The 57,671-nt window shown below is 42.4% G+C and carries 53 protein-coding genes, 2 rRNA genes and 1 other annotated feature (1 of these 56 running past the window's edge); of the genes, 39 read left to right on the top strand and 16 right to left on the bottom strand.

All coding sequences use genetic code 11. The annotated features are described in order from the left end of the window. From H0266_RS00005 to H0266_RS00015, 3 genes are all read left to right on the top strand, one after another. A 23S ribosomal RNA gene (locus H0266_RS00005) occupies positions 1-125 on the top strand; the annotation flags it as partial. Positions 126-199: 74 nt separating this feature from the next. Then, positions 200-313, top strand: a 5S ribosomal RNA gene (rrf, locus tag H0266_RS00010). Between the two features lie 263 nt (positions 314-576). Further along, positions 577-846, top strand: coding sequence for a hypothetical protein (locus H0266_RS00015; protein WP_181470346.1), 270 nt, complete (start codon positions 577-579; stop codon positions 844-846). Positions 847-1,145: 299 nt separating this feature from the next. Here the strand turns inward: H0266_RS00015 and H0266_RS00020 are convergent, their stop codons facing one another. Next, the gene (locus H0266_RS00020) at positions 1,146-1,589 is read right to left on the bottom strand and encodes a GNAT family N-acetyltransferase (RefSeq protein ID WP_181470347.1); all 444 of its coding nucleotides are present in this window, start codon (positions 1,587-1,589) and stop codon (positions 1,146-1,148) included. A 17-nt stretch (positions 1,590-1,606) separates the two neighbouring features. Further along, positions 1,607-2,866: a BaiN/RdsA family NAD(P)/FAD-dependent oxidoreductase gene (locus tag H0266_RS00025; RefSeq protein WP_181470348.1), complete on the bottom strand. Its 1,260-nt coding sequence runs from the start codon at positions 2,864-2,866 to the stop codon at positions 1,607-1,609. 104 nt (positions 2,867-2,970) lie between these two features. Between H0266_RS00025 and H0266_RS00030 the strand changes: the two genes are divergently transcribed. Both H0266_RS00030 and H0266_RS00035 read left to right on the top strand, forming a co-directional pair. Further along, positions 2,971-4,575, top strand: a complete 1,605-nt coding sequence (locus H0266_RS00030; protein WP_181470349.1) for a putative polysaccharide biosynthesis protein — start codon at positions 2,971-2,973, stop codon at positions 4,573-4,575. Positions 4,576-4,592: 17 nt separating this feature from the next. Continuing rightward, positions 4,593-5,318, top strand: a complete 726-nt coding sequence (locus H0266_RS00035; RefSeq protein WP_181470350.1) for a pseudouridine synthase — start codon at positions 4,593-4,595, stop codon at positions 5,316-5,318. A 46-nt stretch (positions 5,319-5,364) separates the two neighbouring features. On the opposite strand, the gene H0266_RS00040 is transcribed toward H0266_RS00035, so the two are convergent. Further along, positions 5,365-5,562: a DeoR family transcriptional regulator gene (locus H0266_RS00040; protein WP_425484287.1), complete on the bottom strand. Its 198-nt coding sequence runs from the start codon at positions 5,560-5,562 to the stop codon at positions 5,365-5,367. Between the two features lie 177 nt (positions 5,563-5,739). Here H0266_RS00040 and H0266_RS00045 point away from each other — a divergent pair, with 177 nt between their 5' ends. From H0266_RS00045 to H0266_RS00065, 5 genes are read left to right on the top strand one after another with little or no spacing between them, the layout of a single operon-like run. Beyond that, on the top strand, positions 5,740-6,765 hold the full coding sequence (locus H0266_RS00045) for a potassium channel family protein (RefSeq protein ID WP_181470352.1): 1,026 nt from the start codon (positions 5,740-5,742) through the stop codon (positions 6,763-6,765). Further along, a complete protein-coding gene (pepV, locus tag H0266_RS00050; RefSeq protein WP_181470353.1) occupies positions 6,762-8,141 on the top strand; it encodes a dipeptidase PepV in 1,380 nt (459 codons plus the stop codon). The genes H0266_RS00045 and pepV overlap by 4 nt, the downstream gene beginning before the upstream one ends. Positions 8,142-8,162: 21 nt before the next feature. Then, a complete protein-coding gene (locus H0266_RS00055) occupies positions 8,163-9,350 on the top strand; it encodes an MFS transporter (RefSeq protein ID WP_181470354.1) in 1,188 nt (395 codons plus the stop codon). Beyond that, a complete protein-coding gene (thpR, locus tag H0266_RS00060) occupies positions 9,343-9,912 on the top strand; it encodes an RNA 2',3'-cyclic phosphodiesterase (protein WP_181470355.1) in 570 nt (189 codons plus the stop codon). Before H0266_RS00055 ends, thpR begins: the two co-directional genes overlap by 8 nt. Further along, complete coding sequence (locus H0266_RS00065; protein WP_181470356.1) at positions 9,896-10,822, top strand: NERD domain-containing protein; 927 nt, start codon at positions 9,896-9,898, stop codon at positions 10,820-10,822. The genes thpR and H0266_RS00065 overlap by 17 nt, the downstream gene beginning before the upstream one ends. Here H0266_RS00065 and H0266_RS00070 read toward each other — a convergent pair. Next, positions 10,809-11,828 (bottom strand): EAL domain-containing protein, encoded by a 1,020-nt coding sequence (locus H0266_RS00070; protein WP_181470357.1) that lies wholly within the window; start codon positions 11,826-11,828, stop codon positions 10,809-10,811. The two genes, H0266_RS00065 and H0266_RS00070, sit on opposite strands and share 14 nt — an antisense overlap. An 84-nt stretch (positions 11,829-11,912) precedes the next feature. Between H0266_RS00070 and H0266_RS00075 the strand changes: the two genes are divergently transcribed. After that, positions 11,913-12,842: a diacylglycerol/lipid kinase family protein gene (locus H0266_RS00075; RefSeq protein ID WP_181470358.1), complete on the top strand. Its 930-nt coding sequence runs from the start codon at positions 11,913-11,915 to the stop codon at positions 12,840-12,842. A 157-nt stretch (positions 12,843-12,999) separates the two neighbouring features. Continuing rightward, positions 13,000-13,809, top strand: coding sequence for a phosphotransferase (locus H0266_RS00080; RefSeq protein ID WP_181470359.1), 810 nt, complete (start codon positions 13,000-13,002; stop codon positions 13,807-13,809). A 64-nt stretch (positions 13,810-13,873) separates the two neighbouring features. Here the strand turns inward: H0266_RS00080 and H0266_RS00085 are convergent, their stop codons facing one another. Beyond that, positions 13,874-14,038 (bottom strand): hypothetical protein, encoded by a 165-nt coding sequence (locus tag H0266_RS00085; protein WP_181470360.1) that lies wholly within the window; start codon positions 14,036-14,038, stop codon positions 13,874-13,876. A gap of 364 nt (positions 14,039-14,402) precedes the next feature. Between H0266_RS00085 and trmB the strand changes: the two genes are divergently transcribed. Together trmB and H0266_RS00095 are read left to right on the top strand one after the other, a co-directional pair. Beyond that, entirely contained in the window at positions 14,403-15,047 is a 645-nt protein-coding gene (gene trmB, locus H0266_RS00090) for a tRNA (guanosine(46)-N7)-methyltransferase TrmB (protein WP_181470361.1), read from the top strand. Between the two features lie 69 nt (positions 15,048-15,116). Then, positions 15,117-15,974: a YtnP family quorum-quenching lactonase gene (locus H0266_RS00095; protein WP_181470362.1), complete on the top strand. Its 858-nt coding sequence runs from the start codon at positions 15,117-15,119 to the stop codon at positions 15,972-15,974. 54 nt (positions 15,975-16,028) lie between these two features. On the opposite strand, the gene H0266_RS00100 is transcribed toward H0266_RS00095, so the two are convergent. Then, positions 16,029-16,346: a PepSY domain-containing protein gene (locus tag H0266_RS00100; protein WP_181470363.1), complete on the bottom strand. Its 318-nt coding sequence runs from the start codon at positions 16,344-16,346 to the stop codon at positions 16,029-16,031. Between the two features lie 149 nt (positions 16,347-16,495). Here H0266_RS00100 and H0266_RS00105 point away from each other — a divergent pair, with 149 nt between their 5' ends. Further along, positions 16,496-17,563: a M42 family metallopeptidase gene (locus H0266_RS00105; protein ID WP_181470364.1), complete on the top strand. Its 1,068-nt coding sequence runs from the start codon at positions 16,496-16,498 to the stop codon at positions 17,561-17,563. 93 nt (positions 17,564-17,656) lie between these two features. Continuing rightward, the gene (locus tag H0266_RS00110) at positions 17,657-18,169 is read left to right on the top strand and encodes a DUF84 family protein (RefSeq protein WP_181470365.1); all 513 of its coding nucleotides are present in this window, start codon (positions 17,657-17,659) and stop codon (positions 18,167-18,169) included. A gap of 64 nt (positions 18,170-18,233) precedes the next feature. Here the strand turns inward: H0266_RS00110 and H0266_RS00115 are convergent, their stop codons facing one another. Both H0266_RS00115 and H0266_RS00120 read right to left on the bottom strand, forming a co-directional pair. Then, positions 18,234-18,674, bottom strand: coding sequence for a YtoQ family protein (locus tag H0266_RS00115; protein WP_181470366.1), 441 nt, complete (start codon positions 18,672-18,674; stop codon positions 18,234-18,236). Positions 18,675-18,857: 183 nt separating this feature from the next. Beyond that, the gene (locus H0266_RS00120; RefSeq protein ID WP_181470367.1) at positions 18,858-21,053 is read right to left on the bottom strand and encodes a methyl-accepting chemotaxis protein; all 2,196 of its coding nucleotides are present in this window, start codon (positions 21,051-21,053) and stop codon (positions 18,858-18,860) included. 215 nt (positions 21,054-21,268) lie between these two features. On the opposite strand from H0266_RS00120, the gene H0266_RS00125 reads away from it, so the two are divergent. The 10 genes from H0266_RS00125 (at position 21,269) to ytxJ (ending at position 31,399) form a co-directional block, all read left to right on the top strand. Beyond that, positions 21,269-22,297 (top strand): PTS sugar transporter subunit IIC, encoded by a 1,029-nt coding sequence (locus tag H0266_RS00125; RefSeq protein ID WP_181470368.1) that lies wholly within the window; start codon positions 21,269-21,271, stop codon positions 22,295-22,297. Between the two features lie 27 nt (positions 22,298-22,324). Beyond that, positions 22,325-22,642: a thioredoxin family protein gene (locus tag H0266_RS00130; RefSeq protein ID WP_181470369.1), complete on the top strand. Its 318-nt coding sequence runs from the start codon at positions 22,325-22,327 to the stop codon at positions 22,640-22,642. Positions 22,643-22,797: 155 nt separating this feature from the next. After that, entirely contained in the window at positions 22,798-23,616 is an 819-nt protein-coding gene (locus H0266_RS00135; RefSeq protein WP_181470370.1) for a DUF1444 domain-containing protein, read from the top strand. A gap of 3 nt (positions 23,617-23,619) precedes the next feature. Then, complete coding sequence (ytpR, locus tag H0266_RS00140; RefSeq protein WP_181470371.1) at positions 23,620-24,225, top strand: YtpR family tRNA-binding protein; 606 nt, start codon at positions 23,620-23,622, stop codon at positions 24,223-24,225. A gap of 292 nt (positions 24,226-24,517) precedes the next feature. Further along, positions 24,518-27,097: a DNA translocase FtsK gene (locus tag H0266_RS00145; RefSeq protein ID WP_181470372.1), complete on the top strand. Its 2,580-nt coding sequence runs from the start codon at positions 24,518-24,520 to the stop codon at positions 27,095-27,097. 244 nt (positions 27,098-27,341) lie between these two features. Then, positions 27,342-28,454 carry a nicotinate phosphoribosyltransferase gene (locus H0266_RS00150; protein ID WP_181470373.1) on the top strand — a complete coding sequence of 371 codons (1,113 nt, stop codon included), beginning with the start codon at positions 27,342-27,344 and terminating at the stop codon, positions 28,452-28,454. Positions 28,455-28,675: 221 nt separating this feature from the next. Continuing rightward, complete coding sequence (murC, locus tag H0266_RS00155; protein WP_181470374.1) at positions 28,676-29,971, top strand: UDP-N-acetylmuramate--L-alanine ligase; 1,296 nt, start codon at positions 28,676-28,678, stop codon at positions 29,969-29,971. 185 nt (positions 29,972-30,156) lie between these two features. After that, complete coding sequence (locus H0266_RS00160) at positions 30,157-30,567, top strand: DUF948 domain-containing protein (protein WP_181470375.1); 411 nt, start codon at positions 30,157-30,159, stop codon at positions 30,565-30,567. Between the two features lie 21 nt (positions 30,568-30,588). Further along, complete coding sequence (locus tag H0266_RS00165) at positions 30,589-31,017, top strand: YtxH domain-containing protein (RefSeq protein ID WP_181470376.1); 429 nt, start codon at positions 30,589-30,591, stop codon at positions 31,015-31,017. 58 nt (positions 31,018-31,075) lie between these two features. Next, positions 31,076-31,399: a bacillithiol system redox-active protein YtxJ gene (ytxJ, locus tag H0266_RS00170; RefSeq protein WP_181470377.1), complete on the top strand. Its 324-nt coding sequence runs from the start codon at positions 31,076-31,078 to the stop codon at positions 31,397-31,399. Positions 31,400-31,485: 86 nt separating this feature from the next. Here the strand turns inward: ytxJ and H0266_RS00175 are convergent, their stop codons facing one another. Then, complete coding sequence (locus H0266_RS00175) at positions 31,486-33,642, bottom strand: cell division protein FtsA (protein ID WP_181470378.1); 2,157 nt, start codon at positions 33,640-33,642, stop codon at positions 31,486-31,488. A gap of 159 nt (positions 33,643-33,801) precedes the next feature. Here H0266_RS00175 and H0266_RS00180 point away from each other — a divergent pair, with 159 nt between their 5' ends. The 5 genes from H0266_RS00180 (at position 33,802) to motS (ending at position 38,315) form a co-directional block, all read left to right on the top strand. Further along, positions 33,802-34,860 carry a bifunctional 3-deoxy-7-phosphoheptulonate synthase/chorismate mutase gene (locus tag H0266_RS00180; protein ID WP_181470379.1) on the top strand — a complete coding sequence of 353 codons (1,059 nt, stop codon included), beginning with the start codon at positions 33,802-33,804 and terminating at the stop codon, positions 34,858-34,860. Between the two features lie 656 nt (positions 34,861-35,516). After that, positions 35,517-35,642, top strand: a complete 126-nt coding sequence (locus H0266_RS19545; protein ID WP_281374187.1) for a hypothetical protein — start codon at positions 35,517-35,519, stop codon at positions 35,640-35,642. Between the two features lie 26 nt (positions 35,643-35,668). Further along, the gene (gene ccpA, locus H0266_RS00185; RefSeq protein WP_181470380.1) at positions 35,669-36,670 is read left to right on the top strand and encodes a catabolite control protein A; all 1,002 of its coding nucleotides are present in this window, start codon (positions 35,669-35,671) and stop codon (positions 36,668-36,670) included. A gap of 51 nt (positions 36,671-36,721) precedes the next feature. Further along, on the top strand, positions 36,722-37,546 hold the full coding sequence (gene motP / locus H0266_RS00190; protein ID WP_181470381.1) for a flagellar motor protein MotP: 825 nt from the start codon (positions 36,722-36,724) through the stop codon (positions 37,544-37,546). Beyond that, a complete protein-coding gene (gene motS, locus H0266_RS00195) occupies positions 37,536-38,315 on the top strand; it encodes a flagellar motor protein MotS (RefSeq protein WP_181470382.1) in 780 nt (259 codons plus the stop codon). Before motP ends, motS begins: the two co-directional genes overlap by 11 nt. Before the next feature lie 56 nt (positions 38,316-38,371). Here the strand turns inward: motS and H0266_RS00200 are convergent, their stop codons facing one another. From H0266_RS00200 to H0266_RS00215, 4 genes are all read right to left on the bottom strand, one after another. Continuing rightward, complete coding sequence (locus H0266_RS00200; RefSeq protein ID WP_181470383.1) at positions 38,372-39,547, bottom strand: acetoin utilization protein AcuC; 1,176 nt, start codon at positions 39,545-39,547, stop codon at positions 38,372-38,374. Beyond that, complete coding sequence (locus H0266_RS00205; protein WP_181470384.1) at positions 39,544-40,191, bottom strand: acetoin utilization AcuB family protein; 648 nt, start codon at positions 40,189-40,191, stop codon at positions 39,544-39,546. The genes H0266_RS00200 and H0266_RS00205 overlap by 4 nt, the downstream gene beginning before the upstream one ends. A 4-nt stretch (positions 40,192-40,195) precedes the next feature. Further along, positions 40,196-40,843 (bottom strand): GNAT family N-acetyltransferase, encoded by a 648-nt coding sequence (locus tag H0266_RS00210; RefSeq protein WP_181470385.1) that lies wholly within the window; start codon positions 40,841-40,843, stop codon positions 40,196-40,198. Positions 40,844-40,970: 127 nt separating this feature from the next. Continuing rightward, positions 40,971-43,934, bottom strand: coding sequence for a transglycosylase domain-containing protein (locus tag H0266_RS00215; protein WP_181470386.1), 2,964 nt, complete (start codon positions 43,932-43,934; stop codon positions 40,971-40,973). A 124-nt stretch (positions 43,935-44,058) separates the two neighbouring features. Beyond that, positions 44,059-44,269: a binding site (T-box leader), on the top strand. Between the two features lie 78 nt (positions 44,270-44,347). Here H0266_RS00215 and tyrS point away from each other — a divergent pair. Next, positions 44,348-45,616, top strand: a complete 1,269-nt coding sequence (tyrS, locus tag H0266_RS00220; protein ID WP_181470387.1) for a tyrosine--tRNA ligase — start codon at positions 44,348-44,350, stop codon at positions 45,614-45,616. A 223-nt stretch (positions 45,617-45,839) separates the two neighbouring features. Here tyrS and rpsD read toward each other — a convergent pair whose 3' ends face one another. Further along, the gene (gene rpsD, locus H0266_RS00225) at positions 45,840-46,442 is read right to left on the bottom strand and encodes a 30S ribosomal protein S4 (RefSeq protein ID WP_181470388.1); all 603 of its coding nucleotides are present in this window, start codon (positions 46,440-46,442) and stop codon (positions 45,840-45,842) included. A 373-nt stretch (positions 46,443-46,815) separates the two neighbouring features. Between rpsD and H0266_RS00230 the strand changes: the two genes are divergently transcribed. Continuing rightward, positions 46,816-48,684, top strand: a complete 1,869-nt coding sequence (locus H0266_RS00230; protein WP_181470389.1) for a diguanylate cyclase domain-containing protein — start codon at positions 46,816-46,818, stop codon at positions 48,682-48,684. Between the two features lie 63 nt (positions 48,685-48,747). On the opposite strand, the gene H0266_RS00235 is transcribed toward H0266_RS00230, so the two are convergent. Then, on the bottom strand, positions 48,748-49,227 hold the full coding sequence (locus H0266_RS00235; protein ID WP_181470390.1) for a GAF domain-containing protein: 480 nt from the start codon (positions 49,225-49,227) through the stop codon (positions 48,748-48,750). 121 nt (positions 49,228-49,348) lie between these two features. Here H0266_RS00235 and refZ point away from each other — a divergent pair, with 121 nt between their 5' ends. Then, positions 49,349-49,951, top strand: a complete 603-nt coding sequence (gene refZ, locus H0266_RS00240) for a forespore capture DNA-binding protein RefZ (protein WP_181470391.1) — start codon at positions 49,349-49,351, stop codon at positions 49,949-49,951. Here refZ and hisJ read toward each other — a convergent pair. After that, entirely contained in the window at positions 49,941-50,744 is an 804-nt protein-coding gene (gene hisJ / locus H0266_RS00245) for a histidinol-phosphatase HisJ (protein WP_181470392.1), read from the bottom strand. The two genes, refZ and hisJ, sit on opposite strands and share 11 nt — an antisense overlap. Before the next feature lie 161 nt (positions 50,745-50,905). Between hisJ and H0266_RS00250 the strand changes: the two genes are divergently transcribed. The 5 genes from H0266_RS00250 to H0266_RS00270 form a co-directional block, all read left to right on the top strand. After that, entirely contained in the window at positions 50,906-52,597 is a 1,692-nt protein-coding gene (locus H0266_RS00250; RefSeq protein WP_181470393.1) for a septation ring formation regulator EzrA, read from the top strand. 11 nt (positions 52,598-52,608) lie between these two features. Beyond that, complete coding sequence (locus H0266_RS00255) at positions 52,609-52,944, top strand: hypothetical protein (protein ID WP_181470394.1); 336 nt, start codon at positions 52,609-52,611, stop codon at positions 52,942-52,944. A gap of 720 nt (positions 52,945-53,664) precedes the next feature. Then, a complete protein-coding gene (locus tag H0266_RS00260; protein WP_181470395.1) occupies positions 53,665-54,807 on the top strand; it encodes a cysteine desulfurase family protein in 1,143 nt (380 codons plus the stop codon). Positions 54,808-54,810: 3 nt separating this feature from the next. Beyond that, positions 54,811-56,019 (top strand): tRNA uracil 4-sulfurtransferase ThiI, encoded by a 1,209-nt coding sequence (gene thiI, locus H0266_RS00265; RefSeq protein WP_181470396.1) that lies wholly within the window; start codon positions 54,811-54,813, stop codon positions 56,017-56,019. Between the two features lie 120 nt (positions 56,020-56,139). Next, positions 56,140-57,671, top strand: partial view of an amidohydrolase family protein gene (locus tag H0266_RS00270; protein WP_181470397.1) — the 5' portion only. It continues 55 nt past the right edge of the window; the window shows 1,532 of its 1,587 coding nt (coding positions 1-1,532); it begins with the start codon at positions 56,140-56,142; its stop codon lies off the right edge, out of view.

Here is a 57,671-nt window from a genome sequence, read left to right on the forward strand (position 1 = left end):
AGATGAGATTTCCCTTTGCTTTAAGCAAATAAGATCCCTCAGAGACGATGAGGTTGATAGGTCCGAGGTGGAAGCGTGGTGACACGTGGAGCTGACGGATACTAATGGATCGATGACTTATCTATCTTGAAAAGATGTTCGTTTCGATGTTGATGATACTCTTATCCAGTTTTGAAGGTTTACTTAAAACCTTATATGATGTGGTGGTGAAGGCGAAGAGGTCACACCTGTTCCCATGCCGAACACAGCAGTTAAGCTCTTCAGCGCCGATGGTAGTCGGGTTTACCCCCGTGAGAGTAGGACGCCGCCACGTCAATGTTAAAACCTTTAGGAGATTACCCTAAAGGTTTTTTTGTACGCACCTAGAAAATATCAGCGTGTGATGCAGGAGTCAACTAGCCATATTAGGTACTACACCTTTGTGCGTAGCCACTTCATATAGAGAAGCTACATTATATGGTCTCAATCTATTATAAGTGAAGCACGTTGGTTTTTGATCCATGGCCTATAGTTTGCGTGTATATTCCAAAGGGTATCTTATATTATGTACAATTGTCTTAGAGAGGATGAATGCGTATGGCAACGCTAGAAAGAAAAAGAGATACATACTGGAATTGGAAGTATGCCATCATGATTATTTTTATTCCAATCGGTTTTTACTTAGTATCCCTTCGTGAAGACATTTCACCAATTCAACATATCAGTTACATAGCCATTATTCTTTGGTTAGCGGGAGTTGGAGTTTTTGGTGTGACCCACCGTTACCAACCATTACGAGTGTATGGATATTTGTATCTAACAGGTAGTGTATTATTCGCTTATTTGGGACTAGTGTTCATCTGGTAAAAGGTTGCCGAACTGTGAAATTCTCGTTATAATAAAAGCGAATATATGTTCGGAGGGATTGGTATTAAACTTGTACGTTGGAGCTATTCTGGAAGAAAGATGGTCAGAGGCTATTTTGATAAATTCCCTTACTCTACCTTTTATTTTCGTAGGATACGCAGATTCTACATCATGTACACTTTGGATTGGCACTCAGAAGATCCAGAAGTTAGTCCAGAAGACCGTGATGTTATGCAATCCTTGATAAATGAAGAATTAGGAAGAGAAAAAGAATATAAACAAAGAAAATCGAGAAGCATTTAGTGCTTCTCGATTTTTATATAGGAGATGATATGGGGCCCAATGGGTGGAATATCAAATACCTCTCCTGCTTTAATAAAACCTAATTGGTCATAGTATCCTTGGGCACTAGTCCGGGCATTACACCAAAGATAATCCACGTTTAAGGATCGCAACCTATCTAGTGCTTTGTGAATAACCATTGTTCCTGCACCTTTACCTTGGTCCTCCGGCTTCGTAGCCATTCCTCTTAGTCGGTACTGGACGCCTCTTGGAACTTCAGTATGCGTTTCACGATAGAAAGAGCCAATACTAATTAACTCGTCCTGATCATAAACACCAAGGTGGAAACTCGCTTGGTGCGAGTCGTTTGGATAATAACAGGCTTCTCTCGTTTGATTCGGACGAAGAATGGTATGACGTAATGAGATAGTATCTTTTGCTTTTATGCGTTTCACTTCCATATCAGCACTCCCCCCGTTTATCCCATTGATTCCCACGCAGCATGCATCCCGGCTACTCTTCCCGTGACCATAGCGGAGGTAATATTATATCCCCCTGTATATCCATGAATATCAAGGATTTCTCCGCAAAAATATAAACCATGCATTAATTTTGACTGCATTGTGTTCGGGATGATTTCTTTAATAGAAACGCCACCGCCTGTAACAAATGCTTTTTCAATCGGCTGACTATCATGAATAGTTACATGAAATTGCTTCAAATAACTTACAAAGTCCGATAATTTGGCATTTGAGATATTGGCTGCTTTATCTTCGTGAGTTATCTCAACCAGTTCTAATAAGTGATCGAGTAAACGTTCAGGTACAATACCTTTTACTACATTGCGAAATGCTTTCTTAGATTGTTCTTTTGCATCTTTTTGAATGCGCTCATAAAGGTCATGTTGCTTTTCATCAGGGATACAATCGATTTCAATTGTGACAGGTCTATGCCCTTTCATGAATTCTTTGACGACATACTGAGAACATCTAAGGATAGCTGGTCCTGACAGTCCAAAGTGTGTAAATAACATGTCCATCTTGTGTGTTACGATTCGTTTTCCTTTTTGATTTAGAACGGATACATCCACGTCTCTTAAGGATAGGCCCTGAAGCGTTTTATTCTTAATGAATGCATCATTAGAAAGTAAGGGAACTTCAGTAGGGAATAATTCTGTTATCGTGTGCCCAGCTTTCTTAGCCCAGGCGTACCCGTCTCCGGTACTTCCAGTGTAAGGCACTGCTTTACCTCCCACGGCGAGAACTACAGACTTCGTGTACAGCTTTTCACCTGATTTAAGGATGATTTCATGGTCATTTTCCCCGTAATGAATGGCTTCGACGGGGGTGGATTTTCGGATTTCTACGTCAAGGTTCTCTAACTGATCGAGGAGTGCTTGAACGACATCTTTTGCTTTGTTACTGACCGGAAACATCCGTCCGTGGTCTTCTTCCTTTAAACCGACTCCGAGACCTTCAAAGAAATCGATAATGTCATAGTTGTTGAACACAGAAAATGGGCTATACAAAAACTTCCCGTTTCCTGGAATGTGTTTGATCACTTCTTCTTCTGGAAGTCGGTTGGTGACATTGCACCGTCCTCCCCCAGAAATGGCTAGCTTTGTACCTAGCTTCTTTCCTTTATCTATGAGAAGGGTCTTGACGCCTTGTTCGGCAGCAGCAATCGCCGCCATTAAACCAGACGGTCCGCCTCCTATAACTGTAACTTGATAGGTCATGGTGTACTTCCTTTCTTTTTTCCGTTCATTCATTGTTTTCCCTTTATCTATGATAAAATAGATGAGGTCGATTCTACAATCAAATTGAAGGTGAATAAATAAATATGTCGAAGATTTTAAAAGGTACGCTGTTGCTGACTGCTGGAACTTTTTTGTCTAAGTTCCTTGGTATGATTTATACGGTTCCGTTTGAAAACATTGTTGGCTCATACGGAACAGATCTCTTTTCAAAAGCCTATGTCCCTTACAGCATTCTATTAAGCTTATCCAGCATGGGAGTTCCTGTAGCTGTTTCCAAGTTTGTCTCCAAATATAATGCATTAGAGGATTATGAAACAGGAAGGAAAATGCTGAGGGCCGGAATGATTCTCTTATCCCTAACAGGTGTTCTAGCCTTCTTCATCCTTTATTTCTCAGCAGGTCAAGTGGCCGCTTGGACGGTTGGTGCTGATTCAGAACAACTGGGTGAAGTGACCATGGTCATTCAAATGGTGAGCTTTGCCCTATTGGTCATTCCTCCCATGAGTATTACGAGAGGTTTCTTCCAAGGTCACGAGTCGATGGCTCCGACAGCAGTTTCACAAGTCGTAGAACAAATTGTAAGGATCGTTTTCTTATTGGCGTCCGTCTTTATTATTGTACAAGTCATGCAAGGACCGATTCCTAGAGCGATTGGTTATGCAACTTTTGCTGCATTCGTAGGGGGCGTTGCGTCTTGTTTGGTCCTTTATATTTATTGGAGACGACGCAAACCTTACCTCGATCGTCAGTTAGCCAATCAAGAATATACGTACGGTTTATCGAATCAGGAGATGTTCAAAGAGTTATTCACTTATGCCGGTCCTTTTATTCTAGTCGGTATTGCGACTCCATTATACCAGCTTGTTGACCAATTTACGTTAGAAAAAGCAATCGAGGCGGCAGGATATGGGTATAACAATGAGTTTTCAACGATTAACTTCTTAAGTCATAAATTGGTGATGATTCCTGTTACCTTAGGACTTGGTCTTTCATTAGCTTTATTACCGGCAATCACTCAATCTTATACGAAACAAAATACTAATCAGTTGAATCGACAAATCAACCAAGCTTTACAAATCGTCGCACTTCTCATCATCCCTGCCGTTGTTGGTCTTGGTGCGGTTGCGATGGATGCTTATGCAACATTCTATGGAACAGAGGATCTAGACCTTCGTGGAAGCCTTCTCAGGTGGTATGCTCCAGTAGGGCTCTCATTGGCGCTTTACACGGTTACTTCATCCATATTGCAAGGAATTAACAGGCAAAACTTTGCCGTAATCAGTCTAGGTACAGGTATTCTACTGAAAATTGCCTTTAACTGGTGGTTCATTCAATTATTTGGAGCTAAGGGTGCAATCATTGCAACAGGTCTCGGCGTGACGGCTGCTGTTTGCTTAAACTTTTGGAGAATTTTCACTGCTATCTCATTCGATTACAAACCATTGTTTAAACGCACGTTGCTCATATTAATCTTAACGACGGTTATGGCCGTTACCGTTATATTAGTACGCTTTGCTCTCCTATATATATTTGATCCAGGAGACAAGCGCTTAGATTCATTGTTTGTATTAATTCTTAGCATAGGTGTAGGTGGGATTGTCTACGGTTGGTTAGCATACCAGACAACCTTACTCGAACGTGTCCTAGGAGGACGGGTTCGTGTACTAGATAAATTTCTAAAACGTTAAAAAATGGAGGGATTTACGTGCGAATCGATAAATTGTTAGCTAACATGGGTTACGGGACGAGAAAAGAAGTGAAAACTCTGCTTAAAGGTGGAAACGTAAGGGTCAATGGCCAAGCTGAGAAAAGCCCAAAAACCCACGTAGATCCTGATGAGGATTCTGTCACGGTCATGGGGGAAGAAGTCGAATATCGTGAGTTCATTTATTTAATGATGAACAAACCTGGTGATTTGATTTCGGCCACTGAGGATGCTCATGAAACAACAGTCATTGATATTTTGCAACCAGAAGATCATGTATTTGATCCTTTTCCAGTCGGAAGATTAGATAAAGATACGGAAGGCTTGTTACTCATAACCAATGATGGTCAACTTGCTCACAAATTGACATCCCCTAAGAAAAAAGTAGGGAAGACCTATTACGCTATCATCGATGGGAAAGTGACCGAAGAGGATGTTGTGAAGTTTTCAAACGGAGTGACGCTGGATGATGGGTATCATACGAAGCCGGGGGAGCTTACAATCCTCAAGTCCGGTGAGGAATCCGAAATTGAACTGACCATCACAGAAGGCAAGTTTCACCAAGTCAAGCGAATGTTCGAATCTGTAAATAAATCAGTTATCTATTTAAAGCGAATCAAAATGGGGGTACTAGAACTCGATCCTGAACTAGAGTTAGGAGAGTACCGCGAGTTGACCGATGAAGAAATCGAATATTTGTTGTCCACAACAGGAACAGATGAATAAAAAAAACACCCGGACTTATGTCCGGGTGACTTTAAAATAAGGTCAATTAAGAAATTTTCACTTTCTTCTCAGTAATGGTCCACTTTCCACGGTTAGGACTCGAAACAAGCCCGTTATATTCCAGAATACTTAAATCCCTTTGCATAGTTCGGTCTGTAATACCGAATTCTTCTGCTAACTCGTTCGTTGTCACTGTTCCGACTTTTTTAATGTAAATATAAACAGCTTTAATTCGGTTGAGCATACGGGAAGATGGATGATTCAAAAAACCACTCCTTATTCGTCTTGGAAATTGTGGTGCTAGTGTTCCTTTGAAGTTGCTTTCATTCTACAATAACGTTTGACCCTGCGCTACAAATACGCCGTTATTTTACAGACTATTCACCAAATTTACGAAATATTAAAAACTAGGGGGCTATTTATGGTTCTTTTTAGAAAATTTTTCTTGAAATTAGTGAAAGTGAGTAACTATGTTTTATTTCTTTCTAGCGCCATGTTGATCGTCTTATCCACTATTTTGATCGTCCTGGTGGAAAATGATACATTTCCAACCCTTTTTGATGGCTTCTGGTGGGTGATGACCACCGTAACTACCGTTGGTTACGGGGACTATTACCCCGTATCCGTCGCCGGTAGGATTATCGCTATTTTCTTATATGTGTTTGGAATTGGATTAATCGGTGTGGTGATCGGGAAAATCATAGATGGACTTGCCATTTTTAGAAAAAAAAGAGTGGAAGGTGATATTGTGTATAAAGGATCTCAACATTTTATGATCATCGGATGGTCTCAAAAGGCTCATTTTGCTATTAAAGAGATTGTTGAAACGAACCCAGAAGTAGAGATTGTGATCATTGATCAATTGAAGGAAGCCCCAGTGCTGAGTGAAAATATCCATTACATAAAAGGGGACGGTGCGGATGTCGAGACATTGCAAAAAGCAAATGTTAATGAAGCACGGGCTGTTCTGATCTTCGCTGATGACCGGATGCAAAACGATCAGATGACCGATGGAAAAACATTGCTGATTGCTTCTTCCATTGAATCTGTAGCACCAAAAGTCCATACGATCGTCGAGATCATGGAAGAGAAACATATTCATAATTTCAAACATATCAACATCGACGAGTTTATCATCTCGAATGAAACCATCTCTTCGTTAGCTGTCCGTTCAGCATTCAGAAAAGGCGTTTCAGAAATATACGGGCAATTGTTGAGGAGATCGGTTGGTGAAGATCTTTATCACATCCCTCTTAGGAAAGAGTGGAAGACGTATAGAGATGCATTTCAATCCTTATTAAGCGAAGGGGCGACTCTGATTGCTGATCGAAACGACCTATCTATCAATCGGAAATTAGATGAATCCATTCCGGTGTCAGCAGAACTATATGCGGTTTGTGATCGTTCCACTTACGAAGAAATAGTGAAGGGAGCCAATTTAACATGAATTTTAAAAACTTAAGTGAGCAATATCAAGAAGAATTTTTAAAAAAGGCAAGTCGCCTACTTTCTATTCAAAGTGTTTACGAAGAGAGTGAAACGTACCCTTATGGTGAGGCTATTGATCAAGCTTTGCAAGAAATGCTATCTATAGGGAAAGAAGATGGGTTTGCTACGAAAAATGTGGACGGACAAGCTGGACATATTGAATATGGAGAAGGGGAAGAGATTCTCGGCATCCTTGGCCACTTGGATGTTGTCCCTGCAGGAAATGGATGGTCTACACCACCGTTTGAACCGACGGTCATTGATGGAAAACTTTATGGCCGTGGAGCCCAAGATGACAAAGGGCCAGTCATGGCAGCTTATATCGCTATGAAACTATTGAAGGATCAAGGCTTTAAACCTAACAAACGAGTAAGACTGATTGTCGGTACGGATGAAGAGAGGGATTGGCAGGGAATCGAACACTATTTCGCCAAAGAAGAAATGCCTAAATTCGGTTTTACACCGGATGCCTCTTTCCCTGTCATCCATGCAGAGAAAGGGTTGTTAGATGCGTATATAACTTGTACTCTTCCTAATGATGAAAAGGCCCTCGTCACTATTCAGAACCTTAAAGCAGGTGGTCGCTTGAATATGGTTCCAGATGAAGCGACAACGGTACTCATCTCTGATTACAATTTATATGAAGGATTCGATCAATTCTTGAAGGAAAAACAGCTGGATGGCCATATCGAGAATTTAGGCAATCAATATAAGCTGACGATAGAAGGACACTCTGTCCATGCCAGCACACCAGAACAAGGTTCCAATGCCATCACTTCGCTACTGTCCTACTTGTGTACTCTTCCTACTGGAGAGTCCTGCCAAAAAACGTTGACAGAGATCAAAGAAGCGTTTGAGTCTACAGATGGAAGTGGCATGAAGATTGACCAATCTGATCAGGATTCTGGGGCGTTGACGTTGAACTTGGGGTCTTTACAGATTACGAAAGAGCAATCCTGTCAAGTCGGTTTCAATCTAAGATACCCTGTCACCTCAAATCATGAAGAGATTATCCAGAAGCTCGAACATTTTGCTGAACAGCTGAATGGAGAATTTAAAATCTATGATCATTTACAAGCTCTCTATCTTGAAAAAGATCACCCGTTCATTCAGACGTTACTTCGAGTATATAACGATGTAACGGGTGAAGAGGCAACCGCTAAATCGATGGGTGGGGCAACATATGCCCGGTCCTTGGAAGCGGGTGTAGCTTATGGAGCACTGTTCAACCACAGTCCCGATACCGCCCATCAAAAGGATGAGCATGTTCTCCTCTCAGATATGAAGAAAGCTATTGAAATCTATGCCACCGCTATTTATGAACTAACGAAGTAAGTAACAGAAAGGTCCGTTATTATGGTTCAGTCATCTACAGAAAAAACGTATCGATTCATTCAAGTGTTTTATTTCTTTTCGTTTTTCAGTTTCGGATCATTGTTTCCGCTTCTATCTGTTTATCTGGAAGAAGAAAAAGGGTTGAGTCATACACAAATTGGTCTAGTGATTGCTGCCCTTCCACTTGTGACAATCTTCATTCAACCGATTTGGGGTATGATCAGTGACTACACTAGACGACCGAAGCGGCTATTGATGGTCGCTTCGGTTGTTGCTTCCATTCTGGGTTTCTTCTATCCTATGCTTCAAGTGTTTCCGCTCTTGTTGGTCGGGATTATTTGTATCGCTCTATTTCAGTCCGGCATCGTACCTCTATCTGACAGTCTTTCTTTGAATTTTGTTCAACAAAACGGAAAAGAGTATGGCAATATCCGGCTATGGGGGGCGATTGGCTTTGCGGTATCGGTCTTTGTGTTAGGACGTGTAACGGAAGCGACCGGTTCCTTGAGTTGGATCTTCTACTTCTTTTCTACTGGCTTATTATTTGCTCTTTTATCTTTAGTTCATTTTCCTAAGCGGGCGGATGCTGTATCCACATCTTTTCGAGAGGGATTAAGTGTTTTGGTGAAGCAAAAGCCGTTCCTTTTATTTCTGCTGTCGAATTTCCTAGTATTTGGCCCAGTTCTGGCTAATAATTATTATTTTGGTACATTTATCTTATCCGTTGGTGGAACGTTATCCGGGGTAGGCGTTGCCTTTCTACTGGCAGCAGGAAGTGAGGCCCCTTTTATGAAGTTCGCCCAGCAAGTGATCAATCGCGTCGGTGTACTTCGTGTATTGATGTTCAGTTCTCTGGTCTCTGGTAGTCGTTGGTTGCTCTATTCATTTGAGCCTTCTAGTGAAGTTGTGTATGCGACGACTATAGTTCAAGGGATATCAGTCGGATTGTATATACCAGCTGCCCTCATTCTAGTACGTGAGCTTGCGCCGGATAATGTAAGAGCTACAGCTGTAGGTCTTTATTCTGCAGTAGGTAACGGGTTAGGTAATGCGTTTTTCACTTTCCTAGGCGGAGTAGTTATTGATGTGTGGAGTGTGACGGGGATGTACAGCTTCTTTTCTATGATGACGTTTACGGGCATGGTTCTAGTGTACGTTGTCAGCCGCTGGATCAATCTGACGAATAGAGGAGTATTGTCAAATGAGTAATCACTATTTTATCGGAATCCCTATGTCCTCATCTACGAAACAGTCACTTGTTAAATGGCAGCAAACACTGCGGGATCACATGAACTACAAAGTGTGGACGCATCCAGAGGACTTTCATATTACATTAAAATTTCTCGGAGATTCTACCGATGATAAAGTAAGGGAATTAGTGGAGCGGCTCAAATCGGGAAGTTGGCCAGGTCCTTTTACACTGCGGGTTGGTCCTGCAGGTTCGTTTGGCGACAGAAAACAGCCACGCGTGTGGCATGCTGAAGTGACACCAGTAGATTCGCTTAGAGAACTAAAAGAAACAACAGAAACGATCGTAAACACCCTTGGTTGGAAGAGAGAACAAAGGCCATTCCATCCTCATGTAACGATTGCAAAAAAACAAGCAGAAGGTAGGTCGCCAAAAGATTCGGTGACACTTTTTTCTCAGCATTTTGATGAATATATCGATCGTTTTCACTTATATCGTATTCATCCACAAAGCGAACAAAAGTACGAACAAGTGGCCACGATCCATTTAGGTCAGGAGGGCAAGAATGGCCCAACTAATTAAGTTGCAAGATTATATTTCCAGGTATGAATCAAACATTTACCAATACCCTTCTAAGTATATTCGGTTGAAACAAGAACACTGGAAGAAGATGAAGTCTTTATTCGACCAAGGTTTATTAGAGCAATCATCAACAGAAGAAGCACCGGAGGAAGAGGGACATTTATATAAAAAATCCGGATGGAAGCGGTTGTTCCGTACCCATTCAGATGATGCCCAACCTCAGCCACCGGTTTCTAGAAAAGACAATGTACAACTGCCGAAAACCATTGATCAATTGAAAAAGTATTTTCTTGACGGTTTGTTTCCGTTCCAGTTGAAATGGGCATCTACAACGTTAAGGGAAAAATCATTTGTCCATCAATCTTATAAAGAGGATGAACGGTTGAAGTTTTACCTTCAGCGCTTTCCTGATACCTATTTCCTTATGTATCGTCCTGTTGTCGTAATGAAGCGGGCGGAAATGGAAGCTTTGCCAATCCTGATTGGACCGTATGGTATCGAAATTATCTATGAAATGGATCTTCCTGGTGCAGATGAAGTGGAGCCTACATCTGAAAAGAGTTGGTATATGGAGAAGGACGGGGTTCGAACCAAAATGCTCAGTCCTGTACTTGCGTTGAATCGTACCGAAACCTTTATAAAAAGTGTCTGGAATGCTTATGGTCTTTCTTTCCCTGTTCAAAAAGTGGTGCTGGCTCCTAATCTATCATTCAAGCATAGACAAGAGCCTTATATGACCACGTTTGTTGATCGGGAGCGATATGATACTTGGTTACAAGAACGTCGCCAATATGTTTCGCCTTTAAAGCATGAGCAACTAAAGGCAGCAGAAGCTTTATTGAAACATTGTCAAACGACGTCCTTCAAGCGTCCGGAATGGGATTCAGATGAAGAGTTTATGGAAGACTGAACTCCTTTTCTGGAACAGCTTTCGGTCTACCGATAAAGTATCCTTGACCATAATCCACCCCTAATTGGTTTAACCATGTCCACTCTTCAAGAGTTTCGATTCCTTCGGCCAATACTTGTATACCGAGTAGATCTGCTCGCTCCATTACTTGGTATAAGAATTCCTGATTTTCTTTATTTTCATGACAGTTCTGAATGTATGAACGGTCCACTTTTAAGTAATCCGGTTTTAATAAAGACAACATTTCGATTGTACTGTAACCAGAACCGACGTCATCAAGGGCCACCTTCATACCTGAAGCTTTATACGTATCCAAAATTCGCTTCAAGTGGTCGACATCCGATATTTTCTCTGTTTCCACAACTTCAAATACTAAGTCTGATGGATCAATCTGGAATTCTTTCACAATTTGGAATGTATGCTTCAAACAAAATTCTGGTACGTAAATTGTGGAAGGCAGGAAGTTTATGAAGATTTTCTGACCTTTTGTGAGAAATTCTGATTTGGCTTTCACAGCTGAACGTCTAGCTTTTTGGTCGAGCATGGATTGTAAGCCTGAGCGCTGAGCGTATGAGAAAAGTTCTCCAGGATTAACGGATTGCTCTGTCGTCCTCAATAAAGACTCATATCCATACACCTCATTTGTACTCATATCTACGATTGGCTGTAGATGAGAAGTGAAATCACCATCATGAATGATAGAAGCGAGATTCGGCCTTTTAAGTCGTTCATATAGATGATGGATAGAGATCGGAAATGACTGAGAGCTTTCCAAGTTGAGAATATGTAACCAGAAATTCGATGTGTTCTTTTGGTATAGTAATTCTAAGGTGGCTACAAGATTATCAATGCTCGAGTATTGAAAAACCACGGTATCATTGTCCTGATAATCTATAGCCAGGTCTCTTGGTTCTCCATCCATATGCACGTTTTTTCGGTTGATGACGAGTGCACCTTTTTCAGGAAGAGTGACACTCGTCCCACAAAATTGACAGTCTTTGCTCAATGTAAGTCCCCCTTTATCTTATATTATAATAGAATAGTAACAGATTTACATAGTAATTTGATTATCATTTAGGAGAAATGTCTGATGTATTTATTGATTGTAAACCCACAAGCCGGTAATGGAAGGGCAGACCGTCTTTTTGAATCCATCCAAAGAGATCCCTTGTTCAAAGAAAAGAATTGTCGGACATTCCGAACGGCCTATAAAGGGCATGCAGAGAAATTAGCAGAGCAAATAGCCGAAATTCACCATGAACATGTACAATGTATCATTGTGGTAGGTGGAGATGGAACGTTACATGAAGTCGTCAACGGATTACGCCATTATCCTGCCATTCCTGTTGCTTTGATTCCTACTGGTTCTGGTAACGACTTCTCCAGGGGAATCAAATCAAAGTTGAAAGGTGTACGTCTATTTCGAAAAATTGTACAAAACCCTAAGCGCCTCTCTGTACATATTGGGAATTACGTGACAAACGGTCGCTATAAGCATGGTAATCGGCTATTTGTCAATAGTGTGGGATTCGGGTTGGACGGGGCGCTTGTAGAATTGGCAAACAAGCATCAATTTCGGAAATGGATTAAACGGTTACACCTTCACCCCTACATTTATCCTATTGCACTATTACCCGTTTTAAGGACTTTCGAACCCATAAATATCGAAATCTATATAGATGGTAACAAGGAAGAAACGGAAAGAGCGACACTTGTAGCTGTAACAAACCATGCATACTACGGGGGCGGCATGAAGATTGCCCCTCAAGCAAATATCAAGAAAAAGAGGTTTTCTGTGACGATTATCGATCCATTACCAAAATGGAAATTGATCTTATTTTTTGTGACGGTCTTTTTAGGGAAACATACACTTCTCAAAGAAGTTCGTGTGATGGAAGCGGAAACTTTTAAAATTACGTCAAAACAGGCTATTCCTTATCAAGTGGATGGACAAGCAAGTCATTGTTTTCAAAGCGTGCTGAGTAAAACAGAGAAAACGCGCATGGTCTACTGGTCATAGTGATAATTTCTTGAAACCAAGTGGTTCGATAGGTTAATCTAATGAAGTGAGACAAACGAACGGTTGTAAGAAAACCTTTGGATAGGTCCGAAAGTACGATATACTAGTACTATACAATGAACGTGATGTAATCACAGGAAGATTTGAGGAATTGAAGGTGAATTGGTTGGAACATATACTTGGTAATAATTGGACAGTTACACCAGCTGGCGGTTCAACAGGAGAGGCTTATTATGCACAAACAGAAGGCAAGCGACTATTTCTTAAGCGTAACTCTTCTCCCTTTCTTGCTGTACTTTCTGCCGAAGGTATCGTACCCAAGCTAGTGTGGACCAAGCGCCTGGAAAATGGTGATGTGATTACTGCCCAAGATTGGTTAGAAGGACGTGAACTTCAACCAGAAGAAATGAATCACCCGAGAGTAGCAGCGTTATTGAGTAAAATCCACCATTCAACGGAATTGCTTGATATGTTGATGCGATTAGGCAAGCATCCTTTAACTCCGGATGAAGTGTTGAAAGACTTGAAAGAAAATCAGAAAGTGTTGAGTCAATTAGATCCTAGTATTGAAATACAAAAGGCGATGGAATTTCTAGAAGAGCGTGTCGACCAAGTGCATCATCATGTCCATGTAGTATGCCACTGTGATACAAACCATAATAATTGGTTGCTTTCGGATAACAATCAATTGTATCTCATCGATTGGGATAATGCGATGGTGGCAGACCCAGCTCTTGATTTGGGAATGTTGCTATACTCGTATATTCCTGAGGTGAGATGGGATGAGTGGTTGAAAGAGTACGGAATTGAGCCTGATCAACACTTATATAAGCGAATGATTTGGTATGCCGTTTCTCAGGCGTTGGCATTTATCCAATGGCATCAGATGCGCGGAGAATATGATGAGGCGTCTATTCGATTGGATAAATTGAAAAGAATGATGATCAAACAGAATATTATGGATTAAAAAAACCGTTGCGCATAGAGCAACGGTTTTTTGGTCTTAAAATCGAAGTGTATAAGGTGGAAGATTATTGACTGATCGTTGGGGTATATTTTAGCTTTTTCTCACGAACTTCTGCATTCGTTTTTTCAGATAGTTTTTCAAATGGGTATATAAATAAAGCATATCCTGCAAATAAAACAGAGAAAACAGCAAGTACGGTTGTTTCAAATAATTTACTAATTAGATTCATGGGTCTACTCATCACTCCATCATTGTATTTATCGCACGAATATAATGATATATCAGGAAGCGCTTACAACCCAACCCCCTAGATTCAATAAATGATGAGATACGGAGGGCTTCTTTTGCTTGTCAATTACATATCCACCCCATAGTCTATAATGATCGATTTTTATCCTGAATCCTTCAGAATCCACAGATTTCTAGTAAAAGTTTTAAAATTAGCCGACTTCGTGGTACGATTCATACGATAGACTGTGTTAAATGTTGTTGTCGAGTTTTCAAAATGTGATGGAAAAGCAATTTTCGATCGACTCCGCAAACGTTGACAAAGATTTAACAAAGTCTAACGATAAGAAGGAGGAATCGTACCAATGCGTTTGAGGCATAAACCTTGGGCTGATGACTACTTGAAGGAAAACGATCAAGTAGTTGTTCAAGAACCCTTTGAATGGAAAGGGAATTGGAAAAGCCTATTTGAACATAAAGATCAGCCTTTACATTTAGAGATTGGATCTGGTAAAGGTCAATTTATTGCAGGAATGGGCAAGCAAGATGAAGAGATAAACTTTGTGGGGATTGAACGAGTGAAAAGCGTGATTGTAGGTGCAGTCAAGAAGGTAGTAGACGCACAGACGACGAATACACGTTTAGTGAATGAAGACGCTGAAGACCTTCGAGAGTTATTTGGTCCGAACGAGGTCGATCATATCTATTTAAACTTCTCAGACCCATGGCCTAAGAACAGGCACGAGAAACGTCGTCTCACCTACCATACATTCTTAGAACAATACCAGGATGTGCTTATTCCAGGCGGAGAAGTTACGCTTAAAACAGACAATAGAGGTCTATTTGAGTATTCGTTAATGAGCTTCTCGCAATTCGGAATGATCATTGAAGAAGTGTCAGTGGATCTACACGCTGATGAGGATCCTCTGAATGTACCGACTGAATATGAAGAAAAATTCTCTGCCAAAGGCCAACCTATATATCGTTGCCGCGTCAGATTCAAAACATGATATCGCTTACAATGGCTCTGGTCTCTATGATAGACTGGAGCTATATTTGTTTTATAGGAGGGGATGTATATGGAATCGATGCAGGTGGGGAGAGCAAAGCTTACTTGGTTGAATGGTGGAGTGACCCATATGGATGGAGGCGCGATGTTCGGAGTGGTTCCGAGGCCGCTATGGAGTAGGAAATATCCAGTGAACGAGAAGAATCAAATTGAACTGCGTACCGACCCGATTTTACTGCAAATCGATGGGTGGAACTTGATCATCGACTCAGGTATTGGAAATGGCAAACTGACGGATAAACAGAGAAGAAATTTCGGGGTTAAGGAAGAGTCAGCTATTGACCTGTCTCTCGGGGAATTAGGGTTGAGACGCGAAGACATCGATACAGTGCTCATGACCCACCTCCATTTCGATCATGCGTGTGGATTGACGATGATCGACGGAGAAGGGTACTCATCTTCTTTCCCGAATGCCACCATTTATACGAGCTCGACCGAATGGGAAGAAATGCAGCATCCCAATATGAGATCACGAAATACCTACTGGGAAATGAACTGGAAAGCGATTCAGAGCCAAGTAACGACTTACGAGGAGTTTGTGGAAATCTTACCAGGTTTAAAAATGATCCATACCAGTGGACATAGTGATGGGCATTCGATCATTGTATTTGAAGATGAGGAAGACATGTTTATACATATGGCCGACATCATGCCGACTCACGCTCACCAAAATGTCTTATGGGTTCTCGCTTATGACGATTATCCCGTAACATCTGTACATGAAAAGCAAAAATGGATGAACTATGGTTATGAGCGGAATGCCTGGTACGTCTTTTATCATGATGCTGAATTTCGGGCGTTGAAGTTTGATGAAGAAGGGCAAGTCATAGACCAGGTTGATCGTAAAGCCTATGCGTATGATGAATAAAAAAGCATCGCGTTCATTTGTGAACGCGATGCTTTTTATCCAAGGTACCATCGATTAAGCCGTTGTTTCAGCTACATCAACAATGGTTCCTGTGTCCGTATCGATATAAAATTCGAACTGTGATGCCTGTCCATCTTGTTGCTTGGAGATTCCTCCACGATATACATCGTAGTTGATGCCATTCTTGTTTAATTCTTCAGGCTTCATGTAAATCCAGGATCCACTGATCGGCCCTTGCTTCTTGAATGCTTCTTTAGCAATCTTCAAAGCTTTCTCAGGCGTCACTCCCTGGCTGTTGTTCAACTGTTCTTTTACGACATAGCCAGCTAGTGCTCCTACACCAGCAGCTAAGGCAACTTTTTTCCAATTCACAACCAATCACCTCACAACTTTATTCTATTATTCAGTATACTAAATTTCCCGATAAAAGGAAATCAAAACAATTGATCGACCGGATTTGTAGAAACGTTTTCAAACTTCCGTTAAAATAGAATAAGACAGTTAAAAAGGAGAGATACATAATGAATGGATACACTAAACAGTTATTCAAAACATTGACCGAACTACCAGGCGCTCCTGGCAATGAACATATGGTTCGTCAATTCATGAAAGAAGAGTTGGAAAAATACTCTGATAAACTCGTACAAGATCGACTTGGTGGTGTGTTCGGAGTTCGTGAAGGTAAAGGGCCGACCGTAATGGCTGCTGGTCACATGGATGAAGTAGGCTTCATGGTTACCCAAATCACGGAAAACGGTATGCTTCGGTTTCAAACACTAGGTGGTTGGTGGAACCAGGTTATGCTTGCTCAACGTGTACAAGTAATGACAGAGAACGGCCCCGTTGTTGGGGTGATTGGATCAATCCCACCACATAATTTGACTCCAGAACAGCGGAAAAAACCAATGGAAGTGAAGAATATGCTCATTGATATTGGTGCCGATGATCGTACGGATGCTGAGTCCATCGGGGTCAAACCTGGACAAGCGATTGTACCGATTTGTCCATTTACTCCTATGGCAAACGAGAAAAAAGTCATGGCGAAAGCATGGGATAACCGCTATGGATGTGGCCTTTCCATTGAACTTTTAAAAGAACTTCAAGGAGAAAGCCTTCCTAATACATTGTATTCTGGTGCCACAGTCCAAGAAGAAGTAGGTCTGAGGGGCGCACAAGTTGCGGCGAATATGATCAAGCCTGATATTTTCTACGCATTGGATGCATCGCCTGCGAATGATATGAGCGGTGATAAAAAAGAATTCGGTCAGTTGGGTAAAGGAGCACTTCTTCGCATCTTTGACCGTTCAATGGTCACACACCGAGGTATTCGTGAATTTATCCTTGATACAGCGGAAAGCCATGACATCCCTTACCAATACTTCATTTCTCAAGGGGGAACGGATGCAGGACGTGTTCATATGTCTAATAATGGTGTTCCTTCAGCCGTAGTCGGAATTTGCTCTCGTTATATTCATACATCTTCATCCATTATTCACGTGGATGATTATGCAGCAGCTAAAGAATTGTTAGTCAAGTTAGTGAGGACGACGGACCAAAACGCTGTTGATCAAATCAATCAAAATGTCTAATACTTTAAAATAAGTCTCGTGTAGCACCTGCTAAACGTAGTAACTTATGCTATGATAGTCAAACGAAGATTGAAGAGAAAGGTGACTGGTACTTTGAAGATTGTTGTCGGATCGCTTAATCCTACAAAGATTGATTCCGTAAAGCAGGTGTTCACAGAAGCGGAAGTGACGGGAGTAGAAGTGGAATCAAAAGTGGCTGCTCAGCCTTTTTCGGATGAGGAAACGTTAGAAGGAGCCATCAATCGTGCCCGGGAATGTGCCTCTATGAAAAAAGAGAGTTTAGGAATCGGTTTAGAAGGTGGCGTCATGGAGATCGAAGATGACTTGTATCTCTGTAACTGGGGTGCGCTTGTGGATCATAAGGAAAATGTCTATACCGCTAGTGGAGCTCGTATTCCTCTCCCTGAAGAAATTAAGAAGCAACTAGAGAAGGGGAAAGAGCTCGGTGAAGTGATGGATGATTACGCGAATAAGCTCGAGGTCAGCAAGAACGAGGGAGCGATCGGTGTTTTCACGAATCACGTCATTCAGAGGCAAGAAATGTTCAGTCATGTTGTGAGACTGCTCCAAGGACAATATCAGTTTTATCAGAATCATTACGAATAACCAATAAAGAAGGTGCCTTACGTTTGTCGTAAGGCACCTTCTTTATTAATAAGCAAAATGAACGCTATTCATAAATATAAGCAAGAACATCCAATGCTTGGTCAATGGTTTCAACAGTGACGTTCGCTTGATTGGATAGTTCTTTCAACGGATGAATGAGTGAGTCTGGACGTACAATGATCAGTGGCTTGCCGAGTTGAATAGCCGCACTCGCATCCATGGCTGTGTTCCATTGTTTATATTTTTCTCCAAAGAGGGCGATGACTGCATCAGACTTTTGGAGAAGGACTTGCGTACGGAAGTTGTTTACACTTGAAGCTGCATCATCACGATAGACCTGACTCGGTTGTTCTCCCATAATGTCTTCGCCAATACTATCAGATCGATCATGATTTTCTTGAGGCCCGACAAATTCAACAGGTAAAGATTTTGTTTCTGCTTTTTTCTTCAATTCATTTCGCCAGTCATCATGAATTTGTCCAGCTAAGTAAACGGTTAATTTCATACGTAAATGCCTCCTTGAATATTTTGACTATTTTTAAGTATGATAGAATTTCATTACTCTGTCTAGGTATCTGCTTTAGACAAAAAGCTCCACTCTCACTCTACAGTGACGGAAAAGGATAACCTCGCATTCCCTCTGCCCGAACTAAAAAAAGCGCTCCCTTAGATAAGAGAGCGCCAATTATTAAGCTAACTTTTCGTTCTGTCCATCGTTTTCGTCATTTTCATTCATATGAGTGAAGGGATCTTCATTATTATCTTCATAAAGCTCTTCGTCCTCATGAATTTCTTGAGTTTCATATTCCATTGTTTCGCCCTCTGGATCATTGTGGAGAAGAAGAACTTCTTCGTTCTCGTCTGATTGTTCAGTGTCCTCTGTGTTTTCCTCCTCCAAATCTTTCAATTCTGTGATCTTAAACTGGTTGACCTCAGCAGATAACTCTTGAGATAAGCCCTGGAGATCTGTCGCAGATTGATTGACTTGTTCAATGGATAACACTTGATTCTCACTAGATGCGGCGACTTCTTCTGCCGTTGCTACCGCTTCTTCAGAGATGATGCTGATCTCATGTAGCTTCTGTTTAACATCTTCATTGACGTGTTCGACTCCGTGAACGGCATCTTTGACTTGAATGATTTGTTTATTCATGTCTTGAACGTGGTTTGAAATGCGATCGAATGCATCTCGAGTCTGGTTGACGGCTTTGTTTTGAGAGCCTTGATATTGTTCGAACTGTTCTGCTTCTGTAGATAAACGAGTCATTTGGTTCGTCATATTATGAACGAGTTCCTGAATGCTATGGGCTTCCTGTTTGGATCGCTCCGCTAATTTTCTAACTTCATCGGCTACCACAGCAAATCCTTTCCCTGCTTCTCCTGCTCGGGCAGATTCAATCGCCGCGTTTAAGGCGAGAAGATTTGTGTTATCTGCGATGTCCTCGATTGTAGCGACGATCTTGTTCACTTCTTTTGATTGCTTCGAAGCTTCCTGGACTTCAGAAGACATGTGAGAGGCGAGTTCAATAAACGATTGCGATGTCTTTTCGAGTTCAGCAACCGTTAAGAGGCCTGCTTTCCCATCTTGATCCGCTTCTTTCAAGCGATCGTCAATGTCTTGAGCAGATTTTTTCGTTTCATTGATTGCTTCTGAGACATGTTCAATTAGTTGGGTGCTTTCATCTACCTTATTCGCTTGGTCTTGAGATCCCGTAGCAACTTGGTTGATCGCTTCGTTCACTTCTTGAGCCTGCATAGTCGTTTGGTCTGATACATCTGCTAAATGATCAGAAGATGTGTGAAGAACTTGGCTTGCTCCGAGTACTTTATTTAGCGAATGGTCCATTCTATCCGCCATTTGATTGAACTGTTCGGCGACTTCTGTTAACTCATCCTTCGACTTTATCTGAATGCGGTGAGAAAGATCGCCTTGTCCAATGATCGATGCCCCGTCTTTCAGTGAGTTAATCGATTTAGAAATCGAACGGATTAAAATAAACCCTATACTAAATGTGATAAGCAGAGCCAAACCACCGATGATGGAAAGAAGTAGAGTCATCATGCTCTTCAAATCACTTTGTTCGGCCTCCATGGAACGGTTGATGGAGTCCGTTGCCACAATTACTTCGTCAATCTGATTCGAAACAGTTGAGGCGATTTCTTCAAAGGAATCCTTTGTCACTTCTGCTTGGGAAAACGTGTTTTTTATCGAATTTAAGGTTTGTTCATATTTGAGCAGGGTAGTATTTACTGAGCTCATCAAACGGTCGGAGATGTCTAATGCCTTGGCATTCTCTTCAAAAACGGCAGCGCTTGATTTAAAGTCGTTTAAATGAGCCTCAGTAGGGTCATTAAGGAATTTCTGTTCCAATAATTTCATTTCAGATAAGTTGGCCTTGAGACGTGGGTTGTCGATTGAAGTGACCATCTTTTCAAATTCATAATAGGATTCATTGATGAATTTATACATTCCTTCTGTGTCTGAAAATCCAACGATGCGGAACATATTAATAAGTGGTTCTAGCTCAGAAGAGTATTGCTTTGCACTTTCTTCGATGGCAGAAAACTTGTCACTGATTTCAGGATAAGCACTATACTTATTTGCAAAGTTATTGGATTGATCTATGACGAGTTGAATAGCTCCTTCGATTTTCTTTGCAGACTCGTTGTCTGGATCCGATAGAAAAGCTTGCTGTTTCTGTGCTGTAAAAGACATGAGATATTTAATTTCCTCACTATCCTGACGAGCGGCTTGTACATTACGGCTTTCTTCTGCTAGCTCGCTTTGTTCATTAAAAAAGTATGTAGAAAATCCAATTAAAACTAGTAAACTAAGTAAAGAAACACCGATAATCAACCAAACCCGATTACGTATTGAACTCATGAAACTCCCCCTTTTAAGTTATGTGAAAATTCTTTACATATCTTTAATAATTATAGAACTATCGACCCATAAAGGCAATAGGATAAAAGATATGTGTATTTGTCAGCTCTTTTAATATCGGCAAAAAAGTGAAAATATTAAAAAACATTTATGTGTCTTTACTCCTGTCACATAATCCTATATGATCATACATGGTCATCATGAGGAGGATTCCTTTGAAAACATTCTTACAAAAGAAAGGTGTCCATATATCTGTTCATACGTATTTTATTACAGCATTAAGTTATATGGCGCTCGGTTTATTTTCATCATTAATTATTGGACTCATCATTAAAACAATTGGCGAACAATTTGAATTGGGACCTGTGTCGGATGCTTTCATTGAAATGGGAACATTCGCTATGGATACGAAAATATGGGGAGGGGCGATCGGTGCCGCTATTGCCTACGGTTTAAAAGCTCCACCCCTCGTCATTTTCGCTGCCTTGTTCAGTGGAGCTTTAGGGGCTGAATTAGGTGGTCCGGCGGGTAGTTATATTGCGGCATTGTTCGCGACAGAATTCGGGAAGTTGATCAGCAAAGAAACAAAACTGGACATCATCCTCACTCCGTTCCTCACAATTGTCGTCGGGTATATCATGGGCTCTATAGTAGGTCCTCCGATCGGACAGTTTATGACGGGGTTCGGAGCCGTGATCAACTGGGCTACCAATCAACAACCGTTGCTGATGGGAGTGCTGGTGGCCGTGTTGATGGGACTGGCTCTAACTGCTCCCATTTCAAGTTTGGCGATTTCACTTATGCTCTCCCTTGAAGGTGTTGCGGCTGGAGCTGCTACAGTAGGATGTGCTGCTCAAATGATCGGTTTTGCGGTCATCAGCTATAGGGACAATGGTTTTGGTGGATTCATTGCGCAAGGGATCGGAACTTCCATGCTTCAAATTGCCAACGTTGTGAAAAACCCTCTCATCATCATCCCCCCGACGATTGCGGGGGCAGTATTAGCTCCTTTCGCTACGGTCTGGTTCCAACTTGAGAATAATGCAGCAGGTGCAGGTATGGGGACTAGTGGATTTGTAGGGCAAATCATGACTTTTCAATCGATGGGATTCACATGGGAAGTAGCAGGCACCATGCTTGTTCTTCATTTTATAGGACCGGCAGTCATCAGCCTCTTGGTAGCTGTTTGGTTCAGGAAGCGAGGCTGGATCAAGTCCGGAGACATGAAAATTGAACATGAGTAAGCTACAATAGATGAGGAGGTGAGTTTGATGATCCATTTAGAATCTGATCAACAATTACAGGATATGATCAATAAAGAGTCGGTTATTTTGTTATTTTCTGCAGACTGGTGCCCGGACTGCAGGGTTATTGAACCATTCCTTCCTGAACTCGAAGAAAAGTATAAGTCTTGGACCTTTGTCTATGTAGACCGAGATGCATTTATCCATGTATGTGCTGAGCATGATATCTTTGGTATTCCGAGCTTCTTGGCTTTTCGAAACGGAGAAGAAGTCGGGCGATTTGTCAGTAAAGACAGAAAGTCGAAGGAAGAGATAGAGACCTTTATGGACAATGTTAGCGAATAGAAAAGTTGTGCTGCGGCACAACTTTTTTTATGTACATAGACCTCATTTTTTTATTGAACGACTTATGATGTGTATAATAGAGTAAGACGATTAAATAACTGTATGGTAAAATGGTCAAGGAATGAATTTCTTCCATTTGTTAAGGAGGAAAAAATATGAAGATGACAAGTCTGAAAATGAAAAAGAAGTTAGAGGAGCGATTCGCTCATGAGGATTGGACCAGCACTTTCAATCGTGATAAAGACTCGTTCAGGATTGAGTGGCGAGACTCTGGAAATGGAATTACCATAACGTTACCGAACGTTATTGCTAAATACCAAACAAGAGGCGAAGCGGCTTTAGATGAACTTGAGGATCATGTGGTGGAGGCTCTTCGAGTCATGAATGAAACCCATGAATTGACTGGGAAAGAGAAACAAATTTTCCCTGTTATCCGTGCCGCTTCTTTCCCTACTGAAACGAATAGTGGAAAGAAATTAGTGTACACGGAGCATACGGCCGAAACGAGGATTTACTATGCATTGGATCTTGGGAAGTCGTTCCAACTCATTGATGAACAAATGCTAGAAAAAGAAGGTTGGACTTTTGACCGTATTCAGGAAGTTGCCACCTTTAATGTCCGTTCACTACCCGTAGAAATGAAAAAAGACACAGTCTATGATAATGACTTTTACTTTCTTTCCACACAGGACGGATATGACGCAAGCCGTATACTGAATGAAGCTATGTTAGAGCAATTGAAAGGGGAGTGCAAAGGGGAGCTCGCGATCAGCATTCCTCACCAGGACGTCATCATTTTCGCAGATGTTCAAAACTCCGAAGGCTATGACATTTTAGCTCAAATGGCGATGAAATTCTTTGCAGAGGGTACAGTACCCATCACGTCTCTATCGTTCTTATATGAAGATAAGGAACTGGAGCCGATTTTCATACTTGCCCAAAAGAAACCGAACAAAAACCGAAAGGACGATTAATCAATGGACGTATTTTACAACCAAAAAGGAATCGGGGATGTTCTCATCCTTCCGATCAAAGAAGGAAACAGAAATGAAGTCAAACATGAAACTTTCGGAGATGTTGTTAAAATTACAGATAGCAAAGATGGTTCTTTGCTAGGCTATAATATCTTTCGTGCATCTACTTATTTTGATATTCAAGAAAGCGGAAAGATGCGATTGACAGAAGAAATGCTTGCACCGATCAAAGACTTATTCACAAAGAATCAGTTAGATGATGTCTTGGACTTTGATTTATCACCGAAGTTTGTTGTCGGTTTTGTTAAAGAAAAAGAAGGTCATGAAAATGCGGACAAGCTAAGCGTTTGCCAAGTTGACGTAGGAGACGAGACGTTGCAAATCGTTTGTGGAGCTCCAAACATCGATCAAGGTCAAAAAGTAGTTGTGGCGAAAGTCGGCGCAACGATGCCAAGTGGGATGAAAATAAAAGACGCGAAATTACGTGGTGTTGCTTCAAGTGGGATGATTTGTTCTGCTAAAGAATTGAACCTTCCAGATGCTCCAGAGGAAAAGGGCATCCTTGTACTGGAAGATTCTTATGAAGTTGGACAACCTTTTGAAATGTAAGCCATCAAAGAGCAAAGCAGCTAAGCTGCTTTGCTCTTTTTAGGATGATGAAGTAGGACGGAGGTCTGCCTGTTGGACGGGAATAGGATTATAGTAAACCCATCTTTAACGATATGGCGAGGTCATTTCTCATAGGTTTTTAAGCTGTTTCGATAGATTTCAAATAAAAATCAGTCAAACCGTCGTACAAAAGTCATTTTTAAACGGATTGTAAACCAAATGTAGCCAGAAACCTGTTAAAATATAAGCTAACCACAAGAGAGATCTACATAAGAAAAGAGAGTGAGAAAAAATGTGGAGAGATATAAAAAATAAATGGAAACAATGGTTTCAAGCTGAAGAACATGAAGATGTTCCTGCACCAACTCCCAAACAAGAGCGACATGAGGTAAATGCAAAAACAAAAATGACGTACAAGTATCCAAAACAAGGAGAGTTTCGTTTTCCTGTGATTCCTGATCAAAAAACGAATCGAAGACAAGCAGCTCCGAGTTTCGAGCCTGCACAGGAAAAGCAGACAAGTCGAAGACGCTCGCAAAGATATGAACAAGCGGAAGAGGTTGACCCGAAACAGGAAGCGAAACAGACTCAAACGTCTAGAACTTTACCGGAGACATCTTCCGTCCCTTTTACACCAACAGATGTTCCATCTCCTGTTTATGGATATCATTCGCGGGAAGTAGCTGAAAGGGTTGAAGAACTGGAAGATGCTATAGCTGCGACTCAAGAAGAGCAACCGGTAGCTGAGCAAGATGGAGAGTGGGAAGAATTAAGGCGCAGGCTGAGAGAAAGGGTCAGTGAGAAGCCGTCTACTTTAAGAGAACTTCCTTTATATGAATACGAAGTGGAAGGCGGATCTGATTCCTTTGAAACAGAAGGATCGATTGAAAAGCCTGAAAACGTAGAGCAAATTGTGCTCGATTCAACAGTCGATTCAACCGTAACAGTAGATCAGGAAGGTGAAGCGGAAGAAGATTTTCAAGAGCGTTCTGTAGACGAAGGGCGTAATGTACTTTCTATGGAAGAGGAAGAGGTTCTGGAGCCGGTCGCAAATGACGATGTAGAGGACCTTACCACAGAAGAGGACGACGCTCAGGAGCTGGAAGATGTGGAGGTCGCTGATCATCTCGAGGAAGAGAAAGAAGAGACGAAACCTGTTGAAGAGCCAAGTAACGGAACCGAGGAAACCGTCCTGGAAGAACCTAAGGAAGACCTCCTGGAAAATCCTGCTCAGGCTGTTGCTCCGCCTGAGAAAAAGCTTGATCAACAGGGAGCTAAAAGGGAGAAGCGAACGGTTCCGTTTAATGTCATTATGACGCCAAGAGATAAGAGGACACGGGACAAATCAGCTAAGCCTTCTAGACCTGGCCAAGAAAATACACCCCAAAAAGAAGAACCACCTAAACAAGAAAAGAAAGTGGAGGCATTAGAGCCCCTAAGAGTGAACAATGAGCGTATCGAGTATCAGACACCTGTTCATTTATTAGATGATGCGCATAGACCTTCGGATACCGACGACTCATGGATTGAGGGGCAAATGGAACTTCTAGAGACAACGCTTCGTCACTTTCATGTTAAAGCTAAAGTTGTGAATGCTATGAAAGGCCCTTCGGTAACACGTTTTGAAGTGCAGCCAGAGCCAGGGGTGAAAGTAAGCAAAATCACTAATTTAGCAGACGATATCAAATTAAGTATGGCAGCGAGAGATATTCGGATTGAAGCGCCAATTCCTGGTAAACAGGCTGTAGGGATTGAAGTGCCTAACCAGAAGTCACAGATGGTCGGACTGCAGGAAATTTTTGAGTCGGACGCCTTTCAGAACGATCCTTCTCCTTTGACAGTAGGCCTCGGCCTTGATATTGGTGGAGATCCAATTGTGACCAATCTGAAAAAGATGCCTCACGGGTTGATTGCGGGAGCAACAGGGTCTGGGAAAAGTGTGTGTATCAACACCATTTTAGTAAGCTTGTTGTACAAAGCTCATCATGATGACGTAAAGTTCTTGCTTATCGATCCCAAAATGGTCGAGCTTGCTCCTTACAACGAGCTTCCCCACCTAGTCTCGCCTGTGATCACCGATGTGAAAGCGGCAACTACGGCTTTGAAATGGGCTGTCAAAGAGATGGAAGAGCGATATGAGAAGTTCGTGGAAGAAGGCGTTAGAGATGTTGAGCGCTATAATGATAAGATGATCAAACAACAAAGAGAAGATGAAAAGCTTCCTTACCTCGTCATCGTCATTGATGAGTTGGCGGACCTGATGATGGTTTCCCCTCAAGATGTCGAAGATGCAATATGCCGTATAGCTCAAAAGGCAAGAGCCTGCGGAATACACTTACTCTTAGCAACCCAGCGTCCTTCTGTAGATGTCATTACGGGATTGATCAAAGCGAACATTCCGACACGCATTGCCTTCAGCGTTTCTTCTCAAGTGGATTCAAGAACCATTATCGATTCAGGGGGAGCAGAGAAGCTTTTAGGGAAAGGCGATATGCTGTTTGTAGAAAATGGTTCTGGACAAGCACGAAGAATCCAGGGTGCATTTGTGTCGGATGATGAAATTGAGCGTGTTACGAACCATGTCAAAAAAATCGCACCTCCTCAATACCTTTTCCATCAAGAAGAACTGATGAAGCAGATTTCATCTGAAGAGGAAACAGATGAGCTATTTGAAGAAGCTGTTCGTTTTGTCCTACAACATGACGGAGCAAGTGCTTCTTTAATTCAAAGACGTTTCAAAGTCGGATACAACCGAGCTGCACGCCTTGTCGATCAGATGGAGGACTTCGGAATCATATCGGAAGCGAAAGGGAGTAAACCGAGAGATATTTTAATGACCGAACAACAAATTGAGGAGTTAATCAACGGTTGAGTACAAGGATTTAACTCAAATGCTTGTACTTAAAGCATCATTTCTATATGATTGACAATGAATGAAATTTATACTGCCTTAATAGACAGTACCCCTCCTTTCCTATTTTAAATGTAAATCTAAAAGCTAGAGGGGTACACTGCCTGTAAAGGCCCGTTGGTTCAACTGACGATCAGTGAGGATGAAATGCCCGACTGATTGAAGTTTCATTTTATTATGACCTCAATGTTTAAGGAGCAAAGTCATGAAGGAAATCTACAGAAAGTTAAACGGCGAAATTGACCGTTTAACAAACCATACATTTAAATTTGATGAACGCGTGGCCGAAGGTTGGTTCTCTGCGGTCTATTTTTTAAAAACTCGTGAGATTGTGGAGAACCATATCCCTGATAATGAAGTGACGATGCAATTTTTTCAAAAAGATGAAGCGGTTTTATGCGGGACAGATGAAGCGATTGCCCTCATTCACACGTTCGCTGAACATCCGGAAGAGTTAGAAATCTATTCTCTGAAAGATGGAGACAAAATCAGCCCCTATGAAACGGTCCTTACGATTACAGGACCTTATCAATATTTCGGTTTTCTTGAGGGGATTATCGACGGGATTCTAGCTAGAAGAACTTCTGTTGCTACGAATGTGTACCATGTGGTGAAGGCTGCAAGAACATCAGGTCGCCAAAAGCCGATCATTTTCATGGGAGACCGTGATGATCACTTCACACAACAATCAGGGGACGGTTATGCCGCATTTATCGGAGGATCCACAGCTCAAGCAACTCATGCGATGAACGAATGGTGGGGCAAAGAAGGAATGGGAACCATGCCTCATGCTCTCATCCAAATGTTCAAGGGGGACGTAGTAGCTGCAACGAAGGCTTACAATGCTCAGTTCCCTAATGATCAATTGATGGCCCTTGTCGACTACAATAATGACGTCATTTCTGACTCGTTGAAAGTGGCACGTGAATTCGGAGACGAGCTTAAGGGAGTTCGCTTAGATACTTCACGTAATCTTGTCGATAAATATTTCCTGAGAAATCAGCACTTGATGGGGACCTTTGACCCTCGTGGAGTCAATCCAGAACTCGTTTTTGCTTTAAGACGAGCGCTAGATAAAGAAGGCTTTCGTCATGTGAAAATTGTCGTGAGTGGAGGCTTCACGAAAGAACGTATACGTTCTTTCGAAGAACAGAAAGTTCCTGTTGATATGTATGGTGTTGGAGGAAGTTTACTGAAAATCAACATCGGATTTACAGGAGATAATGTCTTCATGGATGGGGATCATGAAGCGAAAGAAGGTCGAAAGTTCAACCCCAACCCACGTCTTGAATATGTAGAATATCATAAAGGTGAATAATCATTCGAAAGGCACCTGAGCGTGGAACGTTCGTGCCTTTTTACGCATGGAAGGCGTAGGAGGTTGAACACTTTTTCTCTTGTACGTTCCATGGTAAGATTAAAAGCGTTCTGACTATTCCTGGTCTCCTTTAAGGATGTTCCTGAGAATAAATCGCAACTTTATGATTTTTACATACACTATACTTAAAGTGATCCACTTTATTTTGGAGGTTCTTGTTTATGACGACTTACCATTTTGTTGGTATTAAAGGAACAGGAATGAGTTCGCTTGCCCAAATTCTGCATGATTCTGGCGAGAAAGTGCAAGGATCAGACGTAGATAAACACTTTTTCACTCAAGAAGTTTTGGAAGAGAAAAATATCGAGATCATGCCTTTTGCAAAAGAAAACATTCAGGAAGGGCTGACGATCATCGCTGGTAATGCTTTCGGGGATGATCATGAAGAGATTCAAGAAGCTCATCGTCTAGGTTTACCTTATTACCGATATCATGAGTTCTTAGGTGAATGGTTACAAAAATACACAAGTATTGCGGTCACTGGGGCGCACGGTAAGACCTCTACGACAGGTCTGCTCGCTCACGTGTTGACGGAGAACTATCCCACCTCCTATTTGATAGGAGACGGTACGGGAAGAGGACATGAGAACAGTCAATATTTTGCCTTCGAAGCTTGTGAATATCGTAGACATTTCCTAGAATATCATCCGGATTATGCGATTATGACGAATGTCGACTTCGATCATCCGGATTATTTCACGAGCGTAGATGATGTTTTCGATGCTTTTCAGGATATGGCGAAGCAAGTGAAAAAGGGCATTATCGCTTGTGGGGATGACGAGCATTTGCAACATATCCAGGCAAATGTTCCAGTTCTTTATTATGGCTTCTCGGATACGAACGATTTTCAAGCCCAGAACATTCGGGAAAATGAAGAAGGTACGATGTTTGATGTTTTCGTGAGAAATAACTTCTATGAAACGTTCACCATCCCACAGTATGGAAATCATACGGTGTTGAACGCGCTAAGCGTGATTGCTATTTGTCATTATGAAAATATGCAGCCTGAACAGATTCAGAAGCTCGCTACTTTCAAGGGAGTAAAGCGCCGCTTCACAGAAACGAAGCATCATGACCAAATTCTCGTAGATGACTATGCTCATCACCCGATTGAGATTACAGCGACGATTGATACGGCGCGCAAGAAATATAAAGAACGCCCAGTGGTGGCGATTTTTCAGCCTCACACGTTTACACGTACGAAGACATTTTTGAACGAGTTTGCGGAAAGCTTGAAACAAGCCGATCACGTTTATCTTTGCGATATTTTCGGGTCCGCACGTGAAAACGAAGGAAAGCTGACGATTGAAAATTTACAAGAGTTGATTCCAGAAGCTGAAATTCTTCATTTGGATGAGACGGAATCTTTACAATCCTATTCAGACGGCGTTCTGCTATTTATGGGAGCTGGAGATATACAAAAGTTTCAAAAAGCATATGAAGAGCAAGTCCACTAAAAAACGTGCGGATCAACTGGTCCGCACGTTTCTAATTACACTATGAAGAAAAAAGGTAACAAAAAATGTAGAGGAAAAGAGGAAAATGTATCTTGTGCCTCGAATAATAACATATAACGTTTTAATTCCCATGAAAATGGGTATAATTAAAAAGATAAATACATATTGAAGGAGTGTGCAGGGGGATGATCATCATTTTGTACATTGCTGCTTTAATTGCAGCAGTGGCTTTTGCTGTTCTTGCCATTTTCTTGGCTAGGACTTTGACCGCTGTTCGTCGAACGATGAATAATGTCGCCGACACCCTTGAAGGTGTTGAAAAACAAATGGAGGGTATTACATTAGAAACGACAGCTCTCCTGAATAAAACAAACAAGCTAGCCGAAGATGTCGGTGAGAAGTCCCAGAAGCTGAATACCTTAGTTGATGGAGTGAAAGGAATCGGGGATTCCGTTCAAGAGTTTAACCAATCCTTGCGGTCCGTATCACGTGGGTTGACGAAGTCAGCTAATGATCACACGGAAACCGCGGCTCAAGCCATGAAGTGGGGACAAGTCGCGATTAATCTATGGAAGAAAGCTAAAAAAGAAATTTAATTCTAAAGAGGAGGAATTCAAATGGCACAACAGAACAACAATCAATCAAATGGAAATGGTAGGGATTTCGTATTAGGATCTCTGATCGGAGGAGTTGTAGGAGCGGTCGTTGCCCTACTATTTGCACCAAAATCAGGTCGTGAACTACGTGACAACATCAACGAAAGCTCTGGGGAGTGGAGAGAACGTGCTGGTGAGTGGAAAGACGTAGCTTATGAAAAGAGTGGGGAATGGAAGAATCGCGCTGTAGAGACATCTTCTCAGTGGTCTAAGAATGTATCTGAGAAATCCAATGAAGTATCTGGAAAAGTCAAAGACAAAGTGAAAAATATTCGTTCTAACGAAGATGATGAAGCCGAAAAAGCGGCTCAAGAAGTAGCAGAAGCGATTGAAGAGGCTGCTCAGGAATTAGAGAAACAGCAAGACTCTACAACGTCATCGAACTTATAATATAATGAAGTGGAGGCGATGCGCCTCCACTTTTTCATTTTTGAAAGGAGAGACCAAAATGAGCATACAGGTCTTAACGAACGAGAAAGACTTTCGAGATACGTTAGAGAAGGATGCTTCCTTCTTTTTATTGAAAAACAGTTTAACCTGCCCCATCAGTTCAGCTGCACACCAAGAATATGAGAAATTCAGTGAAGTGTCTTCTCTTCCTTGTTATGTGTTGCATGTACAAGAAGCCAGAGATCTCTCACAGTCGATAGCTAAGGAGTTCAGTGTCAGACATGAATCTCCGCAGGCCTTGCTTTTCCAAAATGGAGAGGTTATATGGAATGATAGCCATGGGTCTATTACGAAACAAAAATTAGTGCAAGTTGGGCAGTAAAGAAGATTCTTTTAATAGGAAAATCCAATACGTAAAAGAAAGAGGCACTGGAAGGGATCCAGCGCCTCTTTCTTTTTTACTATATATTACGAATCAACGCGTTGTGGTGCAGCAATCTTCAGCCGATCCCCCGGGTGAATGGGTTCGTGGAAAGAGGTCTGCTTTCCATTTCTGTAAAGTTCAAAGGGCCTTGGCACTTGAGATAACTCAATATCCACATAGCGGAAAACGTCTTGGAATATAAATGGTTTATGATCCACGTCTTCTGTAGTGACTTGTTCACCTGGACCTATACAATCGTCCCCTGAAAGTTCTTCTTCTCCCCGTTTAACTCTGATACGCTGTTTATTCAATTCGATCGGTTGACCTTCAAAGAATACATCCACTTTTTCCTTCACTTCAAAGCCGAGAAGTTGTAACAGTTCTGCATATGAAGCTTTATCTTGAGGCTTAGTGTGAATGCTGTCACCGTCTTGGATGAGTGTTGTAAGGTCAGCAGTACTTCCGTTTCTTAAAATCGTGTTCACGTCGTAAGGCCAAGGGAAGGATGAACCGTTCACCCATAGAGAAGGCGAAGAAGAGCTATCCAGTTCCTGATCCCCAAGCTTTTGCAAAAGCTTTTTTAAGTCACCTATCGTTTTCAACTCAAGATGTTCAACTTGATCATGATCCCGAATACATTGTTCTCTGTTTGCAATCTTGCCATTTATTAAAACGGCAGGTGCTGATAATGAATACCTTCTTTCGTTGAATATGATATCCAGCGTGGTCATATCTCCAATCAAGTCTTCTGCTGTAACGGTAGGAGGGGAACCGTCCATTCCCTGCTGCACTTGTACAGAATCTCCGTGTTGTATAGGAGTTTCTAGGGTCGCCTGCTCATTATTTAAAGTGAGAGAAGGGCGTGTGCCGAACGACCCCTTTAAAGGGATGGTAGAGCCGTTAACAGTAATCATGTAAGCTTGCCCGGGCTTTCCGTACAAGTGCGATAGATCGATTCCAGCTGATAATAAGCTATCTCCAACGGTTAACGACTTCATGTCGAACAATCGTATCGCGCGACTATTGACTTCAACACTGATGTAATGAACAGGGTTTTGTTTGGCTGCAATGGCAATTCCTACAGGAGTAACGAAATCTGGTCCTTGTGGAAGGTGATCTTTATCTTCTAAGCCTTGTATGGCATCAATGCCACGTATGGCGACACGATTTTCTGGTAAGTTCAGTTTCTTTGCTAATCGTTTCGTCAAATCGGGTGTCTGACTACCTCCCCCCACAAGCATGACGGCTTTAGGCGCTTTTCCATTCATGAGCAAGATTTCATCTCCGATTCGATTCGCGAGTAAGTCAATGCTTGGTTCAATTTGTCCCACAAGCGTTTCATAACTGACTTCAGTTTCGAAGCCGAGAATGTCCGTCATCATGGCTTGTCCTTGCTCGCTCACCTGTCTTTTAGCAGCCTCTGCCAGAGGAAAATCTAGTAAGTAGGCATCGCTGATCGCTTCGGTTATTTCATCTCCTGCGACGGGAACCATTCCATAAGCCGTAACGGTTCCTTCATCCGTAATGGCTATGTCGCTTGTACCTGCTCCGATATCTACTAACGCTACGTTCAAGCGTCTCATAGAGGGTGGAATCAACACTTGAATGGCTGCAATCGGTTCAAGTGTGAGAGCGTCCATTTGCAAGCCGGCTCGCTGTAGTGCTGAAATCAATGATTCGACAACCACTTTCGGTAAGAATGTAGCAATGATCTCGATAGTAGCTTCATTCCCTTGTTGATCTATTAAGGAGCCTATGGGCTGGTCATCCAAGTAATAATGAAGTACAGAATACCCTACGCAGTAGTAATCCGTGCTTTTTGTGTCTGTAGCGTCTAATGCCATCTCATATTGCGCCTGTTGAACAGCGCTGAGCTCTAAGTGTGACACATCATCATATGTCATTAGTGGGTGGTTATGTATCGCTCTCTTTATAGACGTTCGATGCGTTCTTAAGGCACGTCCAGCTGCTGCAACACACACTTTTGTCAGCTCACCATGCCGTTCTTCTAACTCCTGCTTAACGTCTTCGATGACTTTAGAAACGGATAATACGTCATGAATTTGACCGTCCAACATGGAGCGTTCTTCATGTTCTTTTGTAATCATATCAGCTACTCGATATGAGGAACCGTTCTTTTTCATGATGATTCCAACGACAGATCTCGTTCCTATATCTAGTGCGAAAATTTTCTCATCCATCTGCTATTTAACCTCCGAGTGGAAAAAATTCTTACTTTTCTTTTGTGAAAACCTTTTCTAAGGGTGACAACATTCGAAATATTAGCTATAATTGTCCCTAATTATCTTAAAAGTATCACATTTCAACAGAACAATAAACTATCATAGGGGGACGAATTGATGAGTAACCAAAAGCTCGACCATTTACGCAGCCAGTTAGACGATGTTAATTTGCAGCTATTGAATTTAATTAATAAACGCGGTGACTTGGTAAAGGAAATAGGGCAAATTAAAGAACAGCAAGGGACCAATCGATTTGATCCCGTGCGCGAGAGAGCGATGCTGGATCATTTATCGAATCATAACCAGGGGCCATTCGAAGACTCGACAGTTGTTCATTTATTCAAAGAGATCTTCAAAGCAGGATTAGAGCTTCAAGAAGATGATCATAGAAAAGCGTTGCTTGTATCTCGTAAGAAGAAGCCTGAAGATACCATCGTCAACATCAACGGTGAAAAGATCGGAGAAGGGGATCCGAGCTTCATTATGGGACCTTGTGCTGTAGAAAGCTATGAACAAGTATCGACCGTTGCGCAGGCTGTAAAAGAACAAGGTCTTACTTTAATACGTGGAGGAGCTTTCAAGCCACGTACGTCTCCTTATGACTTCCAAGGGTTAGGCATTGAAGGGTTGAAGATGTTGAAACAGGCAGCAGATGAGCAAGGCTTAGCTGTAGTCAGTGAAATCGTCAATCCAGCTGATATTGAAGAAGCCCTCGATTACTTAGACGTTATTCAAATTGGTGCGCGCAACATGCAAAACTTTGAATTGTTAAAAGCGGCTGGATCTGTGAATAAACCCGTATTGCTAAAAAGAGGCATGTCTGCAACGATTTCCGAATTCATAAACGCAGCAGAATACATCATATCTCGAGGAAATGAAAATATTATCCTTTGTGAACGTGGTATTCGGACTTATGAGAAAGCGACAAGAAACACGTTGGATATCTCATCTGTTCCGATCCTTAAACAGGAAACTCATTTGCCTGTCATGGTAGACGTCACACACTCAACAGGACGCAGGGACCTCCTGTTGCCTGCGGCTAAAGCAGCGCTGGCAATTGGTGCTGACGGCGTCATGGCAGAAGTTCACCCAGACCCTGCTGTTGCATTGTCTGATTCCGCTCAACAAATGGATATCCCAACCTTCCAATCATTCATGAGTGAATTGAGAAGATAAAAGAAGGAAGAGTCAGGCATACGCCTGGCTCTTTTTATATGAAGAATACTACCAAACCTTCCTCATCTTCAGCTAATTCGGCAATCGGGCAGGATTGTTGAAGACTCGATATCGAGATGTTGCTAGGTTCGTCACCATATGAGAGACAGGGGTGGTTTTGAAACAACTCGCTTTCCTGCGGGGGAGCCGCCGAGCCTCCTCGGTCGTTGCACTCCCTGTGGGGTCTCGACTAGGTCCTTCTCCCGCGGGAGTCTCGCTGTTTCAAAACCACCCCTACCGACATCGAGAGGAACGAACCCCTTAGCATGATGAATGAGGGTTGATCAGCTGATAAAGCAAAGCCACTACCTTGCATAAGTCCCCTCTCCCGCATCATGCCCTTTAATGACCGGCTAGCTTCAATGTTTCCGTTCTCCTCATAAAAGCAAGATGGGACGGGAAATGGTGAGACTCCTGTGGGATGTACATGATCGGTGAGATCCCGCAAGGCGAAGCCTGAGGAAGCTCAGCACATGCCCACGGAAAGCGAGCCATTTCCCGTCCCTTCGAACGCTACATGATGTAACGGAAACCACCAATATGTCTCAGCATTGAGTGTTCGAGATATGGGGGAGATTATTGAATGAGTAGGAAGAATAGGAGTGGGATGATAATTAATGTTTCCTAGAACAATCGTTATTCGTTATAATAAGAAGGGTATGCTAAAAGAGGAGAACTACACGAAGATTGCGGAACGTAGCTATCTATCGTATGATTATTTTATTAAACAGAAAGTCGTTTAGAGGGATTCGACGAAGGAGGATGCAATATGAATGTAACAATATATGATGTAGCAAGAGAAGCCAGCGTATCAATGGCGACGGTATCACGTGTAGTGAACGGAAATCCAAACGTGAAACCAGCAACAAGGAAAAAAGTTCACGATGCCATAGAAAGACTTGGCTATCGTCCGAATGCAGTTGCAAGAGGACTTGCGAGTAAGAAAACAACTACGGTGGGTGTCATTATCCCTGACATCTCAAGCATATTCTTTGCTGAGCTTGCTCGTGGTATTGAAGACATTGCAACGATGTACAATTACAATATTATCTTAAGTAACTCTGACCAAAATAAAGATAAGGAAATTCATTTGATCAATGCCATGTTAGGGAAACAGGTGGATGGACTTGTATTCATGGGTGGAAAAATAACAGATGACCACATTCGTGAGTTTAAGACAGCTTCTGTACCGATTGCGCTTGCAGCCACCGTTGACGAAAGTGGAGAGACACCTTCCGTTAACATCAACTATGAACAAGCCGCTTACGACGCAACGGAATTACTTCTTTCTCATCATAACGAACGAGTAGCTTTTGTTTCAGGTCCAGAGGATACAGTCGTTAATACCGAAAAACTATCTGGTTATAAACGTGCGATGAAAGATCATGGCCACGATTCCCCTGATAAATGGATCGTTACAGGCGACTACTCTTATGATTCCGGTATCGAAGCATTGGATCAGCTTCTAGAAATGGACGAGCAACCATCTGCTGTATTTGTATCTGCTGATGAAATGGCTCTTGGTGTCATACATGGGGCACAAGACAAAGGGATGAAGGTTCCAGAAGATTTAGAGGTGTTCGGATTTGATAACACGCGCCTAGCCACAATGGTCCGACCTACTCTTTCAACAGTCGTTCAGCCAATGTATGACATCGGTGCTGTAGCTATGCGTCTATTGACTAAATTCATGAATAAAGAAGAAGTGGAAGAGCAAAGCGTGATTTTGCCTCACCGAATTATTGAAAGAAACTCAACTCAGCAGAAATAGTACCGATATAGATAGTAGACTGTATCTGTACGAAACTGAGGAGAGAGTAATATGGCAAAGAGAGATTTATTAACTCCCATAGGGATTACCATTGGTTTCATCATGGTCATTTTCGGAATCATGTCGAATGCGGGCTTTAGTGGTATTACATCGTTTATTCAAGCGTCTTCCATTGTCATTGTTCTTGGAGGACTGATTGCTGCCTTACTTGTCAATTTCAACTTGAGTGAGCTGAAACTCACATTCCGTGTAACCAAGGAAGCGTTTAAAAGTAGCGATATGAATTTGCGTGAATTGATTACATTGTTTGTTCAATTGTCCGAAAGAGCGAGACGAGAAGGGTTGCTTGCTTTGGAAGCGGAACTAGAGGAAGTAGAAGATCCTTTTATAAAAAAAGGAATACTGCTTGCCGTGGATGGAATTGAACCTGAAGTCATCAACGATATTATGAATGCGGAAATTGTCGCCGTTGAAGAGCGTCACCAAAAAGGAAGAGCGATTTTCGAGAAGGCAGGGGAGTATGCTCCTGCTTGGGGAATGATTGGAACATTGATCGGTCTGGTTCTCATGTTACAAAGCTTGACGAGTCCCGAAACGCTTGGACCCAAAATGGCGGTTGCTTTATTGACTACGTTTTATGGTACTCTCTTAGCTAATCTAGTGTTTATTCCGATGGCTGCTAAATTGGAGAACAAGACAGAAAAGGAAATATTCATGAAGCAAGTCATCATTGAAGGGGTCATCGGTGTCCAGTCTGGTCAGAATCCGAAGATCCTTGAAGAAAAACTGGGTGCCTTCTTATCGGAAGAAGATAAGAAGATCGTAGAGGAAGAAAAGCAGGAGGATACTCTAGGAGAAGCGGCCAATGAAGCTTAACCGTAAAAAGAAGACAGACAAGGGTGCTCCGAAGTGGATGACTACCTACGCAGACATGGTCACGTTGATTTTAGTGTTCTTTGTACTATTGTTCTCGATGTCTCAAATTAACTTGGTTAAATTCGAGGCGATTGCTGAATCCTTTCGTAACCGAATGATCTTTGACTTTTATCCATCTCAAGTAGAAAGTGAATACCCTACTGAATCAACAAAAGTCCAAGAAAATGGTGAAATGAATAACGAGTTCGAAGAACCAACTGACACCCCGGATAACATTGCTGAAGAAGAGGCTACGAAAGCGATGGCTGACTTGGAAGAGTTGAAGAAAGAGGTCGACCAATACTTAGAAAACAATCAGCTAAACGATATCATTTCGGCCAATCAAACGGAACGTGGTGTCGTGCTTGTTTTAGAAGAACAACTTCTATTTGAAACGAGTGAAGCCCAAATTCTTGACGGAGCGAAACCGTTCTTGAGTAAAGTCGGAACATTATTGATGAATATTCCGAACTTTATCAAAGTAGAAGGGCATACGGATAACCGTCAAATATCAACCTTCCGTTACCCATCGAACTGGGAGCTTTCAGGCGCTAGAGCAAGTAGTGTCATCAGGTACTTAACCAACTCGACAGAAGGACTTGCTCCTTCCCGTTTCACGGCTGTTGCTTACGGCGACACGCGTCCGGTTGCACCTAATGATTCTCCTGAAAACTGGGGGAAAAATAGAAGGGTTGAAATAGTCATTTTAAAACCTGAATACAGCCAATAACGAAGAGAGAGGACGTCAATGGGACGTCCTCTCTTTATATTATTCGTGATTTAATGTCAAAAAGAATTGTTGTACTTCTTTTGACTCGTAATAAGTTGAAGGGCTTTCTCCAGTACCTTGGCATTCTTTTCTGTAATCTCATTCTTACGTGGAATGGAGTCATAGCTGCCTTCAGGGTCATGCCAGTGAGTAGGCAATGTAACTGGAGACTCCTGTTGCCATTTCTTCAACCAGTCCTCAGGCAACGCCCCTTGGAAAGGTTGATCATCAAGCATCACTTTCCATATCTGCGCCCAAGCGCGTGGTACAACTCTCCAAATATCATAGCCTCCTCCACCTAAGGCAATCCATTTACCGTCGCAGTATTGGTGGGCAAGCTGATGGGCTAGCTCTGGGATCCGCTCATAGATCTTCATCGTTGAACATAGGTGGGTAAGTGGGTCCAAAAAATGTGCGTCGGCACCATTTTGTGTAACGATCACATCAGGCTTGAAGAATTCTGTTATTTCTCTGAAAGCGGATTCATAAACATGTAAAAAAGATTCATCCTCTGTAAAGGCATCAATTGGTAGATTGAAAGAATATCCATAGCCTTCCTTCAACCCTCTCTCGTTGACGTTTCCTGTACCAGGGAACAAATACCGACCTGTTTCATGTATCGAAAAGGTGCACACATTCGGATCATCATAAAAAGCCCATTGAACCCCGTCACCGTGGTGGGCATCGGTGTCTACATATAGGACTTTGCAATCGTATTTCTCGCGAAGGTAGCGGATTCCAACAGCTCCGTCATTGTAAATACAAAAGCCGGAAGCTTTCCGCTCAAACCCATGGTGTAATCCACCACCTAAATTTAGCGCGTGATCCACTTGTCCAGACAGGACAGCATCAATAGCAGAGAGGGTGCTACCTACCAGTAAAGAGGAGGCTTCGTGCATATCCTTGAACATGGGGGTATCTTCAGTACCGATTCCATATTCGAGACCTTCCTCTTCTGTTAGAAGTCCTTTACCGGCCTTTTGTACAGCGTTAATATATTTTTTACTATGTGCAAGAGCCAATTCCTCATCTGTTGCGTGACGAGCAGGGATGAGGTCCTTTTGGTGTAATGATCCAGCTGACTCTAATAATTCTTTTGCCAAAATCACGCGCATTTGATTGAAGGGGTGATCGTCTCTAAAGCGATATGTCGTAAAGTCTTCGGAAAATACAAATCCAGATCTACAGCTCATGATGACATCCCTGGCATCTTCGGCCATAAGACTTCATAGCCTTCTGATTTCAAGTCCTCAATGATCGGTAACGGATTCATCGTTTGCAGGCGCACAACGATGATCTTATAACCCGAATCTGGCTTGTATGGATAGATCAAGACTGAGCTAATGTTGACTTTTCGTTTTCCGAATACCTGAGTCACTTGTGGTAACATACCCGGCTTATTTAGAACTTTCACTTCAATCTGAGAGCTTTGTACATGTGTTCCTGTGAGTTGAATCAAAGTATAAAGCATATCTTTCTCTGTTAATATACCGACGAGTTTGTTATTTCGTGTAACAGGCACACTTGCGATTTCTTGCTCGTAGAAAATTGAAGCGACTTCTTCAACAAAGTCTAGCGGGTGCACAGTCGTTACTGGAGTCGTCATAATAGACTCAATCGGGTTCTGTAATTCTTTTTGGTGGGTATCTTTCTCAAAAATCGAGGGGCTCGCGTCTCTGACATCACGGTCTGAGACAATCCCGATTACATGATTCTGTCGATCTACGATAGGAATATGTCGAATGTGGTTTTCGTGGAGTAGTTTCAGAGCTGTTTCTATGGTGGCACTCGCTTCAAGTGTAATCACTTCTGTTTTCATGATTTCTTCAACAACCATAAACTTACCTCCTTGCTTGGCGATATTGATGTCTTGTTAAAAAGCGTAACGTGTCAAATTGCTCAACGGAATCTTCTGACACATGTTTTCCGATTTTAACCATTAAACAGTTGGCAGGGTGAGAGATGATTTCAGGATCATCTGTAGGGGAAGGAGTCAAACCTCCGGCAGCCATCATTTTTTCCATGACTTTGCGGTAATCCCATATGTTCAGTCCTGTGCCCTTCAAGTCCCAGTGCCAATAATACTCAGTAGAAATGACAATGTAATGTTCCATATACTCATCTCTCATCGACACTTCTAATAACCTTGAGCCGATTCTATAACCTCTGAACTGAGGAATGACTTCGATTGCTCCAAGCTCTATGAGGTTTTCCATTTCTCCTTCAGACCATCGCTCTAACGGATCAGGGTGAAGAAAAGTGACATACCCAACGATGTTTTCGTTGTTTCTAGCTATGATAATCCTTCCTTCTTCGAAATCAGCAATGCTTTTGACCGCTTCGAATTGTTTGTCAGCAGGACGAAAAGCTTTAAGTCCCTCATCAAATGTGTAGGGAGCTAATTCCTCCGATGAGAGTGGACCTTCAACCACAACAGGTCCATGTTCAGAATCAAACGCTTCCCTGTAATACGTTTTCTCGTGTTTCATTTATCCACCGCCTCTAGTAGAAAATATTGGCTATTACCCATTATACATCATATTTTTCGATTGTCATGAAAAGAAAAGCTTCGACCAAAATGAGGTCGAAGCTTTTTGTGAAAATAGAGTGATACAGTTAGTTACTGCCTTCATCAGAAGATCCTTCACCATTTCCGGATCCTTCTCCTCCAGAATCATCGTTGCCTTCAGGCTCCGGCTCCGGTTCAGGCTCCGGTTCAGGCTCAGGCTCTGGTTCAGGCTCTGGCTCCGGCTCAGGTTCTGGTTCAGGCTCCGGGTCAGGAGTAGGTTCAGGCTCTGGCTCTGGTGCACCTGGATTCCCGACCGTTGCTGCACCGGATAAACCGGATGATGCCCCGAAGTAGTCAACTGCTCGAACAGCATATATTCCTTCTGCTCCAGAGAAGCTCATAGCATTGTCAACACTACTTCCGACAAGTGAGAATGACCCTCCTGGTACAGAAGCTCTGTACACGCGGTAACCGACAACGTCGTTGCTTGCTGATGGAGACCAGCTCAACGTTGATCCACTAGCTGATACTGTTCCAGGAGTAGCTGGTGCTTGCCCATCATTCGGAACAGACGATGTGGATGAACCAATGCTTCCGGCTGACGGTAGTGCAACATTCGAGAAGCCTCCTGTATTCGGGAGGAGTTCTCTTAGAACAGCAGGGCTCGTATATCCATTTTCTTTCAAGAATTCTGGTTTTAGAGTAACTCCGCCACCATCGATGATGAATTCACGAGGTGTATTAGGTCCGGCAATCGCCATTTGACCTTTCACTTGTACGAAGTCGCCGCCCATTAAGCTATCGTCTACTGTAGTTGGCGCATATTTCGCATTGTAAATATCGCTTCTAGCTAACCCGACAGATGCACAAAGGTCGGAAGCGAGTAAGCCTGAAGTGGCACAATACGAACGTCTTACAAGGCCACCAGGGCTCTGGAAGCCGCTATCTGGAACCATAAGGTCAGGTCGTACTTCAGATACGGCATTGACCACATCCGCCCAGACACCTTGCGTACGGTTACTATAACCTCTGTCCAGTCCTTTATCTTTGTCATATCCAGTCCACATACTTACTGTGACATTCGGGTTCGTAGCGACGAACCAAGAGTCTTTATAATCTTGGGACGTACCCGTTTTACCAGCCCAGTCCACACCAGGATAGCTTAACTGACTACGAACACGGCCAGCCGTTCCGTATTCGAGAACATCTCTCATCATATCAATCATGAGGTAGGCTGTTTGAGGAGAATAGACTTCTGTTTTCTCAGATTCGTGCTGATAAACAGTTTCTCCATCTTTTGTTTCGATTTTTTCGATGATATACGCATCCGTATAACTTCCCATGTTGCCGAACGTTGCATAGGCATTTGTATTCTCTTCTACAGTGAACTCTTTAGCACCTAATGCTAGGGAAGGGATCTCATAATCGACGTCTGAGAATCCGGAGAAGCCCATTTTCTCTAAATAATTTTTGGCAGGGTTCTGCGGCAGTATTTCCACATACTGTTTAACAGCTGGAATGTTGTAAGACCATGCCAGCGCGTAACGTGCAGAAACGAATCCTTTATGGCCACCAGAGTAGTTGTTCACTTCTGTTGATATTCCAGGGTAGGTATAAGGAACGTCCGCGATCACTGTACCAGGCTGCGCAGCCCCCATATCCATACTTGGCCCATAAACAAGGAGCGGCTTGATGGTACTTCCGATGGAGCGGCGTGCGTCTGTAGCGTGATTCAATTGCTCAATATCGAAATCACGTCCGCCGATAAAGCCTAAGATTTTACCAGTTGTATTCTCGATCACCATACTTCCGACTTGAACAGGAAGGGTGACAGGTACTTGCTCACCTGTTTCAGGGTCTGTTTCATACGTCGTTTTATCACGCCCGTAGTTCTGGTATGCGTTTTTGACCTTTTGCATCGTATCGTAAACGGGCTTGTCTATAGTCGAGTGAATTTTATAACCACCAGAACTTAGTTCTCGACGTGCTAGAGTCATATATTCGCCGTTTAACTCTTCATTTTCTTCTAATTCTTGTTCCGTATAACCGTCTTGTTTCGCTAACGTAACTTTCAACACATCTTGTGCTCTTTCTTGAATCTCAGTCGTTAGATAAGGGTATCGGACGAAAGCAGATTCTGTTGACTTGGCTAACGTCTCTTCAGTAACCTCAAACTTCATCGCTGCATCATATTCTTCCTGCGTAATATATTCCGCAGCGAGCATACGCTCTAAAACTTCATGCATACGATCGATACCAGGCTCTAGTCCTTCAGGGGATTTGATTTCTCCGCCATTTGTGAAAGGAGTGTAACCGAAAGGGGATTGTGGTAAACCAGCAATAAAGGCTGATTGAGCTAGATTTAACTCACTGACATCCTTTCCGAAGATTCCTTGAGCGGCTGCTTGCACACCGGCAACGTTTTGGCCGTTTGCATTACGTCCGAAAGGGACAATGTTCAGGTAAGCTTCTAAAATGTCTTCTTTTTCAAAGAAACGTTCGACTCTTAGGGCGAGGAGCATTTCTTTCGCTTTCCGTTCAAACGATACTTCGTTTGTGAGGATCTGGTTCTTTACAAGCTGTTGAGTGAGGGTACTACCACCGGTTTTGACGGAGGAATTTGTCACTTCTTGAACGACCGCACGCATAATCGCTTTGGGTACGACTCCTTTGTGCTCATCAAAGTACTCGTCCTCGGTCGCGACGACAGCATTCTTTAAGTGACTGCTCACGTCTTCCAGTTTGATTTCCTCTCGGTAAAGGTCAGATTGGACTTTCCCGAGCATTGTATTCTGATCACTAAAATACATCTCAGATGTTTCTGAGTAGTTGTAAATGTTTTGTGTCATCTCTTCTTTGCTTTCTATCGGTTGATCTTTGACAAGGGATGCGAAATACCCTGCGCCGACACCACCGGCAAAGAAAAGACCAATGACGCCTATGATGATAAAGAACAAAACAATATTCCATACGACATCATACGTGATTCTTGAACTCTTCTGCAGTGTTCCTTTTTGCCAAAAAGATTTCATATCCAGTTTATTTCGACCATTTTTTTGGTTATTAGACATTATCATACCCCCTAAAAAATCCACTCACAATTATAACACACGAGAAGGGGTTAGGACATATTTCCAATGAATTATCTAGTTGCTTTTTTTGATGAGGTGTGGTAAATATAGTACATAGTTTCATAAGCGTGCGTTGAAGGATTGCAGTAAAAATACAAATCCCTGGCTAAGAGAACTGACGGATGGTGCAAGTCAGTGCATATTTGTTTTTGAAGTACGATCTGGAGCGGATCTTCTGGTATGAATCAGAAGACGGCTTAATGTAGCCGTTATCGATACAAGTGGCGCTTTCAAGCGCAACAAGGGTGGTACCGCGAATAGACCTCGTCCCTTTTCAGGGGATGAGGTCTATTTTTTTATCCTTTTATCGATAATTACGGCAAGAAAAAAAGTGAAAATTGAGGGGTGTCAAGATGGATGTACTAAAAGATTTACAAGAACGTGGGTTAGTTAACCAAATTACAGATGAAGAGGGTCTCGCCAAGCATTTACGTGAAAAACAAGTCACGTTATACTGCGGGTTCGATCCAACAGCGGACAGTTTGCACATCGGGCATTTGCTACCTGTCTTAATGCTGAAACGATTTCAGAAAGCCGGACACCGTCCTATCGCGTTAGTCGGCGGAGGGACAGGTATGATCGGTGACCCGAGTGGTCGATCAACAGAAAGACAGTTGAACTCCGAAGAAGTCGTTCATGGGTTCAGTGAAAGTATCAAAAAACAACTTGCTAAGATTCTCAACTTCGATGAAGGGGAAAATGCAGCGGTTGCTCGTAACAACCACGAGTGGTTGTCTCAAATGACGATTATTGATTTTCTCAGAGACACAGGAAAGCATTTCGGAATCAATTACATGCTAGCAAAGGATTCTGTAGAGTCCAGAATCGAACATGGCATCAGTTTCACTGAATTTACGTACATGATACTACAGTCACTTGACTTCCAACAGCTTCACGAAAAAGAGAACTGTACGTTGCAAATTGGTGGAAGCGATCAATGGGGGAACATTACAGCTGGGCTCGAATTGTTAAGACGTACGGCTGCCGGTGAAAAAGAGGTAGAAGCTTACGGCTTGACCGTTCCATTGATTACAAAAGCGGACGGTTCTAAATTCGGAAAGACAGCGGGTGGCGCCATTTGGCTAGATCCGGAAAAAACGACGCCGTACGAGTTTTACCAGTTCTGGATCAATGCAGATGATCGGGATGTAATCAAGTTCTTGAAGTCCTTTACATTCTTGGAGATGGATGAAATTGCGGAACTTGAAAAAGAAGTGAAGGAACAGCCGGAGAAGCGTGTCGCTCAACGACGACTGGCAGAAGAAATGACGAAGCTTGTTCACAATGACGAAGCTTTAGCGCAGGCTGAACGAATCACGGAAGCTTTATTCAGTGGGGATATCAAGTCTCTTACGGGTGATGAAATCGAGCAAGGATTCAAAGATGTACCTGCTTTCATTTCTGAGGAGAAAGAACCTCAATTGCTTCAGCTTTTAGTAGATGCCGGAATCGCGTCATCAAAACGCCAGGCGAGGGAAGACATCTCGAATGGTGCCGTTTACATCAATGGAGAGCGAAACCAAGATCTTAAGCACACAATCTCAGATGAAGATCGAATTGAAGATCGATTTATGATCATTCGTCGCGGTAAGAAAAAATACTTTTTGATTCGTTTTCAATAATTTGGAGCCTCAACCTATTTAGGTTGAGGCTTTGTTTGTATGATTGCTTAATTGTGGAGTCGAATACTTTAGTTTCCATGTAGGTTTCTCAAGTTGTGATGTCGAATTCTCTAATTAGGTTGTCGAATTCTTAAATTACGATGTCGAATCCCTAAATAGCACACTCATGACCTCTTTTTATACACAAAAAAACCGCCGTTCAGGACGGCGGTTTTCAAATCTATTAACGAGAGTAGAATTCAACGATAAGAGCTTCGTTGATTTCAGAAGGAAGTTCCGCACGCTCAGGGAAACGAGAGTACGTACCTTCACGCTTGTCTTCGTCGAACGTCAAGTATTCAGGAACGAAGTTATTTACTTCGATCGCTTCTTCTACAACGTTCAGTTTTTGAGATTTTTCACGAAGGCTGATCGTTTGACCAGGTGCTACGCGGTAAGATGGAATGTCAACGCGACCACCATCTACAGTTACGTGACCGTGAGTAACTAGCTGACGAGCTTGGCTGCGCGTACGAGCTAGACCTAGACGGTACACTAGGTTGTCTAGACGAGATTCAAGAAGGATCATGAAGTTCTCACCATGGATACCTTTCATGTTACCAGCTTGGTCGAATAGACGACGGAATTGACGTTCAGTCAATCCGTACATGAAACGAAGCTTCTGCTTCTCTTGAAGCTGAAGACCGAATTCAGATAGTTTTTTACGTTGGTTTGGACCATGTTGTCCAGGAGCGTAAGGGCGCTTTTCAAGTTCCTTACCAGTTCCGCTTAAAGAAATACCATAACGACGTGATTTTTTCCAGGTTGGACCTGTATAACGTGCCATTGGGATTTCCTCCTTTATTATTTTATTTTGCATAAAATAAGAACCGTGTGTCCTCGTTCCGATGCTCATTATGTTTTCATGCACCATCGCTCCAGCAGCAGAGAGTTACACGATGCACCTCTTCGTTGAGGAACAAAATGAATACAACGGCGGCTCACATAGGCTGCCATTTATTTTACACAACGAATAGTATAATCTTTTTATGAAGTTACGTCAAGGCACATTCCAAAAACGTAAGGTTTCTTTTTAAAAGAAATGAGGTAGTAATAAGAAAAATGAAAAATTTACATATTAGTAGTCGTTTCGATGTGTAAAGTAGTGGTACAATAGACTCAATCAATAGTCGGAGAAAAGAAAGGTGAGGTTACTGGTCATGCAATTATATAGTAAAGAAACAATCCAACACCTACAAGCCCGTGTGTTTGAGTTATTTACAACAGAATCTACACACACCTTCGAGAAGTTTATTGATCTTCTCTCTATTGAAATTCAACAATTCCTTCAAATAGATGGTTGTGTCATATACTTGCTGAATGAATGGGAGGAAGTTTTCCAGTTAAGAGCAGGGGACTCTTATGAAGGTTTGACGTTGCATGATCATGTCTCAGCTACAGATATCTCATGGGAAGAATCCACCTTATGGTATAAGAACGAGCCCTTTAATCCCTACAAAAAAACAAGTATTCCTTATGTGAAGTCGTCATCCATCCCTCTAATGGATAAGGAAAAGATATATGGATTCTTGCTTCTTTCTCAACAAGTGCTGGGAGAGTTCGATCACCATTTACTGAACTCAATCATTGAAGAAGTGAGCAAAGCTATACATAAAATCCGCGTCCTTTATTCAGCTTTTGAGGAAAAGCGTAAATATGAATCTCTGTATAAAGGAACGTCTTTGTTTCATTCTTCCAACAAGAGTGATGAAGTGCTTGAGAAAGTGATTGAAACGTTACGAAACGTTTATCCCCAATTTAATTATTATTTATTGCTATCCCAAGATTATGCACCTTCATCGGAGCTTCCTATTAAGAACCTATCTTATGAAAAAGATAATGCCTCACAAGCGAGTACACAAGCTTACTTATTGGGCGAAATGCAGATGGAATATCAAACCCAGGAGGGTCAATCTATTTTGTACGCTCCTTTAAAGGGGAAGCAGGGTGTTTACGGTGTGCTTCAAGTTGTCTCGGATCATGCTCTTTACTTTCCGGAAACGTATGTGGAGTTTTTCGATTTACTCTCTCAGGACGCCGGGAAAGCACTTGAGAATGCTCAATTGTATCAGCAGTCAAGAAGGTTGAACAGCGACCTGCAATTGATTAATTCTACATCAAAGCACCTCAATTCGACGATGAGGCTTACAGAGAAAATCACCTACATGGCGGATCGAATCGATCAATCCTTTCAAGCAGATGAAGTAGGGTTCATCATTTTTGAAGATGATACACACTCCGACTTTACCATTTCGGAGGGAAGTTCCGCTTTTTTTAATATAAAAGATTCGAGAACCTTTATAGAACGTATTGATCGGACATTCATGAGAGAGGAAGAAGCGGTTTTCATTGGGGATTTGTCTTCTAAGTGGGAGGGACATTGTCCATTTCGATCGTTGATGGCGGTTCCTATGAAGGATCAGGAATATTTAGATGGACTAGCCATTGTTGTGCACAGGGATCCTTATTATTTTAGCTTTGAATCTTTTAAGTTGCTACAGTCGCTTGTTCATCATTCGACACTTGCCTTTGCCAACTCTATGCTACATGAAGAATTAGAAAGGACGATCATCACGGATTATCTAACAAAGCTGCATTCTCGGAATTATCTCGATCAACAAGTAGAAGAGCACCTTAAGCAGGATGAGAACGGTCATTTCTTGCTTTTTGACATAGATAACTTCAAGCGGGTCAATGATACACATGGTCACCAAGTCGGGGATGCGGTAATTTGTCAGGTTGCGGATATTATTCAAACCATCATCGCCAACCAAGGCTTGGCTGCTCGTTGGGGTGGAGAAGAGTTAGCTGTGTATCTCCCATCGATGTCCTTTGAGGAGGCCCACGCATTGGCAGAATTAGTACGAAACTCAGTCTCGGAGCAGTCGTGCCCACCTGTAACGGTTTCCTGCGGATTAGCGTCATGGGACTCGGTCCACTTATTGGACGTGAAACAAATGGTTAAGCAAGCGGATCAAGCGCTTTATGTAGCGAAAGAATTTGGAAAAAATAGAATTGTTAAAGCATAATGTCTTGAATTAATCCTGAAAAAAACTCTCTTCCGCAATTGGAAGAGAGTTTTTTTAGGTAAATTAAATGAAGGGCTGCAATGTTTCTACGAATTTCGTTAAATACAATTCGTCTTCTTCATCAAATCGATCTTTAGAAGGACTATCAATATCTAACACTCCGTAGATTTCTCCATCTTTGAAAATAGGGACGACAATTTCAGCTTGAGATGCAGCGTCACATGCGATGTGGCCTGGGAAAGCATGAACGTCAGCTATACGTTGTACTTTTCCTTCTGAAACAGCTGTTCCGCATACGCCTTTTCCAGATGGAATTCTCACGCAAGCCGGGAGCCCTTGAAACGGACCTAGAACGAGTTGGTCCTGTTTCCACAAGTAGAAGCCTACCCAGTTCACGTCATTTAAGAATTGATTGAGTAGGGAAGAAGCATTGGATAGGTTAGCAATAGCATCTGGTTCATCTTCGAGCAAAGCCTTCAATTGCTTAAGCAAGAGCTCATAGCTTTCCTTTTTGTTGCCTGAATAAGTCATTTGTTGAAACATGGTATATTCCTCCTTACATAGTATCCGACAAAAGATTTAGGAAAATGTCGGGATTTGGTGCACGATTACTAGCAGGATTTCCCCTAAAGATGAAGAACTGTTTTGTTGAGGGGGAAAAATAATGAACCGACAGAACGCAACACGGGATAAAGTGCTGAATGTAGCCTGCCGACTGTTTTACAGCCAAGGATTCAATGGGACATCCGTTCGGGATATTGCAAAAACAGCAGACGTGAACGTGTCTTTAATTCATTATTACTTCAAGAGTAAACAAGGACTATTCGAATCGCTTGCTGTCAACTACTTCGAACCTTATCTGGAAATCCTGGATAGTGAAGCAGAATCTGACTTGAGCTTAGGGATAGAACCTTTAGTGAAAAAAATTCTACATTATAAACAAAGCCATTATCAACTATCTTGTTTAGTTTACAGAGAACTTTCACTAAATACCGTCTTTGCAAAAGAGATGCTCGTCACGTATGTGGCAAAAGAAAATCATTTGTTCCATCGCATTTTGTTTAATAAGAAATCGCGAGTCGAGGTGACTTTCAAGGAACAGTTATGCCTGATGCAATTGAAAGGTTTGCTCAATGCCCCCTTCACGATGCCGCATGAATGGAATGATTCTTTTGCAACAGAATCATCTGTTGAGCACTTTGTCAAAGTTTATAGTGAGTTGATGGCTAAGCAGCAAACGGTTCAATTATTAAGCGCTAACCTTTAAGGAAGGACGGTGCTAAATGCTCGTGTCCTTGGAATAAGTCAGTTGCCTGATGGGCATCTGACCCATAAATGAGAGGGATCCCTATTGCTTGTGCCTGCTCTGCAATATCCATTGTAGGGTAGGTTTCTTTGCAATGGGGCTTTTTTGTTCCTGCCCCGTTATAGTCTAAGGATAGCCCTTTTTCATTAACAGCTTTCAGAACTTTCGTGGCTTCTTTTTCCCAATTGTCTGGAGAGGGATAAAGTTTATTGAATTTCCGAATCAGTGTCATGTGCCCGATTCGGTTCGGCTTCCAATATCCGAGGTCTGCTTCTACCGAGGATCTGACTGCATCGAAATATGCTTGATAGATCAGTTGGCTGGACCCGAAATCATGGAGGGCATCTTTGAACATGTGCGGGCTGAAATCTATACAGTACCAACCACGGCTTGCTTTAAGGAAATGAACGGATAAGATACCATCGTCGAGTTCTGGACCATACTGGTTCAGAAATTGTTCGGTTTCTTTTTCGTATCCACTGATATAGTCGATTTCGAATCCAACGGAGATATCCAATTCCTTTTGATATTCTTTTTTCAATGCTTGGATACTTTCAATGTATGGTTCTACATCCTTGCGATCCATTCCGCTATCCTTATCAGGAACGGGGTCATCAAACGATACCGGAAGTGGGGCATGCTCTGTAAATGTCATCGACGTGTACCCGATTCCGATCGCGCGTTCTATATACGATTTTAGTGAATCACTTGTACCATGGGGGCAATAAGGAGAGTGAATGTGTCCATCAATCATGAGCGAATCCTCCTTGTTCTTTGAATAATTTGTCAACGAGTTGATAAATTTGAAATATTTTAGCCAAAATTGCTATTTACATGGTATCATAATAAGCAATAAATCATTATTTTCGGAACTTTATTTATCCGTTGAGCGTGTATCTTGTAAGGAGGCTATTTATGAAGTACGTCATTGGGGGTATCTTGCTACTTATCGTGCTGTTCATCGTAGGACTGATTTGGCGTAAACGTGTCTATGATGAAGTGGATCGCTTGGAAAGCTGGAAGATGGACATTATGAACCGAAGAGTGACGGACGAGCTCTCGAAGGTCAAAAGCTTAAACCTTTCAGGTGAGACACAGGAAAAGTTCGAGGCGTGGCGAAACCGTTGGGATCAAATTTTGACAAAAGAATTGCCGGAATTAGAAGAAGACTTATTTGATGCAGAAGAAGCAGCGGATAAGTACCAGTGGAATCGAGTGAAGAAGGTCATTGCACACACGGAAGGTAAATTAGAGGGAATCGAACAGAACATTAAGGCGATGTTTGATGAGTTGGAGGTTCTATTGAATTCAGAGGAAAGCAGTCGTCTTGAAATGGAGTCGATTCAACCTGAACTTAAGGAATTGTCTAAAACATTGATTCAAAGCCGCCATCAATTCAGCCGAGCAGTTCATGTATATGAGCGCAGAGTGGCTGAACTCCAGGCGCAATTGTCGGACTATGAACAATTGACCGACCAAGGAGATTATTTGGAAGCGAATGAATTAGCTCAGAGAACTAGGGAAGAAGTGGTTAAGCTTAAAACAGACGTGGAACGCTTTCCTTTGTTCTACAAAAAAGCAAACTCTGAGTTACCTGACCAATTGAAGGAACTGACGAGCGGACTCGAGGAGATGGAACAGGAAGGGTATCGGGTTTCCCAGTTTGAGTTTTTGCCTGAGATACATAACTTTGAGCGGTCATTGAGCACGATGGTAGCGAAGTTAGAGCAAGGGGATCAAGAAGACGTCGAGAAAGAATTGACCGAAATGGAAAACCGAGTCCAGGAGATGTATCAGTTGCTGGAAAAAGAAGCTATTGCTCATAACTATGTAGAAAAGCAGTACGGACCTTTAAAATCACAACTCGATGAGCTGGATTATGTTTTAGAACTTACCGAGAAGGAAATAGAAGAAATACAATACACGTACCAATTGGATGAAAAGGATATTGAAACATATCGAAGTTTGAAAACCCTTTACAATCAATTGAAGAAACGATTATCTCTAGTCTATGACAAACGACAAGATGGGCAAACCTCATTCGTAGAACTAAGAGAAGAGCTCGAGCGAACTCAAGAGCAGATGAAAGAATTAAAAGAGAAACAAAAGTTCTTCAGTGAAAATGTTCAAGCGGTTAGAAAAGATGAACGCGAAGCGATTGACAAACTTTCAAGTATGGAACAGTTGCTTTTAGATACTCACCGCCGTTTGAAGCGCAGCAATCTCCCTGGTATTCCACATTCTCTTTACGAAGACATGAAGGAAGCCAGTGATCGCATTGACGATGTATTTCAATGTCTTGATCAACAACCGCTTGATATGGCGACAGTTTCAAGGAAGCTGGAAGAGTCTGTTGAATTAACAGAAAAGCTGCATGAACGTGCCGATCAAACAATGGAAACAGCAGAATTCGCGGAACGCGTCATTCAGTATGCCAACCGCTATCGAAGTCAGCACCCATTGCTTGCAGCTAAATTGTTAGAAGCAGAAGCAGAGTTCAGGTCATACCGTTATGATTCCGCATTGAAGTTAGCTGGCAATGCTTTGAATGAAGTTGATCCAAAAGCCTTCTCGCGTATTGAAGAGAAAGAGCAAGTACTCGCTTAGGAAGTGTTAACATGAAAAAATGGGGACTCATTGGATTAGGCGTTTTCACCTCGTTGATTTGGGTGGCCGTTATCGTAGTTTTAATAACCCCACCAAGCACTAGTCATCTAGCAGAATCACATAGCCTGTCCTTAGAGCCATATCATTCTGAAAAAACCATATCAGAGGAACGGTTGACCGCTCATTTCATGAATGGTGAAGCCGTTGATCGTGAAGCTGATACCATCTTTGGTAAACGGGTTATAACAAGAAACTGGGTAGAAGATATGCAAGAGGATGGAAAGCTCAGTATCGACACGATTCTGGACTCATTGGAACTTGAATCGCCGTCACCAGATAATAGTTAAACAAGAAAGGGCCACCTGGACAGGTGGCCCTTTTCAGTGTGTCTTCAAAAGCTACTTTCGGTTCTTCCAAGTCTAGAAGGGGCCGGTGGCGTGGAAACGACTCCCTTTCCGCAGGAGGCTGTGAGCGTCTTCGACCGCTTCACGGCCTGCGGAATCTCACCCAAGCCTCAGAATCCTGCAGGAGTGTCGCGGTTTCCACGCCACCTTGCGAGAGGGAGTGTGTACCTCTAGAGATCCTCTGCGAAAAGGACTGTTACGGAGAAGCGCACATTGTTTGGCAAGGTTCTGTTTCCGCTATTTGTAGCGTAGTGGGATGGAAAACGGAGAGACTCCCGCGGGAGAAGACTAAAGGAAGACCCCACAGAGAGTGTTAACGAACGACTCGCTTGCCGGCTCCCCCGCAGGAAAGCGAGTCGTTTTCCACCCCCACGGTATTCTTATATGATCTAACAGAATCGTTACATAGACTTCTTCAACAGGCTGAACAGTAAGGGGAAAAGCCCCTATTGTAGTTTCACTTTATCCCGCCTTAACTAGCCGTAATCCTACCACTTCCATAGTTGAAGGCAGAGTGAGGGGGTGGTGGTAGGAAACGGCAAGTAAAGGCCCGATTGGTTCAACTAACAATAAGGGAAAAAGCCCCCTTATTGTAGTTTCACTTTATATAAATGGTATGATAGTATAGTGGTTTGGAATTTCAAGAAAAGGAGACCAAAACCCATGATTTATTTAGATAATAGTGCCACGACTCATCCACATGAAGAAGTTCTTCGAAGCTATCAGAAAGTAGCGGATGTCTATTATGCTAATCCATCTTCCGTTCACCGCTTCGGTAGTGAAGTAGAACGTTTGCTGCAACAATCAAGAACCCAGGCCGCTCAGTTGTTCGGTGTACATTCACGAGAAGTGATCTTCACATCTGGAGGTACAGAGGGGAACAATATGGCGATCAAAGGTATTGCGTTTATGCATCAAAATAGAGGGAAGCATATGATCACGTCTTCCGTTGAACATCCATCTGTGATGGAAGCATTTCGTGCACTTGAGTCCTTGGGTTTTGAGGTGACCTATCTTCCGGTTGACTCAGAGGGAAAGGTTCAACCTTCTGATGTATCGGATGCGATGAGAAAAGATACGATTCTTGTGAGTATCATGTCTGTAAATAATGAGCTTGGTACGATTCAACCTATACGAGAAATAGGACAGATTGTACGTCCATTTCCAAAGGCATTTTTCCATGTGGACCATGTTCAAGGACTTGGTAAAATAGATTTGCCTATAAAAGAATATGCTATCGACCTTTGCACGGTATCCGGACATAAGATTCATGGTCTGAAGGGTACAGGTGCATTGATCGTTCAAAATAACGTATCTCTGTTTCCATTACTTCACGGAGGAGGGCAAGAGCTTGAAGCACGTGCTGGAACGGAGAACCTTGCAGGGAACGTTGCTTTTGTCAAAGCGCTTCGCTTACTATTAGAGAAGAAAGAAGATAAACGGGCGCATATGTCTTCGCTCCGTAATCAATTGTGGCATGACTTAATTGAGAATCAACAGGTCGTCATCAATTCACCGAAGAACGGTGCGCCTCATATCCTCAATTTCTCCGTGCCTGGTTATCGACCAGAAGTGATGATCCATGCATTAGGGGAGGAAGATATCTTCATCTCTACGAAATCTGCTTGTTCGTCGAAAGAACCTGATGTAAGTGCTATTCTTCAGGCATGTGGATTAAACAGCGACCGTACTACTTCTGCTTTACGAGTCAGTTTTTCTTACGAAAATACGGAAGATGAATTAAGGACTTTCGTACAAACCCTGAATTCGAAGATTGAAAAATTACAAGCAACGATGGGGCGATAAATCATGAATTTCGATCATATATTAATTCGATACGGCGAGATGGCCTTGAAAGGGAAAAACCGTCGTTCGTTTGAACAAAAATTACAAAGAAATCTCATAAGAAAGTTAAAAGCTTATCCAGCTACGAAGATTAAAAAAACGAAGGACCGGATGTACGTTCTCTTAAACGGAGAAGATCCTCATGAAGTGATGGAAATATGCCGAAAGGTCTTCGGTATTCACAGTCTAAGTTTTGCTGTGAAGGTGGAAAAGTCTGAAGAACAGCTGAAAGAAGCGGTGCTCCTTGCATTTAACGATGCTAAAGGGGCTCGTACGTTCAAAATATCGGCCAAACGGTCAGACAAAGAGTTTCCGATTCCTTCACAAGAGTTGAATCCCCTTCTTGGCGGTCACATTCTTCAAAATACGGAGGGTGTGACGGTAGATGTGCACCACCCGGATGTAGAAATCAAGGTGGAAGTAAGAAATGATGCCGCCTATATCACCGCTCAAGATTACCCTGGAGCGGGTGGACTTCCTGTAGGTACAACGGGGCAGTCGCTTCTTATGCTCTCAGGTGGAATTGATAGCCCTGTAGCCGGCTATTTGACGATGAAACGAGGAGTGGATCTCGAGGCGATTCATTTTCACTCTCCACCTTATACGAGTGAAAGGTCTAAGCAAAAGGTTATTGACTTAGCTGAACAGCTGTCTAATTATGGCAACTCGATTAAGGTTCACGTGGTTCCGTTTACGGAGATCCAACAGAAAATAGCCCGGGAAATGCCTGAAGGTTACAGCATGACGATAACGAGGCGGATGATGATGCGTCTGAGTGAAAAGTTAGCGGACCAACGAGGGATCTTATCCCTTACAACAGGAGAGAGTTTGGGGCAAGTCGCCAGTCAGACAATGGAAAGTATGAGTGCGATCAATGACGTGACAAACTATCCGATTATAAGGCCGCTCGTTGCGATGGATAAGTTGGAGATTATTGATGTATCTAGAAAAATTGATACGTATGGCATTTCCATTCGTCCTTATGAAGATTGTTGTACCGTCTTTGTTCCAAAAGCACCTAAAACAAAACCAACTAAAGAAAACGCTAATTACTATGAATCAAGCGTTGATTTCTCCCAAGATTTAGATAAAGCGTTAGCGGAAACTTACACGATAGAATTACAGGATGGAAAACGTCTTCATCAAGAGGATGAATTCAAGGATTTATTCTGAAAATAGACCGTTCCACATTTATGTGGGACGGTTTTTTTAGAATTTTCGATTACTTATGGTTTCTATTTGAAGCACGATTATGGTATATGTAGTACTAAACCATAGAGAGGATGGGTCGATGTGAAGCTGTGGTACGGTGGTAAAATTTATACAATGAAACACGAAGGGGATTGGGTAGAGGCTGTTGTCACGAAGGATGGGAGGATTGTAGCAATAGGCGAGACTCATGAACTTTACCAAACCTATAAAAAAGAAATAGAGGAAGAGCATGATTTAAAAGGAGCGGTCATGTACCCGGGATTCACAGATAGTCACCTCCATATTATTGGACATGGCGAGCGCTTGATGCGATTGGATCTTTCCTTTATGAAGTCCGCTGAAGAAGTGAAACAAGCACTCAGGCAGCATGCTGAACAACTTTCTCCTGGTGAGTGGATCATTGGAGATGGATGGAATGAGAACCAATGGGAGGAAAAGCGGATCATACATAAAGGCGAGCTTGATGACATTTCCTCTGATCACCCTATGATGTTGACGAGAGTTTGCCGCCATGCCCTGTTGGCGAATTCAAAAGCCATTGAGATGGCGGGAATCACGACAGATACTCCTGATCCACAAGGAGGAGTCATCGTCCGTGATGAGGCTGGAGAAACGACGGGTTATTTCCATGATCAGGGACAAGAATTGATTAAGAAGGCGATGCCGGAAGTGACGCCAGAATACCTTAGGAAAGCGACTGAACTGGCCGTCAAGGACATGCATACATATGGACTTGTCGGGGGCCATAGTGAAGATTTAAATTATTATGGTGGTTTCAAAAAGACGTATGATGCATTTACTGATGTCATTAATGAGCATGACCATCCGTTTCGTGCACACCTTCTCGTTCATCACGGCGTCATAGAGGATGTCGATCAAGAAGGATTAGGATATAAAAAAGGGACACGTTATGTTGAATTAGGAGCGCTCAAGATCTTTAGTGACGGCGCTCTAGGTGGTAGGACAGCGTGGCTTTCTGAAGATTATTCGGATGACCCTGGAAATAGCGGAGTAGCCATTCACACTAAAGAGGAACTCGCATCATTGATTTTCGAGGCGAGAAAACGTCAAATGCCTGTCGCTGTCCATGCCATCGGGGATGCTGCCATAGAAGCTGTTGCTGATGAACTTGAAAGACAACCACTGAAGACAGGCGAGCGTGATCGGATTATTCATGCTCAAATTCTTCGACCTGAATTAATTGAAAAACTCAAAGGTTTGAGCGTCGTTCTAGATCTTCAGCCAACCTTTGTTGCATCCGATTTCCCGTGGGTATTGGACCGGATCGGAAATGTAAGGCTGAAAAGTTCCTACTCTTGGAAGACGCTTCTAGATGCAGGCATAATGTGTGCGGGAAGCTCTGATGCACCAATTGAGGAGATCAACCCACTGTTAGGAATTCGCGCAGCCGTCGATCGCCGGGCAACCTATGATCATGAAGTGTATCAGACTGAGGAGCGGCTGTCTGTTCATGAAGCGATCGCCCTTTATACTACGGGCAGTGCACAAGCAATAGCTCGAGAAGATGTTCAAGGGAAGATCCAGGTGGGGTTCGTAGCAGACTTTACGGTGCTTGACCGCGATCTATTTGCTTTGAAATCACATGAATTGGC

The organism is Halobacillus locisalis (assembly GCF_013694105.1).
Classification (GTDB): Bacteria; Bacillota; Bacilli; order Bacillales; family Halobacillaceae; genus Halobacillus; species Halobacillus locisalis.

What these genes read in the sequence shown, in the direction of transcription:
- H0266_RS00015 (WP_181470346.1), top strand. Translation starts at nt 577, where the DNA reads ATGGCAACGCTAGAAAGAAAAAGAGATACATACTGGAATTGGAAGTAT.
- H0266_RS00020 (WP_181470347.1), bottom strand. Translation starts at nt 1,589, where the DNA reads ATGGAAGTGAAACGCATAAAAGCAAAAGATACTATCTCATTACGTCAT.
- H0266_RS00025 (WP_181470348.1), bottom strand. Translation starts at nt 2,866, where the DNA reads ATGACCTATCAAGTTACAGTTATAGGAGGCGGACCGTCTGGTTTAATG.
- H0266_RS00030 (WP_181470349.1), top strand. Translation starts at nt 2,971, where the DNA reads ATGTCGAAGATTTTAAAAGGTACGCTGTTGCTGACTGCTGGAACTTTT.
- H0266_RS00040 (WP_425484287.1), bottom strand. Translation starts at nt 5,562, where the DNA reads ATGCTCAACCGAATTAAAGCTGTTTATATTTACATTAAAAAAGTCGGA.
- H0266_RS00045 (WP_181470352.1), top strand. Translation starts at nt 5,740, where the DNA reads ATGGTTCTTTTTAGAAAATTTTTCTTGAAATTAGTGAAAGTGAGTAAC.
- pepV (WP_181470353.1), top strand. Translation starts at nt 6,762, where the DNA reads ATGAATTTTAAAAACTTAAGTGAGCAATATCAAGAAGAATTTTTAAAA.
- H0266_RS00055 (WP_181470354.1), top strand. Translation starts at nt 8,163, where the DNA reads ATGGTTCAGTCATCTACAGAAAAAACGTATCGATTCATTCAAGTGTTT.
- thpR (WP_181470355.1), top strand. Translation starts at nt 9,343, where the DNA reads ATGAGTAATCACTATTTTATCGGAATCCCTATGTCCTCATCTACGAAA.
- H0266_RS00065 (WP_181470356.1), top strand. Translation starts at nt 9,896, where the DNA reads ATGGCCCAACTAATTAAGTTGCAAGATTATATTTCCAGGTATGAATCA.
- H0266_RS00075 (WP_181470358.1), top strand. Translation starts at nt 11,913, where the DNA reads ATGTATTTATTGATTGTAAACCCACAAGCCGGTAATGGAAGGGCAGAC.
- H0266_RS00085 (WP_181470360.1), bottom strand. Translation starts at nt 14,038, where the DNA reads ATGAATCTAATTAGTAAATTATTTGAAACAACCGTACTTGCTGTTTTC.
- trmB (WP_181470361.1), top strand. Translation starts at nt 14,403, where the DNA reads ATGCGTTTGAGGCATAAACCTTGGGCTGATGACTACTTGAAGGAAAAC.
- H0266_RS00095 (WP_181470362.1), top strand. Translation starts at nt 15,117, where the DNA reads ATGGAATCGATGCAGGTGGGGAGAGCAAAGCTTACTTGGTTGAATGGT.
- H0266_RS00105 (WP_181470364.1), top strand. Translation starts at nt 16,496, where the DNA reads ATGAATGGATACACTAAACAGTTATTCAAAACATTGACCGAACTACCA.
- H0266_RS00115 (WP_181470366.1), bottom strand. Translation starts at nt 18,674, where the DNA reads ATGAAATTAACCGTTTACTTAGCTGGACAAATTCATGATGACTGGCGA.
- H0266_RS00120 (WP_181470367.1), bottom strand. Translation starts at nt 21,053, where the DNA reads ATGAGTTCAATACGTAATCGGGTTTGGTTGATTATCGGTGTTTCTTTA.
- H0266_RS00130 (WP_181470369.1), top strand. Translation starts at nt 22,325, where the DNA reads ATGATCCATTTAGAATCTGATCAACAATTACAGGATATGATCAATAAA.
- H0266_RS00135 (WP_181470370.1), top strand. Translation starts at nt 22,798, where the DNA reads ATGAAGATGACAAGTCTGAAAATGAAAAAGAAGTTAGAGGAGCGATTC.
- ytpR (WP_181470371.1), top strand. Translation starts at nt 23,620, where the DNA reads ATGGACGTATTTTACAACCAAAAAGGAATCGGGGATGTTCTCATCCTT.
- H0266_RS00145 (WP_181470372.1), top strand. Translation starts at nt 24,518, where the DNA reads ATGTGGAGAGATATAAAAAATAAATGGAAACAATGGTTTCAAGCTGAA.
- H0266_RS00150 (WP_181470373.1), top strand. Translation starts at nt 27,342, where the DNA reads ATGAAGGAAATCTACAGAAAGTTAAACGGCGAAATTGACCGTTTAACA.
- murC (WP_181470374.1), top strand. Translation starts at nt 28,676, where the DNA reads ATGACGACTTACCATTTTGTTGGTATTAAAGGAACAGGAATGAGTTCG.
- H0266_RS00160 (WP_181470375.1), top strand. Translation starts at nt 30,157, where the DNA reads ATGATCATCATTTTGTACATTGCTGCTTTAATTGCAGCAGTGGCTTTT.
- H0266_RS00165 (WP_181470376.1), top strand. Translation starts at nt 30,589, where the DNA reads ATGGCACAACAGAACAACAATCAATCAAATGGAAATGGTAGGGATTTC.
- ytxJ (WP_181470377.1), top strand. Translation starts at nt 31,076, where the DNA reads ATGAGCATACAGGTCTTAACGAACGAGAAAGACTTTCGAGATACGTTA.
- H0266_RS00175 (WP_181470378.1), bottom strand. Translation starts at nt 33,642, where the DNA reads ATGGATGAGAAAATTTTCGCACTAGATATAGGAACGAGATCTGTCGTT.
- H0266_RS00180 (WP_181470379.1), top strand. Translation starts at nt 33,802, where the DNA reads ATGAGTAACCAAAAGCTCGACCATTTACGCAGCCAGTTAGACGATGTT.
- H0266_RS19545 (WP_281374187.1), top strand. Translation starts at nt 35,517, where the DNA reads ATGTTTCCTAGAACAATCGTTATTCGTTATAATAAGAAGGGTATGCTA.
- ccpA (WP_181470380.1), top strand. Translation starts at nt 35,669, where the DNA reads ATGAATGTAACAATATATGATGTAGCAAGAGAAGCCAGCGTATCAATG.
- motP (WP_181470381.1), top strand. Translation starts at nt 36,722, where the DNA reads ATGGCAAAGAGAGATTTATTAACTCCCATAGGGATTACCATTGGTTTC.
- motS (WP_181470382.1), top strand. Translation starts at nt 37,536, where the DNA reads ATGAAGCTTAACCGTAAAAAGAAGACAGACAAGGGTGCTCCGAAGTGG.
- H0266_RS00200 (WP_181470383.1), bottom strand. Translation starts at nt 39,547, where the DNA reads ATGAGCTGTAGATCTGGATTTGTATTTTCCGAAGACTTTACGACATAT.
- H0266_RS00205 (WP_181470384.1), bottom strand. Translation starts at nt 40,191, where the DNA reads ATGGTTGTTGAAGAAATCATGAAAACAGAAGTGATTACACTTGAAGCG.
- H0266_RS00210 (WP_181470385.1), bottom strand. Translation starts at nt 40,843, where the DNA reads ATGAAACACGAGAAAACGTATTACAGGGAAGCGTTTGATTCTGAACAT.
- H0266_RS00215 (WP_181470386.1), bottom strand. Translation starts at nt 43,934, where the DNA reads ATGTCTAATAACCAAAAAAATGGTCGAAATAAACTGGATATGAAATCT.
- tyrS (WP_181470387.1), top strand. Translation starts at nt 44,348, where the DNA reads ATGGATGTACTAAAAGATTTACAAGAACGTGGGTTAGTTAACCAAATT.
- rpsD (WP_181470388.1), bottom strand. Translation starts at nt 46,442, where the DNA reads ATGGCACGTTATACAGGTCCAACCTGGAAAAAATCACGTCGTTATGGT.
- H0266_RS00230 (WP_181470389.1), top strand. Translation starts at nt 46,816, where the DNA reads ATGCAATTATATAGTAAAGAAACAATCCAACACCTACAAGCCCGTGTG.
- H0266_RS00235 (WP_181470390.1), bottom strand. Translation starts at nt 49,227, where the DNA reads ATGTTTCAACAAATGACTTATTCAGGCAACAAAAAGGAAAGCTATGAG.
- refZ (WP_181470391.1), top strand. Translation starts at nt 49,349, where the DNA reads ATGAACCGACAGAACGCAACACGGGATAAAGTGCTGAATGTAGCCTGC.
- hisJ (WP_181470392.1), bottom strand. Translation starts at nt 50,744, where the DNA reads ATGATTGATGGACACATTCACTCTCCTTATTGCCCCCATGGTACAAGT.
- H0266_RS00250 (WP_181470393.1), top strand. Translation starts at nt 50,906, where the DNA reads ATGAAGTACGTCATTGGGGGTATCTTGCTACTTATCGTGCTGTTCATC.
- H0266_RS00255 (WP_181470394.1), top strand. Translation starts at nt 52,609, where the DNA reads ATGAAAAAATGGGGACTCATTGGATTAGGCGTTTTCACCTCGTTGATT.
- H0266_RS00260 (WP_181470395.1), top strand. Translation starts at nt 53,665, where the DNA reads ATGATTTATTTAGATAATAGTGCCACGACTCATCCACATGAAGAAGTT.
- thiI (WP_181470396.1), top strand. Translation starts at nt 54,811, where the DNA reads ATGAATTTCGATCATATATTAATTCGATACGGCGAGATGGCCTTGAAA.